The 57671-nt window shown below is 41.9% G+C and carries 47 protein-coding genes and 1 other RNA gene (1 of these 48 cut by a window edge); 35 read left to right on the forward strand and 13 right to left on the reverse strand.

The annotated features are described in order from the left end of the window. Positions 1-198, forward strand: a 198-nt coding sequence (locus AX660_RS04815) for a cold shock domain-containing protein (protein WP_068373312.1), incomplete at its 5' end; no start/stop codon positions are given. 70 nt (positions 199-268) lie between these two features. Here the strand turns inward: AX660_RS04815 and AX660_RS04820 are convergent. Beyond that, positions 269-2494, reverse strand: a complete 2226-nt coding sequence (locus tag AX660_RS04820) for an NADP-dependent isocitrate dehydrogenase (RefSeq protein WP_068373315.1) — start codon at positions 2492-2494, stop codon at positions 269-271. Between the two features lie 447 nt (positions 2495-2941). On the opposite strand from AX660_RS04820, the gene AX660_RS04825 reads away from it, so the two are divergent. From AX660_RS04825 to AX660_RS04855, 7 genes are all read left to right on the forward strand, one after another. Beyond that, positions 2942-3562, forward strand: coding sequence for a pseudouridine synthase (locus tag AX660_RS04825; protein WP_082768739.1), 621 nt, complete (start codon positions 2942-2944; stop codon positions 3560-3562). 209 nt (positions 3563-3771) lie between these two features. Beyond that, a complete protein-coding gene (gene mnmA, locus AX660_RS04830) occupies positions 3772-4929 on the forward strand; it encodes a tRNA 2-thiouridine(34) synthase MnmA (RefSeq protein ID WP_068373318.1) in 1158 nt (385 codons plus the stop codon). A gap of 17 nt (positions 4930-4946) precedes the next feature. Then, the gene (hflD, locus tag AX660_RS04835; protein WP_068373321.1) at positions 4947-5597 is read left to right on the forward strand and encodes a high frequency lysogenization protein HflD; all 651 of its coding nucleotides are present in this window, start codon (positions 4947-4949) and stop codon (positions 5595-5597) included. Between the two features lie 2 nt (positions 5598-5599). Beyond that, positions 5600-6976 carry an adenylosuccinate lyase gene (gene purB, locus AX660_RS04840; RefSeq protein WP_068373324.1) on the forward strand — a complete coding sequence of 459 codons (1377 nt, stop codon included), beginning with the start codon at positions 5600-5602 and terminating at the stop codon, positions 6974-6976. 99 nt (positions 6977-7075) lie between these two features. Beyond that, positions 7076-8299 carry an adenylate/guanylate cyclase domain-containing protein gene (locus AX660_RS04845; protein ID WP_068373327.1) on the forward strand — a complete coding sequence of 408 codons (1224 nt, stop codon included), beginning with the start codon at positions 7076-7078 and terminating at the stop codon, positions 8297-8299. A 35-nt stretch (positions 8300-8334) separates the two neighbouring features. After that, positions 8335-9483 carry a cupin domain-containing protein gene (locus AX660_RS04850; protein ID WP_068373331.1) on the forward strand — a complete coding sequence of 383 codons (1149 nt, stop codon included), beginning with the start codon at positions 8335-8337 and terminating at the stop codon, positions 9481-9483. Positions 9484-9496: 13 nt separating this feature from the next. After that, entirely contained in the window at positions 9497-9955 is a 459-nt protein-coding gene (locus AX660_RS04855; protein ID WP_068373333.1) for a GNAT family N-acetyltransferase, read from the forward strand. Positions 9956-10146: 191 nt separating this feature from the next. Here AX660_RS04855 and dld read toward each other — a convergent pair whose 3' ends face one another. After that, positions 10147-11904, reverse strand: a complete 1758-nt coding sequence (gene dld / locus AX660_RS04860) for a D-lactate dehydrogenase (protein ID WP_068373336.1) — start codon at positions 11902-11904, stop codon at positions 10147-10149. Positions 11905-12241: 337 nt separating this feature from the next. On the opposite strand from dld, the gene AX660_RS04865 reads away from it, so the two are divergent. Continuing rightward, entirely contained in the window at positions 12242-12463 is a 222-nt protein-coding gene (locus AX660_RS04865) for a tellurium resistance protein TerC (RefSeq protein WP_068375208.1), read from the forward strand. A gap of 95 nt (positions 12464-12558) precedes the next feature. On the opposite strand, the gene ppsA is transcribed toward AX660_RS04865, so the two are convergent. Continuing rightward, complete coding sequence (ppsA, locus tag AX660_RS04870; RefSeq protein WP_068373339.1) at positions 12559-14934, reverse strand: phosphoenolpyruvate synthase; 2376 nt, start codon at positions 14932-14934, stop codon at positions 12559-12561. Between the two features lie 207 nt (positions 14935-15141). On the opposite strand from ppsA, the gene ppsR reads away from it, so the two are divergent. Continuing rightward, positions 15142-15954, forward strand: a complete 813-nt coding sequence (gene ppsR / locus AX660_RS04875; protein ID WP_068373341.1) for a posphoenolpyruvate synthetase regulatory kinase/phosphorylase PpsR — start codon at positions 15142-15144, stop codon at positions 15952-15954. 74 nt (positions 15955-16028) lie between these two features. Here the strand turns inward: ppsR and AX660_RS04880 are convergent, their stop codons facing one another. Beyond that, the gene (locus AX660_RS04880) at positions 16029-17252 is read right to left on the reverse strand and encodes an EAL and HDOD domain-containing protein (protein ID WP_068373344.1); all 1224 of its coding nucleotides are present in this window, start codon (positions 17250-17252) and stop codon (positions 16029-16031) included. A 277-nt stretch (positions 17253-17529) separates the two neighbouring features. Between AX660_RS04880 and AX660_RS04885 the strand changes: the two genes are divergently transcribed. The 3 genes from AX660_RS04885 to AX660_RS04895 are packed head-to-tail and all read left to right on the forward strand — an operon-like array spanning position 17530 to position 22107. After that, on the forward strand, positions 17530-20169 hold the full coding sequence (locus AX660_RS04885; RefSeq protein WP_068373347.1) for an ATP-binding protein: 2640 nt from the start codon (positions 17530-17532) through the stop codon (positions 20167-20169). Beyond that, complete coding sequence (locus tag AX660_RS04890; protein WP_068373351.1) at positions 20162-21409, forward strand: response regulator; 1248 nt, start codon at positions 20162-20164, stop codon at positions 21407-21409. Before AX660_RS04885 ends, AX660_RS04890 begins: the two co-directional genes overlap by 8 nt. Positions 21410-21423: 14 nt before the next feature. Then, positions 21424-22107: a DUF2461 domain-containing protein gene (locus tag AX660_RS04895; protein ID WP_068373354.1), complete on the forward strand. Its 684-nt coding sequence runs from the start codon at positions 21424-21426 to the stop codon at positions 22105-22107. A 42-nt stretch (positions 22108-22149) separates the two neighbouring features. Here AX660_RS04895 and AX660_RS04900 read toward each other — a convergent pair whose 3' ends face one another. Further along, on the reverse strand, positions 22150-22476 hold the full coding sequence (locus AX660_RS04900) for an RnfH family protein (RefSeq protein WP_068373357.1): 327 nt from the start codon (positions 22474-22476) through the stop codon (positions 22150-22152). A 1-nt stretch (position 22477) separates the two neighbouring features. Beyond that, positions 22478-22918 carry a type II toxin-antitoxin system RatA family toxin gene (locus tag AX660_RS04905; RefSeq protein WP_068373360.1) on the reverse strand — a complete coding sequence of 147 codons (441 nt, stop codon included), beginning with the start codon at positions 22916-22918 and terminating at the stop codon, positions 22478-22480. A gap of 377 nt (positions 22919-23295) precedes the next feature. Here AX660_RS04905 and AX660_RS04910 point away from each other — a divergent pair, with 377 nt between their 5' ends. The 18 genes from AX660_RS04910 to AX660_RS04995 all read left to right on the forward strand — a co-directional run bounded on the left by AX660_RS04910 (position 23296) and on the right by AX660_RS04995 (position 38355). Beyond that, positions 23296-23925, forward strand: a complete 630-nt coding sequence (locus tag AX660_RS04910; RefSeq protein WP_082768740.1) for a sigma-70 family RNA polymerase sigma factor — start codon at positions 23296-23298, stop codon at positions 23923-23925. Further along, positions 23918-24583: a ChrR family anti-sigma-E factor gene (locus tag AX660_RS04915; protein ID WP_068373367.1), complete on the forward strand. Its 666-nt coding sequence runs from the start codon at positions 23918-23920 to the stop codon at positions 24581-24583. The genes AX660_RS04910 and AX660_RS04915 overlap by 8 nt, the downstream gene beginning before the upstream one ends. Positions 24584-24586: 3 nt before the next feature. Next, the gene (locus tag AX660_RS04920) at positions 24587-25534 is read left to right on the forward strand and encodes a YbgA family protein (RefSeq protein ID WP_068373369.1); all 948 of its coding nucleotides are present in this window, start codon (positions 24587-24589) and stop codon (positions 25532-25534) included. A 121-nt stretch (positions 25535-25655) separates the two neighbouring features. Further along, the gene (locus AX660_RS04925; RefSeq protein ID WP_235594654.1) at positions 25656-26093 is read left to right on the forward strand and encodes a nuclear transport factor 2 family protein; all 438 of its coding nucleotides are present in this window, start codon (positions 25656-25658) and stop codon (positions 26091-26093) included. Next, on the forward strand, positions 26090-26815 hold the full coding sequence (locus AX660_RS04930) for an SDR family NAD(P)-dependent oxidoreductase (RefSeq protein ID WP_068373373.1): 726 nt from the start codon (positions 26090-26092) through the stop codon (positions 26813-26815). Before AX660_RS04925 ends, AX660_RS04930 begins: the two co-directional genes overlap by 4 nt. Then, on the forward strand, positions 26812-28065 hold the full coding sequence (locus AX660_RS04935) for an NAD(P)/FAD-dependent oxidoreductase (protein ID WP_068373376.1): 1254 nt from the start codon (positions 26812-26814) through the stop codon (positions 28063-28065). Before AX660_RS04930 ends, AX660_RS04935 begins: the two co-directional genes overlap by 4 nt. Further along, positions 28062-28787, forward strand: coding sequence for a DUF1365 domain-containing protein (locus AX660_RS04940; RefSeq protein WP_068373379.1), 726 nt, complete (start codon positions 28062-28064; stop codon positions 28785-28787). The genes AX660_RS04935 and AX660_RS04940 overlap by 4 nt, the downstream gene beginning before the upstream one ends. 8 nt (positions 28788-28795) lie before the next feature. Beyond that, the gene (locus AX660_RS04945; protein ID WP_068373382.1) at positions 28796-30058 is read left to right on the forward strand and encodes an SAM-dependent methyltransferase; all 1263 of its coding nucleotides are present in this window, start codon (positions 28796-28798) and stop codon (positions 30056-30058) included. Then, positions 30036-30554, forward strand: coding sequence for a DUF2878 domain-containing protein (locus AX660_RS04950; RefSeq protein WP_068373385.1), 519 nt, complete (start codon positions 30036-30038; stop codon positions 30552-30554). The genes AX660_RS04945 and AX660_RS04950 overlap by 23 nt, the downstream gene beginning before the upstream one ends. Continuing rightward, the gene (locus AX660_RS04955) at positions 30551-31042 is read left to right on the forward strand and encodes a chalcone isomerase family protein (protein WP_068373388.1); all 492 of its coding nucleotides are present in this window, start codon (positions 30551-30553) and stop codon (positions 31040-31042) included. Before AX660_RS04950 ends, AX660_RS04955 begins: the two co-directional genes overlap by 4 nt. Next, positions 31039-31560, forward strand: a complete 522-nt coding sequence (locus AX660_RS04960) for a DUF3833 domain-containing protein (RefSeq protein WP_082768741.1) — start codon at positions 31039-31041, stop codon at positions 31558-31560. The genes AX660_RS04955 and AX660_RS04960 overlap by 4 nt, the downstream gene beginning before the upstream one ends. 79 nt (positions 31561-31639) lie before the next feature. Beyond that, entirely contained in the window at positions 31640-32119 is a 480-nt protein-coding gene (smpB, locus tag AX660_RS04965) for an SsrA-binding protein SmpB (RefSeq protein ID WP_068373394.1), read from the forward strand. Between the two features lie 107 nt (positions 32120-32226). Beyond that, entirely contained in the window at positions 32227-33465 is a 1239-nt protein-coding gene (locus AX660_RS04970; protein ID WP_082768742.1) for an APC family permease, read from the forward strand. A 40-nt stretch (positions 33466-33505) separates the two neighbouring features. Continuing rightward, positions 33506-34267: a dimethylarginine dimethylaminohydrolase family protein gene (locus AX660_RS04975; protein ID WP_068373397.1), complete on the forward strand. Its 762-nt coding sequence runs from the start codon at positions 33506-33508 to the stop codon at positions 34265-34267. 112 nt (positions 34268-34379) lie between these two features. Beyond that, positions 34380-34736: a transfer-messenger RNA gene (ssrA, locus tag AX660_RS04980) on the forward strand. Positions 34737-34929: 193 nt separating this feature from the next. After that, positions 34930-35508 (forward strand): HU family DNA-binding protein, encoded by a 579-nt coding sequence (locus AX660_RS04985; RefSeq protein ID WP_068373400.1) that lies wholly within the window; start codon positions 34930-34932, stop codon positions 35506-35508. Between the two features lie 220 nt (positions 35509-35728). Then, on the forward strand, positions 35729-37372 hold the full coding sequence (locus AX660_RS04990; protein WP_068373403.1) for an FMN-binding glutamate synthase family protein: 1644 nt from the start codon (positions 35729-35731) through the stop codon (positions 37370-37372). A gap of 50 nt (positions 37373-37422) precedes the next feature. Further along, complete coding sequence (locus tag AX660_RS04995) at positions 37423-38355, forward strand: pentapeptide repeat-containing protein (RefSeq protein ID WP_068373406.1); 933 nt, start codon at positions 37423-37425, stop codon at positions 38353-38355. 22 nt (positions 38356-38377) lie between these two features. On the opposite strand, the gene AX660_RS05000 is transcribed toward AX660_RS04995, so the two are convergent. From AX660_RS05000 to ffh, 5 genes are all read right to left on the reverse strand, one after another. After that, complete coding sequence (locus tag AX660_RS05000) at positions 38378-42877, reverse strand: PAS domain S-box protein (RefSeq protein WP_068373409.1); 4500 nt, start codon at positions 42875-42877, stop codon at positions 38378-38380. A 163-nt stretch (positions 42878-43040) separates the two neighbouring features. After that, entirely contained in the window at positions 43041-46136 is a 3096-nt protein-coding gene (locus tag AX660_RS05005) for an efflux RND transporter permease subunit (protein ID WP_068373412.1), read from the reverse strand. Next, positions 46133-47371 (reverse strand): efflux RND transporter periplasmic adaptor subunit, encoded by a 1239-nt coding sequence (locus AX660_RS05010; protein ID WP_068373415.1) that lies wholly within the window; start codon positions 47369-47371, stop codon positions 46133-46135. The genes AX660_RS05005 and AX660_RS05010 overlap by 4 nt, the downstream gene beginning before the upstream one ends. Before the next feature lie 2 nt (positions 47372-47373). Next, positions 47374-48765 (reverse strand): efflux transporter outer membrane subunit, encoded by a 1392-nt coding sequence (locus tag AX660_RS05015; protein WP_235594655.1) that lies wholly within the window; start codon positions 48763-48765, stop codon positions 47374-47376. A gap of 259 nt (positions 48766-49024) precedes the next feature. Next, positions 49025-50401: a signal recognition particle protein gene (ffh, locus tag AX660_RS05020; RefSeq protein ID WP_068375219.1), complete on the reverse strand. Its 1377-nt coding sequence runs from the start codon at positions 50399-50401 to the stop codon at positions 49025-49027. A 290-nt stretch (positions 50402-50691) separates the two neighbouring features. On the opposite strand from ffh, the gene AX660_RS05025 reads away from it, so the two are divergent. Together AX660_RS05025 and AX660_RS05030 are read left to right on the forward strand one after the other, a co-directional pair. Beyond that, positions 50692-51480, forward strand: coding sequence for a cytochrome C assembly family protein (locus AX660_RS05025; RefSeq protein ID WP_068373418.1), 789 nt, complete (start codon positions 50692-50694; stop codon positions 51478-51480). A gap of 93 nt (positions 51481-51573) precedes the next feature. After that, complete coding sequence (locus tag AX660_RS05030) at positions 51574-52881, forward strand: HlyC/CorC family transporter (protein ID WP_068373421.1); 1308 nt, start codon at positions 51574-51576, stop codon at positions 52879-52881. 195 nt (positions 52882-53076) lie between these two features. Here the strand turns inward: AX660_RS05030 and AX660_RS05035 are convergent, their stop codons facing one another. Then, positions 53077-53262, reverse strand: a complete 186-nt coding sequence (locus AX660_RS05035; RefSeq protein WP_068373424.1) for a hypothetical protein — start codon at positions 53260-53262, stop codon at positions 53077-53079. A gap of 37 nt (positions 53263-53299) precedes the next feature. Beyond that, positions 53300-53797, reverse strand: a complete 498-nt coding sequence (gene sixA, locus AX660_RS05040; RefSeq protein WP_157884305.1) for a phosphohistidine phosphatase SixA — start codon at positions 53795-53797, stop codon at positions 53300-53302. A gap of 116 nt (positions 53798-53913) precedes the next feature. On the opposite strand from sixA, the gene AX660_RS05045 reads away from it, so the two are divergent. Together AX660_RS05045 and AX660_RS05050 are read left to right on the forward strand one after the other, a co-directional pair. Then, positions 53914-56673 carry an insulinase family protein gene (locus AX660_RS05045; protein WP_068373432.1) on the forward strand — a complete coding sequence of 920 codons (2760 nt, stop codon included), beginning with the start codon at positions 53914-53916 and terminating at the stop codon, positions 56671-56673. Positions 56674-56851: 178 nt separating this feature from the next. Beyond that, positions 56852-57671 carry part of the coding region annotated (locus tag AX660_RS05050) for a ligand-binding sensor domain-containing protein (RefSeq protein WP_327082844.1) on the forward strand (this coding region is incomplete at its 3' end). Its footprint extends 74 nt past the window's final position, so 820 of the 894 annotated nt are shown.

Below are 57671 nucleotides of genomic sequence, written 5' to 3' on the forward strand. Positions count from 1 at the left end.
TGGTTCAATAATGCAAAAGGGTTCGGCTTTATTGTTCCGGATGATGGTGGTGAAGATATATTTGCACATTACTCCACAATCCAGATGGAGGGCTATCGCTCTCTGAAAGCGGGACAAGAAGTAAAGTATGATGTGCAGCAAGGCCCAAAAGGCTTACACGCTGAAAACATAGACTTTAACAGCGAGCCTGAACGCTAACAAATTGACAATTTCATAAAAAAGCAGACTCAAGAGTCTGCTTTTTTTGTGTTATAACATTTAAATATAATTAAAATATTAATGCCGCATTTAAGGTTGCACTTGGACACAGAGCCTGAGTCGCCAACTTATCATCTAGATAATAATATCCACCGATGTCAGCCGGTTTGCCTTGAGTCGCATCAATTTCAGCCATAATTTTGGCCTCATTGTTACTTAACGTTGCAAAAACTGGGGCAAAGGTAGCAGCCAGTTGTGCATCTTTAGATTGAGTAGCCAATGCTTCAGCCCAATACATCGCCAAATAAAAATGACTGCCACGGTTATCCAGCTCACCTGCTCTGCGCAGTGGAGACTTATTATTGGTCAGTAGTTTTTCAGTGGCTTGATCCAATGCAACCGCTAAGGCTTTAGCTTTAGCATTGTCAGTTTTAATTGCCAAATCTTCTAAAGAAACAGCTAGCGCTAAAAATTCACCGAGTGAATCCCAACGTAAATGCCCTTCTTCAACAAACTGTTGCACATGTTTTGGTGCAGAGCCGCCCGCGCCGGTTTCAAACAAACCACCACCGGCCATCAAAGGCACGATGGACAACATTTTGGCACTGGTACCCAATTCAAGAATGGGGAACAAATCGGTTAAATAGTCACGCAATACGTTACCAGTAACCGAAATTGTATCTAAACCACGAATGCAACGTTCCATGGTGTAACGGATGGCGCGCACTGGTGCCATAATAGAAATATCTAAACCATTAGTATCGTGGTCTTTTAGATATTCTGTCACTTTGGCTATTAACTGAATGTCATGAGCACGCTCATCATCTAACCAAAAAATTGCAGGCATACCAGATTGACGAGCACGAGTAACAGCAAGTTTTACCCAATCACGGATTGGTTCGTCTTTGGCCTGACACATACGCCAGATATCACCGTCTTCGACTTTATGTTCAATCAGTACTACTTCGTCTTGGTCGATAATTCTCACTGTACCATTACCTTTAATTTCAAAGGTTTTGTCGTGTGAGCCATACTCTTCGGCTTTTTGCGCCATTAAACCAACGTTTGGCACTGTGCCCATAGTCCTTGGATCAAATGCACCATAGGTTTTACAGAAATTGATCACTTCCTGATAAATCGTAGCGTATGTACTTTCTGGGATAACTGCTTTAGTGTCGTGCTCTTTGCCGTCTGGCCCCCACATTTTTCCTGAGCTACGGATCATCGCTGGCATAGATGCGTCAACGATCACGTCGCTAGGTACGTGTAAATTTGAGATCCCTTTATCAGAGTTAACCATCGCGATCGGTGGGCGATCTGCGTAACAAGCGTTAATATCTTTTTGAATATCAGAACGTTGTGACTCAGGTAAGCTAGCGATTTTGTCGTAAACGCTACCTAAACCGTTGTTGGGGTTAACACCTAGCTCTTCAAACAAAGCAGCATGTTTTTCAAATAAGTCTTTATAAAAGACTTTAACGCAGTGACCAAAAACGATGGGGTGAGACACTTTCATCATCGTGGCTTTAACATGCAAAGAGAACAATACGCCCGTTTCTTTGGCGTCTTCAATTTGCTCTTCAAAAAACTTACATAAGGCCTTTTTGCTCATAAACATGCCATCAATCACTTCACTGGCAAGCAAACTTACTTTAGGTTTTAGTACAGTGACTTTACCCGCATCATCGGTAAATTCGATTCTGACATGGCCAGCTTTGGCCACAGTCACTGACTTTTCAGCCGAATAAAAATCACCACCACGCATATGTGCTACGTGAGTCTGTGAAGCTTGGCTCCACTTACCCATTGAATGTGGGTTGTTTTTAGCATAATTTTTAACGGCAACTGGAGCACGGCGATCAGAGTTACCTTCGCGCAGTACCGGGTTAACCGCACTGCCTAGTACTTTGCCATATTTGTTTAATATGTCTTTTTGCTCAGCCGTGCTGGTGTCTTCTGGGTATTCAGGTAAAGCAAAACCTTTGGCTTGTAATTCTTTAATCGCCGCTTTTAACTGAGGAATTGAGGCACTAACGTTAGGCAATTTGATAATATTTGTATCAGGATTTTGCGTTAATTCACCTAACTCATTAAGGGCATCTGCTACACGTTGTTCGGCAGGTAGATAGTCGGCAAAAGTTGCTAAAATACGAGCCGCCAGAGAAATATCACTTAATTCGATTTCTATCCCGGCCGTTGCAGCAAAACTACGAATAATTGGCAAAAATGAATACGTTGCTAATGCTGGTGCTTCATCAGTTTTTGTGTAGATAATTTTTGACTTGGAAGTCGTCATTGTAAACCTCTTGTAATTGGCAGAGCACTACCATGGTAAAAACAGGCACACGCAAGGCAATTATTAAATAATCCCTTGTGATTGCATAAAAGCGTTTCTGCTCACGTAAAAGTTGTTTTAATACAAAAGCAGCCTAAACAACCTGTAAATAATAACTGGGCTTGTAAGTTAAGTACAAGTTTTGCTTGCATAAAATACCCAAACCACTTGGAAATGCGAGTTTCAGCGTTTCTGAAGGGACTTTATTCTAGGTGAACAGATGCAGGAATGGCATTACCCTTTCAAATCAGTTCAACACCGAAGTAAGTTTCACTCACAAGCGCCGTGCCGGTGAGTTTAAATTCTCACTGAATCCTGCATTTTCAAGTGGTTTGGGTATAATATTGTAAGCACACTTAAAATAAACTATCAGTTGATCGTTAGCTCAATTAGAACTCAGTTATTAATATGTTATCTAAACAAGTCAAAACAAGTCAGGGCACTAAGCCAAACCACCGCCGTGCAGCTAGTAATAATAAAAACGTGACTAGTCCTCGGCGAATCGTGCTGTTTAACAAACCCTTTAATGTATTAACTCAATTTACCGATCAGGCGGGTCGGCAAACCCTTAAAGATTTTATACCCATCGAAAATATATATGCAGCAGGACGTTTAGACCGCGACAGCGAAGGCCTGTTGGTCCTGACTAATGACGGGAAATTACAACATCAACTCGCCTCGCCCCTGACTAAAACCGCTAAAACCTATTGGGTGCAAGTGGAGGGCATACCCGATTTACCGGCTATTCAGGCCTTGCAAAATGGTGTTGAACTTAACGATGGGATGACTAAACGCGCCAAAATAGTGCAAATTGACGAGCCACAACTATGGCAACGTGATCCTCCTGTACGTTTTCGTCAAGCTATCCCAACCTCTTGGTTGGCGATTACACTGACTGAAGGCAGAAACCGCCAAGTCAGAAGAATGACTGCCCATGTTGGCTACCCTACCCTGCGCCTTATCCGCTACAGTATTGGTGATTGGAATATTGAGGGTATTGCAAATGGGCACTACCGCGAAGTGGTTTAAATAAGTAACGCGAAGCGGTTTAAATAAATAACGCGAAGCCGTTTGAATAATAAGAACACGAAGCTCGTTTATTCATGAATAACACATAGCGATATAAGCATAAGTAATTCACTTTTAAAGCCTATTGAGATTAATTCTCGGGGTGATTTAAGCGCTAGTTTTTGCTAGACTTCGCGTCCATTTTTTAAGACTGCAAAATTACTGTTTATATGCTCAGCGCCAAGCCTACTAATTCACCTTCAGACTCCAACGCATCAGAGTCAAGTGCAACCGACAATAGCACCATAAAAGTCATTGTAGGTATGTCGGGGGGTGTCGATTCTTCTGTTTCAGCCTATTTGTTACAACAACAGGGTTTTCAGGTCGAAGGCCTGTTTATGAAAAACTGGGAAGAAGATGACAACAGTGAATATTGTGCAGCAGCAGACGATCTCAAAGATGCACAAGCAGTCGCTGATAAATTAGGCATCAAGTTACACACCATTAATTTTGCCGCAGAATACTGGGATAACGTCTTTGAGTATTTTCTCGAAGAATACAAATCAGGTCGTACCCCCAATCCCGATATCATGTGCAATAAAGAAATCAAATTTAAGGCCTTTTTGGAATTTGCCGCCGAAGAATTAGGCGCAGATTACATTGCCACAGGCCATTATGTGCAACGCTCAGACGTATCGGGCCAATGGCAAATGTTACGTGGCTTAGATGGCAACAAAGACCAAAGTTATTTTTTGTATACCTTGTCTCATGAGCATATAGGCCAAACCCTATTTCCTATCGGTCACTTAGAAAAACCAGAAGTGAGACGTATTGCTTTAGAGCAAGACTTAGTCACCCACGACAAAAAAGACAGTACCGGCATATGTTTTATTGGAGAACGCAAATTCAAAGACTTTTTAGGTCAGTATCTCCCTGCTCAGCCAGGTGACATCGAAACCGCCGAAGGCCAAGTAATCGGTCGTCATGATGGTTTGATGTATCACACATTAGGTCAACGTAAGGGTTTATTGATCGGCGGTTTAAAAGATTATGCAGAAGATCCTTGGTATGTAGTGGATAAAGACGTGGCACGTAATGTCCTTATTGTTGGTCAAGGTGCAAACCACCCCAGACTCTATTCAAAAGGATTAATTGCCAATCAATTACATTGGGTCGATCGTGTAGGCCCTAAAGAGTCGATGCGCTGCGTGGTAAAAACCCGCTACCGCCAAACCGATATAGATTGTCAAATTACTGTATTAGCAGATGGCTCTTTGCAAGTACTATTTGATCAAGCCCAAAAAGCTGTTACTCCTGGACAGTCAGCCGTTTTCTACCTCGACAAGGTTTGTTTAGGTGGCGGCATTATTGAGAATTACTTGCGCTAATATGCTAACTAAAAATTATGCAAACTGAAAATCAACAATATCATTCACGCCATCTGGCGCTAGCGGCAGTTTGTCAGGCTGCGGCCTTAGTTAAACAAATTGCTCGTTCTGGCGAGATGGATCATCAGGCATTTGAATGCAGTATTCGCAGCATTGCCATCACCGACTCATCTGCAACCCTTGACGTTTTTGGCTCAGTTGAGCAATTAAACTTGGGTTTTAGTACCTTACTAAAGCAACTAGGTCATGATGACAAAGCCAAAGATGTCGAAATAACTCGTTATGTTGCAAATCTCTTAGCGCTAGAAAGAAAAGTCACCAGCAACGGCAAAGTGATGCAACAACTGGGTGAACGTATTAGCCAAATTCAGCGCCAGCAATTACATATGGACTTACTAGATTCACAAATGCTCAGTAATCTAGCGGCCATTTATAGTGACGTTATCAGTCCTGTAGCCCGTAAAATTCAAATTGCCGGCAGCCCCGCTTTACTCAAACGCAGCGACAATCAACACAAAGTTCGCGCAATTTTACTAGCCGGACTACGCGCTGCCGTATTGTGGCGGCAACTAGGTGGCAAACGTCGCCAAATTCTATTTAGTCGGCAGAGCATCTTAAGTGCTGCCAAATCCGCTTTAACTCAAACGACAACCGCAAACCAGGAGTGAACATGAACTTATCCGCATTATCTGCAATTTCGCCTATCGATGGGCGCTATGGGGATAAATCCGCTGAATTAAGAACGATCTTTAGCGAATTTGGTTTGTTGAAGTATCGCGTAATTGTCGAAGTTCGTTGGTTGCAAACCCTGGCTGCCGCACAAGGCATTGGCGAAGTGCCAGCCTTTAGTCAAAGTGCTAACGAAGTACTAGACAGCATCGCCAATAATTTTAGTGAGGCTGATGCCCAGCGCATTAAAGATATCGAACGTACTACTAATCACGACGTTAAAGCGGTTGAATACTTCTTAAAAGAGCAAGTGGCGGCCCACCCTGAATTACACGCAGTTAACGAATTTATCCACTTTGCTTGTACCTCAGAAGACATAAATAACTTATCCCATGCACTGATGTTAAATGAAGCGCGTAATGAAGTTATCCTGCCATATTGCGATAAGTTAATTAACGAAATCAAACGTTTAGCCATTGAACTTAAAGCAGTACCTATGATGGCTAGAACCCATGGACAACCCGCTACGCCGACCACCATGGGCAAAGAAATGGCTAACGTGATGATCCGTTTGGAGCGTCAGCGTGAGCAAATTTCTGCTGTTAAGATGCTGGGTAAAATCAACGGTGCCGTGGGTAACTACAATGCTCACTTAGTGGCTTATCCTGAATTTGATTGGCATAGCTTTGCGGGTGAGTTTGTCACTAGCTTAGGTATTGAGTGGAATGCATTTACCACTCAGATTGAACCTCATGACTATATTGCCGAATTGTTTGATGCCATCGCGCGTTTTAATACAATTTTGTTAGATTTTGACCGTGACGTTTGGGGTTACATTGCCTTAGGTCACTTCAAGCAAAAAACCATCGCCGGTGAGATTGGCTCATCTACCATGCCACATAAAGTTAACCCCATAGATTTTGAAAACTCTGAAGGTAACTTAGGTTTAGCCAACGCCATGTTCAGTCATTTGGCCGCTAAACTACCTGTGTCACGTTGGCAGCGCGATCTAACTGACTCTACTGTTCTACGTAATCTTGGTGTGGGTGTAGCCTATTCTGTTATCGCTTATCAGGCCTCACTTAAAGGGATCAGCAAATTACAAGTTAATGCCCCTAGTTTATTGGCTGAACTAGACAATAACTGGGAATTATTAGCTGAGCCGGTACAAACTGTGATGCGCCGTCATGGTATCGAAAAGCCTTACGAAAAACTTAAAGAGTTAACTCGTGGCAAAAAAGTCAACCAGCAGATCATGGCGGAGTTTATTGATTCGTTGGAACTTCCTGAAAACGTAAAAGTACAACTAAAAGGCGTCACGCCAGCCAATTATATTGGTAGAGCCATTGCTTTTGTTGAACAGCTTGAAAGTAAATAAGCTTAAAATTAATTTATTTTTTCGGTAAAAATTAAATCCGCAAAACGATGGCGTTGACTACACTTAGTCACGCCATTGGTTTTTTAAAGGGATTTAAAAATGCTCAAACAATGTCTAAAGATATGGGTGCGCTCAGGTATCGCACGCTATCCACATGAATACTTCACACCGGTACGTCTTACCAACATTATTGCTTTTCTGATCATTGTGGTGTCGTGTTGTCAAATCCCTGGTGCATTGTGGTTTTGGCAAGACACTGGCAGCAGCCAATTTGTGATCAGTAGCGTGAGCATCGTTTTGCTCTGTCTCGTGCCTTTATTAAATCATCAGGCAAAATACACTTTCGCAAAAATAGTCTTAATATCCATCTACATAGCTAACCTTCTTGCCACCAGTTGGTTATGGGAAATTAACCTGTATATCCATTTTTTCTACTTACTGGCTGTGGTGTGCTGTCCCTTCTTTTTCATCGAAACAGAAAGCCGTTTAAAATGGTTTTATTCCATGCTCTTTATTATTTTGTTTATGAGTACCGAGATTTATTATCAGCTTTTTGATTTGCAAGATCACACAGCAGCCCAACAACTATTCAAGTTTTCCAGTGCCTGTTTATTAGCCTTAGCTTGTGTACTGTGTAGTTATCATATTCAAAAGAATGTGGCGCGCAGTTGGCACAAGCTCGCCCTAGAGAAAAAACGCTCAGAGCAGCTATTGCTAAACATTTTGCCCAATAGCATCGCACAGCGTCTGAAAAATTCGACTAACTTAATTGCCGATTATTTTGCTCAGGCCAGCATCTTGTTTGCTGACATTCAAAACTTCACACCACTGTGTAAACGCATGGATCCACAAAAACTGGTTTCCTTGTTAAATGAATTATTTTGCCAATTCGACGTATTAGCCCAGCACTATGGATTAGAAAAAATTAAAACCAACGGAGACAGCTATATGGCGGCCTGTGGATTACCCAATGCCAACGCCCAACATGCCATTCAATGTTGCGAGTGTGCGCTGGATATGCAGGATGAATTCGAACGTTTTAGCGAGGCTCATAAGCTGCAAACCGGTCTACGGATTGGTATCGGCTGTGGTGAAGTAGTGGCGGGAGTTATTGGAAAAAACAAATTTAGCTATGATATGTGGGGAGAAGCCGTAAACTTAGCCTCACGTATGCAGAGCCATGGTGAGAGTCATAAAATTCAAACCACACAAGCAACCTTTGAGCTCACCCGACATTTATTTAATTTTATAGAACGTGGGCAGATTGAAGTCAAAGGTGTCGGTCAAGTCACCACTTACTGGTTAATTAGCCGTAAATATTAAGTCTTTATTACATTAAATTTTTTATTAGAGTAACTATGTACCAAATTAAAAATTTCGACGTCGATGTATTTTTAAGCGAATACTGGCAAAAAAAGCCCCTATTAATTAAACAGGGTTTTAGCCATTTTCAAGATCCACTGGATGAACACGAATTAGCTGGACTCGCCCTCGAAGAAAACATTGATTCCCGCGTGATAAGTTTAAAAAGTAAAAAATGGCAAGTTGCTCACGGGCCCTTTGAGGATATTAATCAACACTGTAAAGGTGCATGGAGCTTGTTAGTGCAGGCGGTTGACCAACATGTACCTGAAGCTGACGAATTAATGCGTGCTTTTTCGTTTATCCCCCATTGGCGCATGACTGATTTAATGGTGAGTTTTTCTAATGAAAGTGCAGGGGTTGGCCCCCACATCGATCAATACGATGTATTTATCGTACAGGGTAAAGGTACAAGGCGCTGGCAAATAGGTTTGCCCGGCGATTATAGCAATAAAGTCCCCCACCCCGAGCTTAAACAAATCACTGAGTTTGAACCCATCATTGACGAAGCATTGCAGCCCGGCGACATTATTTATATCCCCCCCCATCATCCCCATAACGGTGTTGCGCTGGAATATTGCATGAATTATTCGGTTGGCTTTCGGGCTCCATCGGCACAAGAACTGCTATCGTCTTTTAGTGACTTTAGTCTTGAAAATAACTTATTTACTCAACGCTACTTGGATCAAAAAATCACACCAAGGAAGCATCCTAGTTCTATAAAACTGCAAGAAATTGCGCAGTTTAAACAGATGCTGCACCAAGCTATTGATTCGCCAAACTGCAGCCAATGGTTAGCCGAATACTTAAGTACCAACAATCGCGCAAACAAAGATGAAGAAGATCCCAGCGAAGCCTATAGCATGGAAGAAATTAGCGAATTACTGGCTGATGGACAAACTTTTGTACGTGAGCCGGGCATAAAGCCAATATTTATTGAAAGCCAAGAGGCTGAAAACAGTGACTTTATATTTTATATTGAGGGTCAAGCCTTCCACTGCCCAGCAAATACCGCGGAATTTGTACAAAATTTTCTGAATTCAGCTGTTTTTAACGCTGAAAATGGCCTGCCTCAGGAAATTTGTTTATTTTTTAGACAAACCCTGACTACACTTGTTAACTCAGGATATTGGTTTCCTGAGTAATCGGAGTCACTTTATGACGTTTATTGTAAAAAACGTCGACTGGGGAAACGAGCAACACAAACTTCGCAAGATAAGAGAAAAGGTATTTGTTTGCCAATGGCGTATTCCATGGGAATACGAATTTGATCACCAAGACAGTGGAGCATTTCACGTATTGGTGGTCGATGAAAACGACCAAGAAGTAGCGACTGGTCGTATTACTCCGCAAGGAGAAATAGGTCGCATAGCGGTTGAACCTCAATATAGAGGGCCAGAACTGTACCAAGCACTCTTTAGCGCACTGATTAAAATTGCAGAACAAATTGGTCTGCAGGATGTATTAGTGCATTGCGAGTTGGAAGGTGTAGATTATTATCAACAACAGGGATTCCGACCGGTCGGTTCGGTGTTTATGGATGCAGGTATACCACGTCAAGGTATGCAATGTAGCCTGTCAAATTTTTCACTCAGTCGAGTGGAATTAACGCACTAAGGCACACCAGGGCAGATTAAGAATTACGTATTATCTTATTTGCCCTAGTGGCTTTTATCGTTTAATTGCTGAATATATACCCCAAATATTTGAAATTGTACGGAGGCAAGGGAGCTCAGCCCCATGAGCTTAACCGCACTAAGTCATTAGGGTGAGTGAGTGTAGCCAACAAAGGTTGCTTGGGTTTAAACTTATTTTTTCGTACCACAACCACAACTTGTTGTAGCCGGCTGTTCTTTTAAACCACCCTCAGCCCAATTTTTTAACTTACTGGTTTTACCTATACCAGGGTTAAACGTATTGGTGGGATCTAAGTCCTGATAAAAATCTTTCAGTGCCGCTTTCGCAAAATACTCATGCCCGACATTATGCTCAGCGGGATATTCAGCTTGGCGTTCATCAAAAGTTGCCAATAATTTTTCTTTTAAGGCCTTGGCATCCACACCTTTTTTAAGAATATAGTTTTGATGCATAACGTGGCAAAACAAATGACCGTAGTAAAACTTGACTGCCATTTGCTCTTCTAATTCAGCAGGTAAGGTTTCATACCACTGGGTATCATTGCGGCGTAAAGCGACATCTAGGGTCATCAATGATCCCAGCTTTTTGCTATTCATAATGTGATAACGGCCAATCGCCCCGCCCGCCACAAAACGATGCAAAATCGCTTTTTCGCCTTCCTTAGGCGTACACTCAAAATAATCCCCTTCATTTTCTTTAAAAAAGCTTTGCAGGTAAGCGCGAGCCTCATCAACGCCATCGTTGTTCATCTCTAGGATCCAATGATGTTGATATTTATCCCGATAAGCTTCCATCTTAGAAGGTAAATGGTTAGGCCATAAATAGCTCATGTACTGCATGATGTGATCAGACATTTTATTTGGCAAAAAACTAAACTTATCAGCGATGCGATCCACCGTGCGTTTAAGCGCAAACAGTTTAGGGATATAAGCTGAACCTAACTTATCGATCACCACAAAAGTGTCTTTGCCATATTTTTTAGCCGCATCATAACAATCACGATGGATATACTCGCCCGATACAGGCAAGGTCTTAAAACTCGACAATACATCACGGCGTATTTTTGTTAGTACGTCAGCATCATTGGTGCCTATGTAAAAAACCTGCTGCTTTTTGGCGATAGGAAAAGTATCGATACGCACGGCAAACACCGCTAACTTACCCGCACAACCTGAAGATTGGTATAAACGACGGCCATCATTATTAAAGCGCGATGGCGTTGCGGCATCGACATCTCTAACACGTTGGTGATACTCATCATCCGACGCGCGTTTTTGCGGAAATTGCACATCATCCTTGGTATAAAGTTGCCCTTGCAACTTAGTCAGAATTTCTTCTGGGCTAGTGCCCAATTCAATGCCTAGATTGTTAACTAAGCTTAACTCACCTTGTTGATCGATTTGCGCATACAGAGAGAGTTCGGTATAGGCAGGGCCTCGTTGCACTAATGCACCACCGGAATTATTACAAATACCACCCACAATTGAGGCACCAATACAGGATGAACCAATCACGGAATGAGGTTCGCGGCCATAAGGAGCCAACACCTCTTCTAAGCCAAATAAAGTGCTACCCGGCAAACCGATAATTTGTTTGCCATCATCAATTAATTGAATTTGATCAATACGCATCGTGCTAACGATGACGATAGGACGATCATAGTCTTTACCATTTGGGGTAGAGCCCCCCGTTAATCCCGTATTCGCAGCCTGCATAATAACGGCAACATCAGCCGCCACACAGGCCTGTAGTACCTGCCAAATTTCAAGCAAAGTGCCGGGCCTTACAACCGCTAACGCTTCGCCTGAACCAAAACGAAAACCTTTACTGTAAGCTTGGGTTTTTGAACTGTCGGTCAGCACATAGGATGCCCCCACAGCGGCACTAAGTTGTTGAATAAGAGCATGATTGGTGGCGTGTTCAGACATAGGACTTCTCTGGGTGACTATAGGGATTAACATGCATATATACCCTTCATTCTTGAAATTGCACCTTTGTAGGCTGGACTCATTCGCCGCCGCCGTGCAATTCCAATGATTTTGGATATCGGTTAAATAACAAAGTTGCTGCAGTATACCTTATGCCACAAGCGTTGATGAATTGAAGTTAGGCTATTTTAGAAATTTTTAGCTAGGCACAATAATCACAAGTTATATGGCAAAGCCATGTTTACTGCATATTCACAAATAGTTTGTAACATCTGAAATGAGCGACAAAAAGTTCAACTGTTATACTGCGCTAAATCCTTTTGTATTTGAGACCAAAATGAAGAAAAAATTCAGAATTGCATTAGGCGGCTTATTTGCTCTTGTAGGCATTGTATTTTTTATTATTCCAGGTTCAATGTTGGTATTAATTCTTGGCCTGATGATGCTTAGTTATGACTTACCCAAAGCGCGCACAGCCTTACGTTACTGCCAAAACGCTATGAGCAAATCAGCCCGCAAACTTGATGCTTATTTATTGCGCCGAAAACTCGGTAACTAAGATCTAACAGATTATTCCACTCAAAAAAAATGGCTGCCCCTAATTGCACACAATCTCGGTCAGCCATTTTTCGTTTCATTAGATCATTACCGCTTTTACTGTTTAAACTTTTCGCCCAAATATAACCAAGTTTCAACCACAGTATCCGGATTTAACGATACGCTATCAATGCCCTGCTCCACTAACCATGCGGCAAGATCTTCATGGTCTGATGGGCCTTGGCCACAAATACCCACGTATTTACCGCGTTTTTTGGCAGCCTGTATTGCCATGGCTAATAAGGCTTTGACTGCAGGATTTCGCTCATCAAACAAATGGGCAATCAAACCTGAGTCACGATCAAGCCCTAAAGTCAGCTGGGTTAAATCGTTAGAGCCAATAGAGAAACCATCAAACATATCAAGGAATTGATCAGCTAGCAGTGCATTGGATGGCAGTTCACACATCATGATCACTCTTAAGCCATTTTCACCTTGTACCAAACCTTCTTCAGCCAGTAAATCAATGACTTGCTGACCTTCTTCCAAAGTACGAATAAAGGGGATCATGATCTCAACGTTAGTTAAGTCCATAAGATTACGCACCCGTTTAATGGCTTCGCATTCCAGCGCAAAACAAGGGCGGAAATCCTCAGAAATATAACGACTAGCACCACGGAACCCTAACATGGGGTTTTCTTCATGGGGTTCATACTGAAACCCACCGACTAAATTAAAGTACTCGTTAGATTTAAAGTCAGACATGCGTACGATGACTTTTTTCGGATAAAAGGCCGCGGCAATAGTTGATATACCTTCTACCAGTTTTTCAATATAAAACTCTACAGGGGATGTATAGCCCGAAATCATGTCGGTAATTTCAGCTTTAACATCCTGTGGTTGTTCATCAAAATTAAGCAAAGCCTTAGGATGCACACCTATCATGCGATTGATAATAAATTCTAAGCGCGCTAAACCCACACCTTCATGGGGTAAACGAGCAAAATCAAAAGCACGATCCGGATTACCCACATTCATCATGACTTTTAAAGGTACTGGCGGCATGGCGTCTATTCTTGATGTCACCACATCAAAACCTAATACATCTCCGTAGATAAAACCGGTATCACCTTCGGCACAAGACACCGTAATTCGATCGCCATTGGTGATCAAATCAGTGGCGTTACCACAGCCAACAACCGCAGGAATACCTAACTCACGAGCAATGATCGCCGCATGACAAGTACGTCCACCACGATTGGTAACAATGGCCGAGGCTTTTTTCATAATGGGTTCCCAGTCGGGATCGGTCATGTCGGTGACCAATACATCACCCGGCTGAATTTTATCCATTTCCGTCACTGAGCCTAAAACTTTAGCCACACCAGCACCAATCTTGTGACCGATTGCGCGGCCTTCACACACGACTTTAGCTTCACCTTTTAAACGAAAACGTTCGATGACTTGCACATCTTCGCGGCTACGCACGGTTTCAGGACGTGCTTGCACGATATATAACTTGCCATCTATACCGTCTTTGGCCCATTCAATATCCATGGCACGTTTATAATGGCGCTCAATGATTAAGGCCTGTTTGGCAAGCTCCATGACTTCGTCGTCAGTTAAAGAAAACTGTTTGCTCAAAGTTAAGTCGTTATCAACGATTTCGACTTGTTTGCCATGACTCATGTCGCTGGAGTAAATCATCTTAACCAGCTTGCTACCTAGGTTGCGGCGCACAACCGCCGGTTTGCCTTTTTCAAGAGTCGGTTTATGTACATAAAATTCGTCAGGATTAACCGCGCCTTGCACCACCATTTCGCCTAAACCATAAGACGAGGTAATAAAAACAACGTCTTCAAAGCCCGATTCGGTATCAATAGAAAACATCACGCCGGAAGCAGAACAATCACTGCGCACCATCCGCTGCACACCAGCCGATAACGCGACACCTTTGTGGTCGTAGCCCTGATGCACACGATAAGAAATTGCACGGTCGTTAAACAAGGAAGCAAATACGTGTTTGATCGCCACCATTACCGCGTCGTAACCTTTTACATTCAAAAAGGTTTCTTGCTGGCCAGCAAACGAGGCATCGGGCATATCTTCTGCGGTTGCTGATGAGCGCACGGCAAAAGAAGCTTCCTCGCCAGCTTCACCTTGCAAGGTTTCAAAAGCCGTTTTAATCGCTTGCTCAAGCTCGGGTAAAAATGGGGTTTCGATGATCCAATTACGAATGGTTTCTCCTGCCTTGCCTAAGGCTGGAATATCATCAACATCGAGGCTATCGAGCAGGGTGTGGATACGTTGCTCCAAACCACTTTGCTCAAGAAATAAATTAAACGCATTCGCTGTGGTGGCAAATCCCCCCGGAACTTGCACTCCGGCATTGGCCAAATTAGATATCATTTCACCTAATGAAGCGTTTTTACCACCCACTACACCTACATCGCCCATTCCTAGTTGCTGATACCACAGTACGTGTTCTTGCATTCCTTCAGTCTCCAAAATGAATTTTTAGGGTTATTAAGCGTTTTACGTAAAACTAATTTCTGATTTACGAATTTTAATTTTCTGGTCGAAAAATATATATTTCTCAATAGGCTAGCTTTTTGCGTGGGGGATTTTAGAATGTTGCTCATACCAAAGTAAAATTTAATTTTTTCTGTAATTAAATTACAACAATGTTAAGGAAATGTTGTGAGAACAGCTTATTATATTTCGGACGGAACGGCCATCACCGCGGAGGTTTTTGGCCACGCACTCCTCTCCCTGTTTACGATGGAGTTTAAACACCTCACCATTCCCTTTGTAGAAACCCCCGAAGAGGCGCAACAAGTTGTTAACAAAATATCTGAAAGTTTTCAAGATGACGGACAACGTCCTTTAGTGTTTTACACCATAGTGAATGTTGAGGTACGTAAAATCATCTCAAAATCAGTGGGCATTAATTATAATTTTCTCGATCAATTTGTCGCACCTTTAGAAAAGGTCTTGGGGATCCCCTCTAAACCCGAAAAACATCGCACCCACAGTATTCACGAAAAAACCTACGACATTCGAATCGAGGCTGTAAACTATGCACTCGCCAACGACGATGGTACAAACTTAAAAGATTATAGCGAAGCCGATATTATTTTAGTTGGGGTGTCGCGCTCAGGTAAAACTCCCACCAGTTTGTATCTGGCACTACAGTACGGCATTAAAGCCGCCAACTATCCGTTTACCGAAGATGACATGGGCGATGTATTAAAAATGCCACCGGCCCTCAGACGCTTTAAAGACAAGTTATTTGGCTTAACCATTGAAGCAGATCGTTTACATCACATACGCTCAGAAAGACGCGCCAATAGCCGCTATGCATCCTTAGCCCAATGTCGGATGGAGTTACGCGAAGTAGAAAATTTATATCGCAAAGAAAAGATCCCTTTTTTAAACAGTACTCGTTATTCTATCGAAGAAATTTCTGCCAAAATCCTCGCTCAAACTGGCTTACAGCGACGAAAATACTAAAACATAACTTTGGACTTAAATAGGCTATCTAAACTTATTGTGCTGTGCCTAGTGTAACCAACATCAACACATCATTATTCTTTTAGATAGTTCATCGCTTGATCTGCCCAGGTGAGTGATTCACGATAACAACGATTGATCAGACAGATTTCTTGATTACTTAATTGTTCAAAAATTTGATTATCAAAACGCTCAATGGCCATATAATTTTTAAGCAATCGTCCCATATTATTATCCTGGCCAATTAGTGCGACTTTTATGCGTGCATCCAACATTAAATGCTCAAGTATGTTTTCTAGTTTAACCTCAAAAATTGCCTCAATCCCAGACAAAAGGCCCACCAAAAAACATTCAGAAACGTCAGATTTCAATAATTTATCTTGTGAGCATTCGGCATATAAAGATAACGTTTTGGCTCGTATTAAGATAGTTCTAAACAACTCAATAGGTTGTTTAGTTTGTGAGACTAAAGTTAAGATCATAGCCCACTGTTTCACCACATTTAAACCCAAAATAACCACCGCATCTTTTACCGATGTCACTTCTCTTACTAGCTGATAGAGTGGACAATTTATTAAGGCTATTATCTTTACAGTCAAAACAGGGTCGCGCGCAATTAGCTCTGCTACCTCATTAACTTCAATATCATCACGACTTAATTGCGATACCAAATGCAGAGCCGAGCGCTGATTTACATTGATTTTTTTCCCTTGAATAAGGGTGGGTCGTTCGAAATAGTAGCCCTGAAACAAATCAAACCCCAATTCTCGACAGGTTTCATATACAGCTTGAGTTTCAACTTTTTCTGCGAGTAATAAACAACCTGTTTGCTTTAGTGCTGGTAAGGTGTTTTTAAGCAGTGCAAAATCCACATCAATAACATCTACTTTGATGATTTTTAAATACTCAAAAAACGGCGTTTTAAATTTTTCTAATAAGTAGTCATCAAGAGCAAATTCAAAACCTTGCCGTTTCAATTGCTTCAATTTTTCTAAAACCAACTCACTAGGTTCAACCGTCTCTAAAATTTCAAAGATCAGGTTTTGTGGAGCCACAGGGAAAAAGTCATCGGCCAATAAAAACTGCTCATCAATATTGAGCAACATGGGTAAATCTAAATTGACATTGTCACTTAATATATTGGTACAGGTATTGATCAATAGTTCACGAGTAGCCATCAGGTTTCTATCCGTTTTTGACGAACGTAATACATTACCTCTGTATAAAATTTCGCTAGCCACCATTTTGTTATTCACATCGAATATGGGCTGTCTGGCTAACAATATTGTTTCGTCCATTGAAAAATTCCTACTTGAGTAACTTTGGTTTAATTAAGTAATGACCAATTTAAAATTTACAAGCCTTTGCCGAATTCTAAAACAGAGCTCGTTTAACTAAATGTTGAACTTTAATATTAGCAGAGCTTTGCAAAACTTTAGTGAGTAGAGTCATCATTGTTAATTCACAAGAGGCAAAAAATAATTTAAGTATATATTTTCATTATACATTTGCCTTAGTCGACTTGTAGTCATAATCTGATAGCGTAGGTAATAATATAGGCATTAAAATTACGTTATGAATAAGGCAAGCATTTTCGACAAAGCGAAGGCTCAAGCTGTAATCGATTTATTTATTCATCCGGTAATGGTGTTAGATAATCAGTTAAATTTAACGTCCGCCAACAAAGCTTTTCAACTTGACTCTGTGTTAGTCGAAAACCAATCAGCTTTAATCGAAAAAGCAAAAATATTGATGCAAGGTGAGCAAGAACTTGTTTTTTGGCAACATGAGAAAACTGAAAAATTACTCACTGCCATGCCTATGGCTCATGGCCGAACACTGATCAAAATAGCCAATTCTAAACCGTCAGCCTTGGCCAAACGTTACAACAACTTGCTTAATGTTATCGATCAAATGTCCGATGCCATCATTATTTGTAACAACGACAACAGCATTGATTTAATCAATGAACAATTTCAAAGTATTTTTCCTTTTACTCGCGCCGAAAACCAGCACAATACTAATCTACTGGAGTTTCTGCGAAACGCCATACTCACTATCTATCCCGATGATGTTGCAAGACAAAATTTATATTTTCGTTATTTAGAACGCCGACTGAACAAGAAACAAGAATGTTCTTTTAGTTTTTCTTTGCCGAACGGCCAATTTTATGAATATCGCGACAGTATTACTTTTAGTGGCGAAAGAATTGGCTTGCTGGTTAATGAATCGACGCATAAGGCGTTACAAGCCCAACTAGAAAATGCCTATAACGAAGCTAATGAGTTAAGTCATGCCAAAAGTAATTTTATGGCTGCAATGAGTCACGAAGTACGTACTCCACTTAACGCGCTAATAGGCCTGTTGGATCTATCGTCGCTTGAGCCTCAGCTACAGTCACACGAATATATCAGACGCATGTCCAATAGCGCCTCATCATTATTACGCTTAGTAAATGCCGTGTTAGATTTTAGTAAGTTTGATGCCCAAAAAGTAGAATTAAGAGCAATTAATACTAACCTCAGAAAATTATGCGAAAGGGTAATAGAAAACTTTTCCGGTCATGCCAAGACAACCGCCGTATTGCTTTATGTAGACCCTAATTTACCGAAAGAAGTTTCTGTAGATGAAATGCGCCTTAGTCAGGTTTTATCTAACCTTATCAGCAATGGCCTTAAGTTTAACCAAAGCCTTCATCCTGAACTAAGTGTCGTTGTGCGACCTGATGAATTAAGCGGTTATATTACCTTCACCATCAGTGATAATGGCATTGGTATCGCAGCTGAAGAGCAAACATCAATTTTTAACTTGTTTTCACAAGCTAACCATAAAATTCACGGTAAATTTGGTGGCACAGGATTGGGCCTTAGCATTTGCCAAAAAATTTGTGAATTAATGAATGGTGAAATTTATTTAAAAAGCGAGTTAGGTAAAGGCTCAAATTTTGTCGTGCAGTTACCTTTGTTGGCTGCGGAACCAAGTGAAATAGACTCAATAGACACCCACGGATTTGCCGACACTATTATTGCCACCAATGATCCTTATTTTTATCGAATACTACAGTTTTATGCTGAGACCTTAAGTTTCAAAACTCATTATTATGAGGCTTTACCAAAACAACTAACTCCCACCGAAATGCTATGTATCAACACTTATTTTCTAAAGGATCAAATCAGCCTCAATCATTTCCCTAATGCTCAGTTAGTTTATCTTTCTGATAATATTGACGAGGAATTCAAACACAACAACCATGTTGTTCATCGCACCCCAGTGTTTATCGATGAATTAATTACTATCGCACAACGCAAATCTAGTCAACCAGCAAGTGTAGAGCAGCAAATTTCCTACTCTGCAAAATCTAAGTTAAGAGCCTTAGTGGTTGAAGATAACAGCGATAATATGTTTGTACTTAAGAAACAATTTAGTACCTGTGGTATCGATACCTGTTTCGCCATGTCAGCTGAAGAAGCGGTGATCTTTTTTGAACAGCAAAACTTTGATCTGGTTATTAGCGATTATCAAATGCCCGGCGTTTCAGGTGCAGAACTGCTGACTATTTTAAGAGAAATAGAACAAGCGGAAGATAGGCCAGTGGCCACCATGTTAATTTTAACCGCGGATAAAACGCCCCGTTGCAGTGAAGAATGCACCAGCAGTGGGGCCGATAAAATACTCATGAAACCATTAGTTTTGCGGGAATTAGCCGAACTCATTGCAGCCAAAGAGCAACAATTATCAGCACGTCCTCCTGCCAATAAAAAACCAGAAGTCCTCAATGAGTTGCCAACCAAAGATGCAGACATAACATTTAATGACACTGACTTTTTTATTGATGAACGGCTATTAGAAAAACAACAAGACTCGAATTCACTGTTAAATTTAGACCAACTCCATGACATCATAGGGCATATTGAGCCACAGGAAGAAATACAATATTTGCAACAGTTTGCCACCAATTTAAATAATGTAATGGCCAATATGGAAGCCGCTGCCATGGCACAAGATTGGATTAAATTGGGGAAATTGGCACATAGTTTAAAAAGTAGCGCCATGATAGTGGGTGCTATGCAGTTGAGAAATCAATGTGAATTGATTGAAGAGGCTAGTGAACATGCACTTAATACCAACCAAATGTCAGCATTGTGGCAAGACGTAAAACAAAGCATTCATGTTTTACAAAACAATATCATTGAGCATTATAGCAACCATGAATAGCACTAAGGAAAGTCACATTGTTCTATTTATCACTCAACCAGATAGTGATGAATTAGTATTATCAACTCTACAAAAACATTACTCTCACTTAACTAAATGCACCCAACTCAAAGATGTGTGTAAATTGTTGGTCGATAAAACACCTAAAGTGTTTTTAATGACTGGAGATACCCTCGAAAAAAGTCTGTATAACTATTATCGTTCCTTAGATGCTGTCAGTAATTACGACATCTGTGAACACAGAGTTGTCGCTTTAATTCCAAGGCAAAGTGAAGCAGAAGCTTTTGAAGCCTACAAAGCTAAAATAATCGATGATTATATGGTGGCGCGTCCCATTTATGAGATGCACCGCATTATATTAATCTGTGAACATCTGTTTATTGAACTGGGTATAGAGCCCGCGCAGGGTCCATTAGATACAGCTAAAACCAATCAACAACTTGATAAATTTGCTGAACCATTAAAACAGTCTATGCAAAAAGGCTTGGCCCGCAAAGAAGATCTAAAACATGCTTTTGAGCACAGTGTGATTGAAATCGATAATGCATTGGAACTTGCTACTAGTAAAATTCAAATGAATCAGTCGGTTACCTTAGATATCAGGCGCTTAAAAGAAACGTTAGCGTCAATTCGTTCGGATGAAATTAGACCTGAGCTGCTTAAACTCCAATCTAAAGCACTCTTGCTATTAGAAAAAGCATTACATTTTGCCCAAGATGAGGACGAAGAAAAAGCAGCCCTGACTGCTGGAGACGCCGATATTGAGGCCGATGAAACCAAGAAAAAACCCAAACAAGAGTACGCATTTAACCGACTTTATCAGCAAAACATCGATCCTGAAGCATTGTTAAAAGAATCAAGTAATTTACCCAATATATTACTGGTAGAAGACGACATCATCAGCTCACAATTAACTAAGATGTTGTTAGCCAATTATTCGGTTCATTTAGAAACAGTAGCAAATGGTCGCCAAGCTTTTGCCAATTTAACCAGTAAAAAATATGACTTAGTGTTAATGGATATAAATTTACCTGACACCAATGGAATTTATATACTAGACCAAGCAACTTCTGGCAGTAGTATTAATAAAGACACCCCTATCATTATGTTATCGGGTAATAAAAACAAATCCACAGTGGCCAAAGCGTTAGAGCGAGGAGCTAAAGGGTACATTATCAAACCTTTAGATAAATCCACTGTTGGTAAACTCTTCACCCGTTTTCTAAATAAAAATAAATAGGAAAAACACCTAAGATGTTTACTCACTTTGAGCCAAGCCTAGTGCAATTTTTACGCGACCTTGCAGCCAATAACGATCGAGAATGGTTTAACGCCCATAAACAAGATTACGAAGATAAAGTCCGCACACCAGCTTTAGCTTTTATCGAGGCTATGGAGCCTTGGATCCGTATGGTATCGCCCCACTATGAGGCTTCAGCCAAAAAAGTCGGCGGCTCGTTAATGCGGGTTTATAAAGACGTGCGCTTTTCTAAAGACAAAGCGCCATTTAAAACCAATGTGGGTATTCAATTCAGACATGAAGTAGGTAAAGACGTACATGCGCCAGGTTTTTATTTGCACATTGCGCCAAATGAAATATTTTTAGGCGTTGGCACTTGGCATCCCGATCCCATCGCCTTAAAAACCATCCGCGAGCACATTGTCGCTAAACCTGGGCCTTACCAAGATGCCATTGAACACCAGCCTTTTCGGGATTTCTATGAATTAGCCGGCGATAGCCTGATACGCCCACCCAAAGGCTATGACGCTAATCATAAACTTATCGAAGAAATCAAACGTAAAGACTTTATTGCTCTGTGCAAACTATCAGAAGCAGACTTGTATCAAGGGGATTTTTGTAAACTAGTGGCCAGTCGTTTTGGTCGCGCCCAGCCATTTCAAAAATTTATCTGTGAGGCGCTTGGCTTACGTTTTTAACCATAGCGATTCTAATGCTTAGCACCGGTGTTGTTGTACAAGCTACAACTTGGCACCGGTGGTTTTATTAGCTCGGCCTTCGTCCTTCGCTTTTTCTGCTCTCACCCGACGCGCCTCTTTAGGGTCGGCGATTAAAGGTCGGTAAATCTCTATTCTGTCACCTACTTTAGGGCAATCTGAAAGTTTACAAGTACGATTCCAAATACCGACCTTTTGTACATCAAGATCGATTTCAGGAAAGCGTTTGATAATACCAGAGGCTTTAATAGCTTGTTCAACTGTGGTGCCTCGCTCTATTACCACTTCAAGCAAAGCTTGTTTTTCAGGTGTAGCGTAAGCGACTTCAATAGATATTTGCTGTTCGGTCATCTTAAGCTCCTGAGCTATAAATTTGTTTAGCTCGTTCAGTAAAAGCCACCACCATATTGCTAGCAATGGCGTTAAATACTTTGCCAAAGGCAAATTCAACCAATTTACTCGAAAAAGCAAAATCCAGATTGAGTTCAATCTTACAGGCGCTGGCATTCAACGTTTTGATCGTCCAGCCACCTGTGAGTTCAGAAAACGGCCCATCCACTAAATTCATTTGAATATATTCACCCCGTTTTAAGTTGTTTTGCGTGGTAAACCATTGTTTAACCCCCGCTTTAGAGATCAACAACGAGGCCCGCATACTCTCTTCATCTTGCGCCAGCACTTCAGTTTGCGCACAGCCCGGAATAAATTCTGGATAACGAGCGACATCATTAATTAAATCAAACATCGCTTCTGCGCTATAACCAACCAGAGCGCTACGTGACACATTGGGCATTTATTCTTCCACCGATATATACCGCTTATCCTTGAAACTGCAACTTTGTTGGCTACTATACTGACGGGCTGAAACCCGAGCTACAACTCACGAGCAATGTAGGTTGGCCCTTCTTTTATATAAAAAAATGCCGTCATAGCCATGGGGCTCAGTCTTTTGCCACCGCGCAATTCCAATGATGTCGGGTAAACAATTTTATTAATAACTTAAAAACCACCTAGGTTACCTAATTTAGACCTTGATGTTCAATCATAATGATCGCTGCACGCTTATTCTCTTCATCACTCCCACTCTACTTTTAACAATTTTTAAAGCTAATTGATCCCTTTTCAGTATCGCTACGTATTGCTCATTGACGGACAAGATGGGACTATAAAATGCTACACACTAGATTACCAAGATTGATACCTAAAATGCCTGTGCCTTTGGAAACCAAAGCCAAGGAGATAAATCATAGCGAGCTAGCTGCTTGGCTCGAAGCCATTGGCTCTCGTCGTGATAAAGTCGCTTTTGCCCAGCTATTTCGATTTTTTGCGCCTAAAATTAAAAACTTTGGTCGGCTACAGTTTAAAAACGAAGCCGAAGCCATGGAATTAGTCCAAGAAACCATGACCAACGTGTGGCGTAAAGCTCATCTTTATCAAGCCGACAAAGGTGCGCCCACAACGTGGATATACACTGTCATGCGTAATATGAGCTTTGATATGCTGCGCAAAATCCAGACTTACCGTGAAGAGACGTTGAGTGAAGATATTTGGCCATTGGAACAAACGGCACAACTGGCCGATGATGAAGATTTTAATGATCATTTGCTGATCCAACATCTCAACACTCACCTTGCGACCTTGCCAGAAAACCAGCAACAAATTGTCATAGGTATTTACATCAAACAACTTTCACACGAAGAACTAGCCCAAAAACTTGATCTACCTCTTGGGACCGTTAAATCGCGTTTGCGCTTAGCACTTGCTCGTCTGCGTTTGCAAATGGGAGAACATAATGATTAAACATCATCCGAGCTTATCTTTGTTAAGCAATTTTTCACAAGGGCAACTGTCCGCATCTTTGTCTATTGCCGTATCCGCTCACTTAGAACTTTGTAAACAATGTCAGCAGCAAGTCATGCAACAAGAAGAAGTCGCCATGCGTCAGCTATGTGATAGCAATATCATTGAAGATGACATAGATTTTGAGTCAGACAGTGTTTTTGACCTAATGCTCGCTAACATCACTGAGGATGACAGTGAGCTGATACCCAATCACAGCGAAGCACGCCACATCGAAATCAAGGGGCAGCAGTATGTATTGCCACGCGCCTTACAATCGGTGCGATTATCTAATTGGCTGAAATTCGGAAAATTAGCCCGTGCCAAAGTTGACTTAAATGAAGGTGAGGTACACGCCAATTTATTACATATAGAGGCTGGTGGTGCCATCCCCCCACATACTCATAAAGGTTTTGAACTGACCTTGCTACTAGCAGGTAACTTTAGTGATGCCCGTGGGGATTATGTAGCAGGTGACTTTATTTGGTTAAACGGTACACACACCCATAGCCCTGAAACCCAGTTAGGCTGTTTATGTTATACCGTAGCCAATGATGCCTTACATTTTACCCAAGGGATAAGCAAAGCGTTAAATCCCATTGGCAAATTGATTTATTAAGTAATGCAGCAACTCCCAATATTTATTGGCATTAGCGCTTGTTTAACCGGCCAAAAAGTACGTTTTGATGCAGGGCATAAACGCTCAGCGTTTTGCATGGAGCAATTAGAACCTTATGTACAATATCGTGCTTTTTGTCCTGAAGTTGCTATTGGTTTACCCACTCCAAGGCCAGCGATACGTCAGGTCAAAGTAGGTGAACGCATTGAGGTGCAACAAAATGATGGTACGGGTGATGTGTATGGGGAGCTGCACGATTATGGCAACAAAATAGCAGCACAACAACGTGACTTGAGTGGTTTTATTTTTTGCGCTAAAAGTCCAAGTTGCGGCACAGAACGGGTCAAGGTTTATCATCAACAAGGTCAACCTGCCGACTATGATGGCATTGGTATTTTTGCTAAAGCCATCATGGAAAACCAACCTAACTTACCGGTAGAAGACAGTGGACGTTTAATCGATGCCCAGCTGCGGGAAAACTTTGTCTTGCGCGTATTTACCTATAATAAATGGCTAAATTTACTCAGTAGTGGCTTAACAAAACACAAATTAATCACCTTTCATAGCCAGCATAAATATTTGCTCATGAGTCATGATCCTGTCGCGTATAAAACCATTGGCAAGTTATTAGGTGAATCCAAGCAAGCCTTGGATGAGTTGCAGCAGAGCTATATTTCAATGTTAATGGCGGCGCTTAAAAAAGTCGCCAGTCGTAAAAATCACGTTAATACCCTCCACCACCTACAAGGTTATTTTCAGCGTAATTTAGATGCTAAACAAAAACGTGAGCTGACCGAAAAAATCCACGATTATCGTTTGGGATTAAGCCCCTTATTAGTGCCACTTACCTTAATTAACCATTATTTAAGTGAGTTTCCTAATCCCTATCTCGCGTCGCAGGTTTACCTCGCTCCTTATCCCAAAGAGTTACCTCTACGTTATAGTTTTTAGCTCAATAGTCACCTAGATTTACCACAAAATTAATAATTTTAGTTAAACCCCACTGATCCAAAAAAAGTTTAACAACGTATCTATACTCATATTGAATAACTGAAAAACGATTAGGTAGTAGATGACGATGCTTAGCTCGCAACACGCACAAAAATTTGTCGAATTATACCAAAAATTAGATAAGAACAATCTGGCCTTATTAACCAGCATCTATCATCCAGATATTCAGTTTATTGATCCCCTGCATGAAATAAATGGCTTGGATCAATTAAAGGCTTATTTTGCCAACCTTTATCAAAACATTGACAGTATCGAATTCGAAATCCACCAGCGTTTTGAAGTCAATAACCATTTGATTTTGTATTGGCAAATGACCTTTTCTCACCCAAAGCTCAAGAGCGGCAAAAATATTATTGTCGATGGCAACAGCCAAATTGAATTCCATAATGGCTTGGTTACGTTTCATCGTGACTATTTTGACACTAACGCCATGCTGTTTGAGCATATCCCCCTACTTGGTAGCCTCATCCGTTACATCAAATCGCGAGTAAACAAATGAAATCTGTTTTAATCACTGGCGCGTCATCGGGTATTGGCAAAGCCTTAGTAGAACACTACGTGGCTGAGGGTTATCAGGTTTATGCGGCTGGCAGAAATGCTCAAAAATTGGCGCAAATATTTGATGGACAACCACGTATCACGCAGTTGGTGTTCGACGTAACTCAGTTAGCCCAAATAAAAGCGGCTGCTGAGCAAGTAGACCAGCTAGAGCACCTCATTTTGAATGCCGGCGATTGTGAATATCTTGACGATGTCATGGCGTTTGATAGTCAACAATTTGCGCGCATTATTCAAGTTAACTTACTTTCAGTCGGCTATTGCCTTGAGGCATTTTTGCCTAAAGTCATTGGGCTGGGTCGCATTGGCATTGTGAGTTCTAGCGCGACTATATTGCCCTTCCCCAAAGCTCAAGCCTATGGCGCATCCAAGGCAGGCCTTGATTATCTAGCCCATAGTTTAAGTATCGATCTGGCTCAACATCATATTGGTGTCAGCTTGATCCAGCCCGGATTTGTTGACACCCCTTTAACCGATAAAAATGATTTTGCCATGCCGTGGCGTATTAGCTCAAAACAGGCAGCAAAGGCTATTTTTAAAGGTATGGAGGCAGGTAAACACCACATTCGCTTCCCCTTTTTATTGATTTTCTCTTTGCGCTTACTCGCCCTGTTACCCTTTAGTTGGTGGCGCGCTTTAATCACTAGGAATACCCAAAAATGAAAAATATTGCGGTAATTGGCTCGGGAATTTCTGGCCTAACAAGCGCCTACTTACTGAGTCAAAAACATCAGGTAACGGTATTTGAAAAAAATTCAGTTATCGGCGGCCACACGGCCACCATAGATGTATCACTCAATGGCCAACACCATGCGATTGATACGGGATTTATTGTATTTAACGATCGTACTTATCCCCGTTTTCTAACGCTATTAGCGCAACTTGGCATTCGCCCACAAAAGACCGAAATGAGCTTTAGTGTTAAAAACCAACAAACGGGTTTGGAATACAATGGCCATACTTTAGCAACTTTGTTTGCGCAAAAACGAAATGTGTTTAATCCGCGTTTTTGGACATTGCTGAGGGAAATTTTACGTTTTAATCGTTTATGCAAAGGGCTTTATGCCAGCAATAAAATTCCTGCCCAGCTCACATTGGGCGAGTTTTTGCAGTCGGAAGGGTTTTCAGACTACTTTTGTCAGAACTATATTTTGCCAATGGGAGCGGCGATTTGGTCAACCAGTCTCAACGAAATGCAACAATTTGAACTGGCATTTTTTGTTCGTTTTTTCCATCACCATGGTTTGTTAAATATTAGCGATAGACCACAGTGGTATGTAGTGCCTGGCGGTTCACGTGAGTATCTCGCGCCGCTGATCAACAACTTTAAAGACAACATCCAACTTAATAGTCAGATTAAGTCCGTTACGCGAGCTAATAACTCAGTGCAGTTACATTTTGCCGATGGCAGTGAACAACAATTTGATGAAGTCGTATTTGCCTGTCATTCCGATCAAGCCTTGGCTTTGTTAGGTGATGCCAGCGCCGATGAGCACAAGATACTCGGCGCCATGCCTTACCAAATGAACGATGTGGTATTACATACCGACACCTCAGTATTGCCTAAACGTAAAGCGGCTTGGGCGAGTTGGAATTATTCTTTAAATGGCGACAGTGATAGCCCTGCCCATGTCACTTACAACATGAATATTTTGCAAGGTTTAAACTCAACACAAACCTTTTGTGTGACCCTAAACCAAACACAATCCATTCATCCTGAAAAGATCCTGGGGGCGTTTCAATATGCCCACCCAGTATTTAATCAAAGTAGTATTTCTGCCCAGCAGCAACGTTTGGCTATTTGTGGTATTGCCCATACTCACTACGTTGGCGCTTATTGGTATAACGGTTTTCATGAAGATGGTGTACACAGTGCCACCGACGTGGCAAAACGTTTTGGCATCAGTTTATGAGTCTCAACAGTGCTATCTATTCTGGCCAAGTAAGACATCGCCGTTTCAGCGTTGCTGAACATCGTTTTACTTATTCATTATTTATGTTGGCTTTAGATTTAGATGAGCTTGATACCGTGTTAAATCAATCGCGTCTATTAAGCCGCCGTTGGTTTAGCCCACTGCGTTTTGTTGAGTCTGACTATGTACAAGAACAAGGCACAACTCTTAAAGCCCGTTTGCAAAACAAAGTACAAAACCTAGAGGGAAACTGGGATGGCAGCAAAGCCATTATGGTTGCTCAATGCCGCTGTTTTGGTTGGTATTTTAGCCCAATTAATTTTTACTTTTGTTACCAGCAAAATGGTGAGTGTGTCTACATGCTGGCCGAAGTCAGCAATACTCCGTGGAATCAACGACATTATTATTTAGTTAATTTATTGGCCGAACAAGTCAGTGATAAAACATTTCATGTATCACCCTTTATGAACATGGACATGCAATACCATTGGCGTATCTCCCCGCCCGACAAACACATGATGGTGCATATTGAAAATCGCCGCCAAGAAAAACTGTTTGATGCCACGCTTAGCCTAACTAAACAAACAATTAGCCGCCGACAGTTATGGCTAACCTTACGCAATACCCCGGTAATGACGCTAAAAATTGTCGCGGCGATCTATTGGCAGGCACTTAAGCTTTTTCTCAAAAAAGTGCCTTTTATTCCCCATCCACAACGCTGAGGTCAGCCATGGAAAATACCCAAAACCTAACATCACCTATTACTTTTTCGTGGTGGACAACAAAATGCCGTAAGGCACTATTTAGCGTACTCAATGATATGCAACAAGCCTATATCGAAATACACGAAGGCAAGGATGTACATTGTTTAGGTAATAGAGAGGCCAAATTAAGTGCACAAATTACGGTACTCGATCCTAGTTTATACAGCGACGTGATCAAAAATGGCTCCATCGGTGCGGGCGAAGCTTATATCGCCCAAAAATGGAGTAGCCCTGATCTGACGAAGGTCATCCAAGTATTTGCCCGCCAGCAACAACAGCTCGATAAACTAGAATCCTCACGACCTTGGTTAAACAAGCTCAAAAACGGGCTGTTTCATTTTCGTAATCGTAACTCACAGCAGGGCTCGAAAAAGAATATCCTCGCCCATTACGATTTAAGTAATCATCTTTATAGTCAGTTTTTAGATAACACCATGACCTATTCTAGTGCGATTTATACTGACGAAAATTGCGATCTTGAACAAGCGCAGCAAAACAAGCTAAAGATCATTTGTGAAAAACTTGCCCTGCATAAAGATGATCATTTGATTGAAATTGGCACCGGCTGGGGAGGTTTAGCCATTTATGCAGCGAGTCACTATGGTTGCAAAGTTACCACCACCACCATTTCGAATGCCCAATATGACTATGCCGTGGAGCAAGTTAATGCACGGGGTTTGCAAGAGCGTATCACCCTATTAAAACAAGATTACCGCACCTTGGATGGCCAATACGACAAACTGGTGTCCATCGAAATGATCGAAGCAGTGGGTCATGAATATCTACCTGAGTTTTTTAAGAAGTGTCATTCGCTGCTAAAAGACTCAGGAAAAATGCTGTTACAAGCCATCACCATTGCCGACAGTCGTTATGATCAATACCGCAATAGCGTCGACTTTATTCAGCGCTATATCTTTCCAGGTGGCTGTTTACCTTCTGTTAGTGTAATGGCCCACCATATCGCCCAACAAAGCGACATGGTGGTTGAGTCCGTCACAGATATTGGCTTGCACTATGCACGTACCCTGCACGATTGGCGCGAGGCCTTTCATCGCAATTGGCCCAACCTCAACAAAGAACACTTTGACCAACAATTTAAACGTTTGTGGGATTTTTATTTATGTTACTGCGAAGGCGCATTTATTGAGCGCGTGATCAGCACCCATCATGTGGTCGCCCGTAAACCCCAATATCTAGGTCAAGACGATGCGCGCATTTTGGCTTATTAATGCCGTATTGTTTCAGCTTGGTTGGTTTGGCGCTTTACTGCTAAACCAGCATGCTGTTGCCATACTGAGCATCACCCTAGTTTTGCATTTTTTCCTTTCACCAAGCAAAAAAGCTGACGCCTTAATCCTGCTGTTGGCACCTATTGGTTGGCTAATGGACTACAGTTTATTTCAGTTCAATGTTTTGGGAGCTGGATCCGCAGGATTTCCCATTTGGTTGTTGCTGTTGTGGCTAATGTTTGTGGTTAGCCTAAACCACAGCCTTAAGTGGTTGAGTCAAATATCGTTATTTGGGGTAGGTCTACTGGGTATGATACTGGGTCCCCTCAGTTACTTAAGTGCCATCAAAGTCGGTGTATTAAACTCATCTTTAACATCGACCTTTTTTGTTTTGCTTGCTGCCGCACTGTGGGCTTTATTGCTACCAAGCCTAGTTAAACTTCGTTACTTGCTGCTTGGCTACTTTACGATCCAACAGATAGGTACAAAGGCATGAAAATCTTTTTATTAGCCTGCTGTTTTAGCGTCAGTGTTATGGCCTCCCCGTTGAGTGAACTACACAAGTCTGGCTCAGGAGAGATGCGTTACTTGTGGTGGAACTTATATCAAGCTGAGTTGTACCTAACACAACTTCCTTATCAAAAAAATCAATGGCCACAGGCACTCAAACTCACCTATCAACGGGACATTGACAAAGATGACTTAATCGAGGCCACTGCAGATCAATGGCAACACATTAAACTCAATGATCCACAACAAGAGGCATGGCTCATCCAATTGGCCAGCATTTGGCCCGAACTCAAAAAAGGTGACGAACTGATTTTGTTAATCAAAGAAGATGGGCTGAGTTATTTTTATTTTAATCAGCAACTCGTTGGCACTATCACACAAGCGGATTTTGGCCCTGCATTTTTAGCCATATGGCTGGACGAAAACACGTCAGAACCCAAACTCAGACAAAAACTGTTAGGAGTAAACCCATGAGGATTTTATTAATCGGTTGTTTCATATTTTTAGCCGGCTGTTCATCTCCCCACTTAGACGACTATAAAACCACTACACCGGCGTTAAATTTAGAGCAGTTTTTTGATGGCGAGCTCACTGCCCAAGGCATGGTGCTTGACTATAACGGCAAAATGACCCGCCGCTTTACCGTCGAAATCCAAGCCAATTGGCAAGATAACCTTGGTACCTTAGACGAGCAGTTTATCTACGATGATGGCGAGCGCAGTGAACGTAAATGGCAAATTCAGCGCCATGCAGATGGAACTTATAGCGGCACAGCCAATGATGTCATAGGTACAGCCAAAGGCGCCTCTTCTGGAGCTGCTTTTTATTGGCGCTATCAATTAACCATCGAAATGGACGACGGCCCTATCGACGTTACGCTAGATGATTGGATGTATTTAATTGATGAGCACCACCTACTGAATAAATCGGACATTATTAAATACGGTCTAAAAGTAGGTGAAGTGGTATTAATGATTAAAAAACAACCGTAAGGTAATGATTAAAAAGAGTTTATGGGGCAGAACAATGAAAGTTGTTGTTAGTCACTAGACAATCTTTATAATACGCGCCATGAATGCAAAAAACTCAAAAAACACCACCAAACCGACTATCGCCTTAAATAAAAAAGCGCGTCACGAATACCACCTGCAAAACAAAATTGAAGCAGGTATGGAATTACAAGGCTGGGAAGTGAAAAGTATCCGCTCGGGTAAAATCAATATTACCGAGAGCTTTGTGACGATCGACAAAGGCGAAGCCTATGTGCTTGGCACCACCATTCAACCTTTAAACCAAGCCTCTACCCATGTGGTTTGTGATCCTACACGCAAACGTAAACTGCTAATTAAACGTAGTGAACTCGATAAACTAATCGGTTCAGTCGAGCGTCAAGGTTATTCAATTATCCCGACCGCCATGTACTGGAGTAAAAACTGGGTAAAACTAGAAATTTACTTGGCTAAGGGTAAACAAGAACACGACAAACGTGATTCCATTAAAGACCGTGATTGGGCCCGTGATAAAGAGCGCATGATGAAACACAAGGTTTAATAACCAAATCAAGACAATATAGCCGAGACAGTATCTCGGCTTTTTTATGCACGTTTTTCTGGTTTTTAGTTAGTATGGTTACTCCACGCTTAACCATACGAATAAAAATGAAAAAATCAATTGGGATCTGGCGCTCTTGGGCCTTAGTAGCTGGCATGATGATCGGCTCGGGTATTTTTACTTTGCCAGCGGTACTGGCTCCCTATGGCAGTTACAGCTTTATTGGCTGGATCATCACTGGCTTTGGGGCCGTATGTTTGGCTTTAAGTTACAGCTATCTTTCGAGGCGTAACCCTGGATTAGGTGGCCCTTATGCTTATATATATGAGGCCTTTGGTCGCTATCCAGCAGCGCTAACCGCGTGGGCGTATTGGATTTCTTTATGGTCTGCTTCGGCCGCCATTGTGTTGTCATTTACAGGTTACTTTGAGTTACTGCTGCCTTGGCTCGCTGAGCATCAACTAGTGGCCGGTATAAGTAATACTGTGGTGGTATCCATTATTGTGGTTGTACTATTTACCTTGATTAACCTACGAGGTGTTCGAGAAGCCAGCGCGGTGCAACTTCTCACGACGATTTTAAAGATAATACCCCTTGTCTTGATTGGTCTACTTGGCATCTTTTATGGTGAAGTAAGTGACATTCCTGCCACCAAACCAAATGAACAATCCTTTATGCACATGATCGCAGGCATTTGCCTACTCATCACCTGGTCTTTTATTGGCGTTGAATGTGCCACACTGCCCTCAGACGACACCATAGAACCGCACAAAACCATTCCTCGAGCCTCAATACTGGGCACGCTAACTGCCTTATTGGTTTATATGATAGCCATGTATGGCCTTATGTCGGTTTTACCTGTTGAACAATTATTGCAATCAACATCGCCTTTTGCCGATGCCGCACAACTCTTGTTTGGCAATATGGGCGCCATCCTCGTTGCGCTAGGCGCCGTTTTTGCCATCGGCGGCGCCTTAAATGTATGCATATTGATCAGCGGTACTATTATGTTAGCTGGTGCTAAAGACGGTTTATTTCCTGTACTCTTTCAAAAAACCTCAAAACAAGGGACGCCGCAACGAGCACTGCTGTTCTCCAGTTTTTTAACCATCACACTGATTTGTTTTAATACCACTAAAGCCTTATTAAACGCCTTTGAATTTTTTCTGCTCATTTCCACTTTTTGTATATTGTTAGTCTATTTAGGTTCTGCACTAGCCAGTTTAAAATTACAATGGCGAGATCATCTACAAGGCATAACAATCAGTTACATAAACCTAAGTATTGGTATTTTGGCCGCCTTATTTTCAACCCTTGCCATTGTGGGTGCGTGGACATTGTATTAATTAACATTTTTACTTTTACACTATATAAAAGGATAAAAACATGTTTAAACACGCCATTGTGCGTAAACCCTGTAAAGCCATGGTAAAAGGATTAACAGCAGCAAAATTAGGTACACCAGACTACGCGTTAGCATTACAACAACATCAAGACTATATTGTTGCGCTCAGAGAATGTGGTTTGCAGGTAACCGAACTAGCCCCCCTAGAAGATTATCCTGATTCTTGTTTTGTCGAAGACGTTGCCTTAATAACGCCCCAAGGTGCAATTTTAACTCACCCAGGTGCCCCCAGTCGGCGTGGCGAAGTGGATTTTATCGAAGCCGCAATCAAACAGTTTTTCCCCTATCCAGACTATATTGACGCGCCAGGCCATGTGGAAGCAGGTGATATTATGATGGTTGGCGGGCATTTTTATATTGGCTTATCAGCACGCACTAATCGCCAAGGCGCAGAACAAATGATTAGTATTTTAAGCAAACACGGTTTATCCGGCTCAGTGGTGAAGATGTCTGACCTGCTGCACCTCAAAACAGGCTTAAGTTATTTAGAAAACAATAACTTACTGACCTTTGGTGAAATGCATCACCACCCTGATTTTAGTGATTATCATCGCATCGAAATTAGTGCAGAAGAAAGCTACGCCGCCAACAGTGTATGGATCAATGGCACAGTATTGGTACCCAAAGGCTTCCCGCTTGCATTAGCAGCGATCCAAGCCTTAGGTTACCAAACCCGTGAAGTAGCCATGAGCGAATTCCAAAAACTCGACGGCGGTTTAAGTTGTTTGTCACTGCGTTTTTAATCTGTTGGTACAAAAATCAAACGAACAACAAAGAATTAGCAACTAGCTTGTTACAACCTCCGCGCCTTGTGTTAAGATCCCGACCGTTGGTAGTTTGCCACCAACACACTCTGGGGCTGATTTTGGATTCGACAGGATGCTTGAGGCTTTAGGTGCATGCAGAGGAGCGGTTTGCCTCTATAAAAGCCGCAAAAAAATAGTCGCAAACGACGAAAACTACGCTCTAGCCGCTTAATAACCGGCTGAGCCCTTCCACTCAAGTGCTTTCTGCTCGCTGAGGTTCGGAAGGTCATCCCAGCAGAATAGCGAGGGAACCTTGTCTAAGGGTGAACCGCGAAACAGTATTAGGCCAGCTACGAGACATCCTGTTTGTCGGAGGTCGAAGTAGTTAAATAAATGACAAAATAAGCATGTAGTACCGACGGTTGATGTATTTTGGACGCGGGTTCAAGTCCCGCCAGCTCCACCAAATACAATAATAAGCCCACCTAGTTTAGGTGGGCTTTTTTGTATGTGGTTGATAACTACAACCCAAATCATATAAATTCTGTTAGCTGTATTTGACTCAAAGAACGCTATGGCTGAATATCTACTTAAAACCACCCCCAATTAATGGACTGGACAAATTGGTATCTTCTAGAGCACAGAGCCGTCAAGTAAAGGTGGTTCATTTATCTACGCTAACGTTAAGCGATATAACCCAGCATCGTTTTTTAACTGACTTATTTGATGGCGTAACATCAAAACGCATTATTAAAATTTTGCTAGAGGTGATCACTGCTAATCTTTGTCTTGGTGAAGGACTTCGATTAAAAGGTATTGGCGGCTTAGTGGTTACGCAAAAAGCCTCGCGTTTAGGCCGAGATATGGTGAGAAATGAGCCTGTGATTATTCCAGCAAGGAAGACAGTATCACTGGTATCAGGCAGAAAAAAACGTAGCGTGATATTCATGCTGGATTTTGTTAAACAATGTGCAGAAACTCACCCACAATTTAGCGTATCTGAATATACAGCAGCTTATCTGGCCTTGGTTGATGTAGTTAGTAAAGTCTCTGAAGGTGATAAACGCTTAGAACTAAGAGATTTTGGTGTATTTTCGCCGTCAGAAATTAGCGCAAAAACTAAAGTATCAGGTGTACAGGGAGGCATTAGTTTCAAAGTTGAAAGGCATTTTTTGATTCGATTTAAAATATCTAAAAATTTATCACTAAAGATTAATAGTACTGAGCTGAGTGAATAGGCGCTTTTGTCGATACGACAAAAGTTAAACAATTGAAATTAATCCAAAACCGTTCTGTATTCTAAAGTCCACCATTGTTAAGTGGACTTGGCTGAATCCGCCACAAAAAATAATTAATTACGCTATCACTGGGATATTTTACCTTACCGCAGAGGTTATATTAACGATGGTGCTATGCTAGATGGCGTCACTAAAACGATGGAAAGGAGTAACAAATTTAATGACCCCTGTTCAATTGGTTTTCTGGCTGGTTGCCTTTCCCGGTAATGCTCTTACCTTTTATTTAAGCTTGAGTTGGCCTAGTGTAGGCACCGTCACGTTGTTTATTGCTACCCTGCTGTATTCACTGCTGGGTCTCTATGATCTATTTTACAGCCCCCACACTTTAAATCGTTTGTACCCCGTGCTGGCCTATATTCGTTATATGTTTGAATCAATCAGGCCAGAGATCCAGCAGTATTTTGTAGCTAATAATATGGAGGAAAAACCCTTTAATCGTGAACAACGCGAACTGGTTTACCGCCGCGCAAAAGGTGTTAATGACACCCTACCCTTTGGTACTCAGCAAGATTTGATGCAGGTTAATTATTTAAGCATCTGGCATTCGCTGCACCCTCAGGTAGTGCAAGAATCAACTAAACGCATTCAGTTTGGTAGTTCACAATGTCGCCAGCCTTACTCCTCTTCGTTACTCAATATTTCTGCCATGAGTTACGGTGCATTGAGCCCCAATGCCATTGAAGCACTCAATGCCGGTGCTAAGGCCGGAGGATTTTCCCACAACACAGGTGAAGGTGGTGTGAGCCCTTATCATTTAAAACATGGTGGCGATTTAGTTTGGCAAATAGGTTCAGGCTTGTTTGGTTGTCGTAATGAACAGGGCCGTTTTGATGAAGACAAGTTTAAAACAGTAGCAAATCTAAACAGCATCAAAATGATCGAGATAAAACTCAGTCAAGGGGCCAAACCTGGCCATGGTGGGGTACTACCCAAAGCTAAAATTACTGATGAAATAGCAGCTATTCGCGGTATCTCGCAAGGGCAAGATTGTGTCTCGCCAGCCATGAACCCAGAATGCCCAACGCCCCTCGCTTTAATGGAGTTTGTGGCTAAATTGCGTAATTTGAGCGGTGGTAAACCCATCGGGATTAAGTTATGTATTGGCCATCCAGCTGAGTTTTTATCGATTTGTAAAGCCATGTTAAGCAGCGGAACTTTACTTGATTTCATTACCGTGGATGGTGCAGAAGGTGGCACAGGCGCAGCGCCGGTAGAGTTTAGTAACCGTTTAGGCATGATGTGTTTAGAAGGCACCTATATTGTGCATGAGGCGCTGATTGGCTGCGGTCTCAAAGATGAAATCCGGATTATTGCCGCAGGTAAAACCGCCAGCAGTTTTGATATGTTGGCTAAAATGGCTGTGGGTGCAGATACCGTTAATGCCGCGCGTACTATGATGATGGCGCTTGGCTGTATTCAGAGTCGCTCATGTAATACTAATCACTGTCCAACCGGTATTGCCACACAAGATCCTAAACGTTCCAAGGCCCTAGATGTACAAGCCAAAAGTAAACGAGTCACACAATTTCATCACAATACCTTACATAGCTTGTATGAACTAATAGGCAGTATGGGTTTGGATGATCCGGCTCTACTAACTCCCGCTATGCTCAAACGTCGCACCAGTGAGGGATTGCTAGAATCAGCACCTAATATTGTACCTGCGCTTGAGCCACAACAGTTGGTTGAGAACCATGCTTCGGGCATTTGGCAACAATGGTGGCACATGGCTGACGAGCAACTTTTTTATGTTGCCGATAAAGAAAAATTACACAACACTGCCATTCCCGTTATCAATGTCTGATTTTTAGCCTAAGGTTTAGGTAAAGGTCTTACTTAAATGGATAAACGCCCATGGCAAATCAAAGCCTTACTGAGAACCAAGTTATACCAGATGATGTGTGGCAGGATCCTAAACGCTCGCCAATCGACAACATCAAACAACAGTTGGAGAAGCGTGCGCAAACGGATCTGCCTATGTCAGGTTTTTCCTTGGTAAAAGCTGATTTACATGATATCAATTTGGTCAAAAAAAACAGTAAACAAGGTTATAGCTTAAGCCACAGCGACTTATATCGTGCCAACCTTGAAAATGCCCATTTGTTTAAGCTTGACCTCAGTGGCAGTTCGTTAATGAAAGCCAATCTGCAAAACGCCAACTTACATTACTGCAATTTACGGGGCTGTAACTTACTTGGAACCATATTAAAAGGCGCTAAACTCGAACATGTACAATGGGGCAATGAATTACTGCAAGAGCAATTAGCTAAAAAATCCACTAATCCACAACAACGTAAAGTGCTGTTTCAAGAAGCTGAAGAAATTTATCGTAATATTCGCCAAGCCGCTGAAAATCAAGGTTTATTCGAAACTGCCGGAGACTTTTTTCAAAAAGAAATGGTGATGCGGCGCCATCAATTCAAACGATTTTCGTTTAAACGTATCCTATCTAAGATTGTTGATTTATTTTGTGGCTATGGCGAAAAACCCCTCCGAGTGATTAGCTTTTCAATTATTACGATTTTTTTGTTTGCCACCTTGTATTTTTTTGCAGGTCTATCTTTTAGTGGTGACTCTTTGGCTTTTTCTAGTCAATCCAGTTTAGCCGACAATATTACAACTTATTTTAGTGCCCTGTATTTTAGTGTAGTGACATTCACCACTCTGGGTTATGGTGACTTAGCCCCCATTGGCATTGCCAGAGCATTTGCCGCCCTAGAAGCCTTTGTGGGCAGTTTTACTCTCGCATTGTTTGTGGTGGTATTTGTCAAAAAGATGACCCGCTGAGGGGCCATCTCCCGTTTTTTGCTTAAGCATGCAAATGGGAGTAAATCACCCGCAAGCTTGTCAGTAATGACTTTTTAACACTGGGCCACGCAATACTGATGTTGTCGATTAAGCCCTGTGAGCAATGCGCATCTAAGCGCGTGACCTGATCAATCAGGGCGACCGAATTTACTCGATTAGCCAAGGCCAACATTTGCCTGACGCTGCTTTTTATCTTGGTTAAATCTTCTTCTTCCATGCCTTCATCGGTAACTGTGACAATTTTTTCCAGTTCATCCATCAGCGCATTTAAGGCCACAGGTAAAGGGCCTGGATTGCTTTGTTTTTGTAAATAAGGCAATAAATCAAACCAGGCTTCAGCGTTAGCGGGCAGTGGTAAGTTGGCAAATGGTGGGATCACTCTGCTGTCGTTTTTAAGATCCTCTGTCTGAGCCTGTTGCAGCTCTTCTTTATGGGCTGCCACCAACGCTTTTTCTTGCTCTGTGAGTTTAGCCTGACTGCTTTCAACTTGTTTTTGCGCATGTTGCAAGGCAGCCTCTTTGGACTCTAGCTGGTCTTTGCTGTTGTTTAATTCCGCTTCCAGCGCAGCTAACTGTTTAGCCAGTTCAGATTGATTAGTATCCTGCGCATCCAGATTTTGTTTACTGCTTTGATACTCCTGCTGCACAGCTTGCAGCTCTTCAGTGAGTGCCGCTTGTTTAGATTGCAGATCATTGATGTTTTGTTCTCTGCCCTGCAAGGTTTGTTGCTGCTGCGCCAATTGTTGATGCAGAGCTTTTTCTTGCTGTTCTTGTTGCTCAATACGTTGTTGCAATTCTTCTGCTTGACGGCGTGCTTGATTTAACTCATCCAGCAATTTTTGCTCGCCTGACTGAGTTTGGCTCACCTGCGACTCGGCTTTTTGTAATTCAACTAAATTGCCTTGTAACTTGCTTTTCATCTCGGCATTTTGTTTTTCTGCTTCCAGCAAAGCATTTTGCAATTGCGTTTTTTGCTGCTCAATATCGGCTAAAAACTGACGACGCTGCTCATCGCTGCCTTCCATCATCTCCCGTTGTTTGCTGGCACGTTTTTCTACGTCGGCCAACTCAATGGTGAGTTGTTCAAGTTTATGCTGCTGTTCAATACGTTCGCGTTTTTCTTTATCGGCTAAACGTTGTTTTTCGTCGAGCTGACGCTGGGTTTCTTGCAATTGTTGTTGTTTGGCTTCGGCCTCTTGTTTTAAGGCTGTTTGTTGCTCACGCCATTGTTGATCACTTTGCGAAATCTGTTGTTGCTGCTCAGCTTCTTTATCTTTAAGGGCGGATAATTCGGCCTGCAGTTGACTAAAAATTTCCTGCTGGCGCGCTTTTTCGGCTTTTTCGGCCTCAGTTTGCTGTTTGGCCTCGTTTAATACTTGTTCGGTTTGTAAGAGTTTTTGCTGTTTCTCGATTAACTCAGCCTGCAACTGTTCTTGTTGTTGCTGCCAGCTTTGGCTGGCTTGATTGCTCTGCTGCTGATGTTGCAACGACACTTGCTCCATCTGCGCCAGTTCTTCTTGTAACTTTTGCAGCACTTGCTGTTGCTGCTCTTTTTCAGCCTTTTCTTGCGCCGAGGCTTTTTGCGTTTCATCCAAGGTTTGCTGGGTTTCATTAAGTAAAAGCTGCTTAGCTTCGAGCTCTTTCATGAGCTGCGCCTGTTGTTGCTGCATATCACCTTTTTGCTGATCGCTCATCTCTTCAAACTTGTGCATTTCGTGTTGCAGATGTTCGATGTGACGAGCTTTGCTCGACAACTCAGATTGCGCGGTATGACAGGTAAACTCTAATTGACGGCGCTGTTCTTCGGCTTCTTCACTGGCTTTACGTTGATTAATCAACAACTCACGCAATTTTTCGGTGGTACGGCCTGAGCTACTAAGCTGGGATTGCAAGGCATTGATCTGGGTACTGACATCCACTATCTGTTGATCTTTGTCTTCAATGGATTGTTTAAGTGACTCTATCTGGGTAACAAAATCGCTCATTTTTTGTTGCTGATTTTGTTGCTCTTTTTGCAAATTTTGGGTGAGTTTTTCACTTTGTACTAACTTGGTTTGCACGGCAGCATGTTTACGCTCTGAGTATTGCAGCGCATCGGCGATTTGATTACGTTGCTCTTGCAAACCACGTACTTTAGCCACTGAGCTTTCTAACTGCTCACCTAACTCGGCATTGAGGTTTTCGCTTTCGAGCAGCTTTTCACGGCTGTGTTTATAGTCGTGTTGCAAGCGCTGCAAATTGTCACTCACATCCTGATGAGCTTGTTGCAAGTCAGATATTTCACTTTGTTTTTCGCTTAGATCTTCTTGCGCGGCTTGTAACTGCGTTTGGGTATCAGCCAGACTTTTAACCTTGTTGGCCAACAAGTCTTGACTGCTCTCCAGTAGTTTTTGTTTTTCTTCAACCTGTCGTTGCGCTGCCTGTTGCAGATTTATTGCTTCAAGTCTGGCGCGCTCGGCTTCTTTAATGGCTCTAAAATCTTTCCATACACATAAAATCGTGTCGCCATCTTGCCCATTAGCCAAAGGCAAAAAGGTAATTTGGCAAGGCAGAATTTGTGCATTGACCTGATGTTCCCATAACAAAGATTGAATTTTGCCATCCACTTTGATATTGCCAATGATTTTCTCAAGTTCAGCCACGGCCTCTTGGTCTTTATTCAAGCCGGGAGCATAGGGAGTAAAACCCAATAACTCTTGTTGATCTTCGAGCATAAAAAAGTCACAAGCTGCCGTATTTAGGCTACTAAAACCTTTTTCAGTTAATACCGCCATGGGCTCGTTACTATGCTGCAACAGGGTTTCAAACCTGTCACGTTGCCACTGTTCAGCCGAAATATCGGCTATCCAGCACAAATATTGTTGTTGCTCTTTATCCCATAAATCAATGTTTAACTCACTAGGTAACACCAAGCCATGCTGGCCTTGCAGCAGCGCTTTAAAGCCATGTAAGTGGCCATGCTGATGTAGATTTTTAGCTGCTTTAGCCGAATGATTTGGATCGTTAAACAGTTGATAAAAAGTGGTTTTTTTCAGTTCTTTTTCACTGCTGCCTAAACGCTTAGTCATAGCTTGGTTGGCTTGCAGAATATTGTCATTGCCATCAAAAGTTGCAATGGCAAGTGGGGCTAAATGCATAAAATCAGCTAAGCGTTTTCGCTCTCTTTCGACAAGTAATTTAGTTTGTTTAATCTCGCTAATATCTTCGAGCATACCCACCATGCCAGCACGGTTGCCTTGCTCGTCACCATAATATTTAAGGCTTAAACGTATATTACGCACAACTTTATCAAAGCTAGTCAGCTCAAATTCTTTGTCTTGACCAAAACGCGATACGCTAAAATCTCCCTGACTGCTGTGATGTAACTGTTTAATATTATCCGGGAAAAAATCGAAATTACTGATGTCCTGAGATTTGATCTTACTTAAGCTCGTTTTAAACAGATTTTCAAAAGCCGAGTTACAACTCACCACCTGAGCTGAATTATCCAGTATATACAAGGCGTGGCGGCTGGACGTGAGCAAGGCTTTAGCCAGTTGTTCACTCACTTGCGCTTGTTGCAAACCTTTGGCCAGAGCGCTTTGATTTTGCACCACAAAATGTAATGCCAGCGCTTCGCCTTTATCATTGTATTGGGTCACCAAACCAAATAAACGCACCAACAACTTGCCTTGCTCAGTGGTGAAATGGCTATTGACTTCAATGCTCGACTCTTTTTTAAGGCGCTCTAAGGCCTGATTAAATTCAAAGAGATCGGCTTTATCTACAAGGTTTTGTAAGGTTTTTAGCTCGCCAGTAGGCGGGGTTTGTAAACCCAACATGTTGGCAAACAAGGCATTACTGCTGAAGGTTTTTTTATCCAAATTCAGGCTAAATTGACCCAATTGGGTATTATCAAACACGACTTCAAGATGTTTGATATCACTGGCTTGTTTATCCAGTTTTATCTGAAAATTAGTGATGTCTGCAAGCGTGATAACCGCTGCAATATCAGCGGGAAAATCATTTGAAGTAGTAAAACTCAGTAATAAATGACGATTACGGGCAAAAATTTGTAATTTACTGGCTTGTTTATCGTTGAGTTTTTGTTCTATAAGCTGGGCTATATCAGTAGCAAAAAAACCACTGAAAGGTTTGTGTAAGATGTCTTCGGATTTTTTACCCAGAAAATAACAGCCTGAGCGATTAACAAATACAATTTCGCCTTGCTGATTAAGCTGCACACAGCCCTCAGTAAAACTATCAAAAAAGGCCAGTTGCTGGGAAAGTTGCAGAGCTTGCTGGGATATCTTTTTGCGATTACGCCAAGAACCGAATTTTTGCAGCAGAATGATGATAAGTAATAAAGCAATTAATCCACCAAGGCCATACAAAACAAGGTCAACTTGCTCTACGCTCAATGCAAGAACTTGTTCACCTAGGGCAAAACTCTTGGGGCTCAGCACCAGTAACAGGCTAGCAGAAAATCCTCTAACACAGGCCGAACGCAACAACTTAAACATCCACTTTTTATCCCTAACAACGTTGAACACATTGTACAGGATAGACTTTTAGGCCGCGTTTAAAAAGCTTGTTAAACATTTAAGCGTATCAGGAAAAATACCTGATACGCTTTTTTATTGCGCTCACTAGCTTTAATCAAATAATGAGCCAGTAATCTTTGGCTTAAATTGATTTACCCACAAACTTGCTGCGGACTCTATCTAACAAAATATAGTTTACTGGCACCATTAACAAGGTGATAAAGGTAGCGAAAATAATACCAAAACCGAGTGACACCGCCATGGGGATCAAAAACTGAGCTTGGGTGGCTTTTTCAAACAATAAGGGCATTAAACCGATAAAAGTGGTTAAGCTGGTTAACATGATCGGCCGAAAACGTACTACTCCTGCGGTGGTAACCGCTTCGATTAGATCCATTCCTTCACTGCGCTTTTTATTGACAAAATCCACCAATACTAACGAATCGTTAACGACCACACCTATCAAGGCCAGCATGCCCAATAGGCTCATGATGGTTAGCTCCATGCCCATTACCCAATGCCCCATCACGGCCCCTATCATGCCAAAAGGGATAACACTCATGACGATAATCGGTTGCCAATAGGATTTAAACGGGATGGCTAACAAGGTGTAAATAACAAAAAACACAAATAACAGGGCCCAAGCCAACGAACCAAAAGACTCTGCTTGTTCTTTGGCTTCGCCTTCCATGGTGTAGTTCACCCCAGGATACTGTACCATTAAGTCATTTAAGTAAGTGCTTAGATCGGCTTGTAACACTGTCATGTTGGTATTGCTTTTTTCAATATCAGCACTGACGTTGAGGGTTCTGAAACGATCAATCCTTAAAATAGAGGTAGGACTTTGACCTGGAATAAGTTTGGCGACATGAGACAAAGGCACTGTACTACCACTTGGAGTAGTGATTAAAATATTTTGCAGATCAGCCACCGAGCGCCGCTCACTCAAGGGTAGACGCACCATCACCCGCACATCATCGCGGCCTCGTTGAATACGTTGAACTTGCGCACCAAAAAAGGAGTTACGGATTTGAGTTGAAACACTGACACGGTTGAGCCCCAAGGCTAAGCCTTGTTCGGTTAGTTCAACTTGCAGTTCTTGTTTACCGTCAGACATGCTATCGGCAATATCAAACACAGTAGGATAAGTGGATAAACGGCTTTTAATTAACTCCGCCACTTCTTGTAAGGTATCTAATGAATTGGCACTGAGTTGAATTTCAATAGGATTAGAACTACGGCCAATTTCGGCTCTGAACGTCAAACTTTCAGCACCGGGTATTTCACCAATCATATCGCGCCACTCAGCGACTAACTGGGTAGAGGTAATAGCCGATTCGCGTTTTTCAGCCGGAGTAATTTCAAAACGAACCTGGCCCGTATTAGAAGCCCCACCACGATTGCCGGTGGTAGCCAAAATGTTGAGGATCACACTTTCACCGCTGTCAGCATCACGGTATTTTTCTTGTAAGGTGCGGGCTTTGTTCGACATGTCGATAACATGATTATTCGTCACTTCAAAGGGCGTACCTGTGGGTAAAGTCAGGCTAACGCGCACTGTTTCACTAGGAATACGTGGGAAAAACACAAACTTGGTCCAGCCACTCATGATCAACGCCAAAATAATCAAAAAGGTACCGACAAACAGACTCAGAGTAGTCAGTTTATTATTTAGGGCGCGTTTTAAAATGGGTTGATAATATTTGATAATGCCGCGCTCAAAACCATCAGCAAAGCGCTGTTGAAACTGATCGAACTTAGAAGGTTTGCCTTTTTGATCCCGCAGTTTCAGGTATTTAAGGTGGGCAGGTAAGACAAACTTAGATTCAATTAAAGAAAACAATAAGACTGGGATCACGACGACCGGTAGTTGGGCAAACAAGGCTCCGCGGGCACCTTCAATAAAAGCCAAAGGCATAAACGCCGCTACCGTGGTAAGTACGCCAAAGGTCACTGGCGTAGCCACTTCTTGGGTACCAAGAATGGCCGCTTCTTCGCCGGATTTGGCGGTTTTGAGTTTGGTATAAACGTTTTCGCCCGTGACAATGGCATCGTCCACCACTATGCCTAGCACCAATATAAAACCAAACAAACTCATAATGTTGAGGGTTACGCCAAACAAAGGCATAGCTAAAAACGCGCCCATAAAAGATACCGGAATACCGATAAATACCCAAAAAGCGATGGCTGGACGTAAAAACAAAGTAAGTAAGGCCAGCACCAATACTCCACCTTGTAGAGCATTAGTGGTTAAGGTAGACAAACGACTTTTAACTAATTCTGAATCATCATCCCAATAACTGAGCTCAAACCCCTGTGGTAAATTGATTTGTTGTTCAACAATAAAGTCTTTCACTTCATCGGCCACAGTAATCGCACTTTGTGGGCCAATACGATACACATCTAAAAACGCCGCTTGTTTACCATTAAAACGAGTCCGCACCGGAGTCTCTTCAAAATCGTCACTAATATTCGCGATATCTCCTAAACGAATAAGCGTGCCGTCGGCCTGATTTTTTATCACTATGTTGGCAAATTCATCTTTACGATAAGCCTGACCTTTGGAGCGGATCAGTACGTCACCCCCATCGGTTTTTAAGTTACCTGCCGACACATCACTGCTAAAACTGCTGATAGCATTAGAAACTTGCGCCAAACTTAAGTTGTACTGACGTAAGGTGTCTTGGCTGATTTCCACGGCGATTTCGTAGTTACGCACACCACTTAGCTCAACCTGAGTAACATTGGGCAGTGTTAACAACTGGTCACGGATATGCTCGGCAAATTCACGGGTTTCTTTTTCGCCATAATCACTGGCGATGGTCACTGCTATAACTTCGCGTTTACGCTCAGCTAGCGCCACTATGGGTTTTTCTGCATCCACCGGAAAAGTATTAATCGCATCTACCCGGCTTTTGATATCGGCTAGCAACTCGCGGGGATCATAACCATTCTCGAGCTCGATATTCACCGAGGCCGAGCCTTCCGATGATCGGCTTGTGATATGTTTGATGCCTTCCAAATCCTGTACCGATTCTTCGATACGGATGGCTACACCTTGCTCCACATCTTCTGGGGTAGAGCCACGCAGCGATACCGATACACTAATAGTATCGCTTTCAAATGATGGGAAGACTTCAAGTGGGATTTGTGTAGTTAGCGAAAACAAGCCCGCTAATACTATGCTGATCAACAGTAAGTTAGCTGCCACATGATTTTTGGCAAACCAGGCTATCATGAGTTTGCTCCGCCAGACTTTTTAGCCCCATCGTTGCGCGGTTCTTGCCCCTTGAAGCCTTCTTGCCCTCTAATTTGATCTTGTCCTTTGATAGATACAGCCGTACCCGAACTCACTTGACCTAGTGGTGTTAACACTAATTGCTGACCAAACTCTAAACCACTGGCAATAATACTCTGTTGGCTGTTTTGCCAACGAATAACGATGTCTTTACGTTTAAGCACCCCCTGCTCCACAATATAGACATAACTACCCTGATAAATAGTGGCGTTAGGGATCATCAGCACACCAGATAACTCTCGGCCGCTAATTTGGGCTTTGACGTATTGGCCAATTTTTATTGGATATTTGTTAGTTGCAGTAGCTTTATAAGGATCGTTGATTTGTGCTACCACATAGAGTTGCTGCGCACCAGTATCAATAGCCCCTTCGGTACGGACCAAATTGCCTTGCCAATTTTGCTCACCCACTAAATCTGAATGAAACAACACCGGTGAGCCTAAAGGCGTGTTACCGGCACCACGAAACTGCTCGGGCAAATCCATCAATTCCAAGTCTTTGTTTTTGATCGGTAAACGAATTTCGACCTTATCAGTGGCGTAGATTTCAGCTAACTGACTGTTATTACTAACAACCTGCCCCACATCGACATTTTTGCTTAATACCCGCCCCGCATAAGGCGCAATAACTTTGGTGCGTTCTAAATTTAACTGGGATTTTTCAAGGGCTGCTTGGGCCGACAACACCTTGGCTTTGGCAGCTTCAAGTTGGGGTTTACGTAATACTAGGTTACTCGCCTGTTGACCATTACCTAAACGTTGCCAGTCAGTAAACGCTTGTTGTGCACGAGCTTCTTCTTCCAACAAAGTCTGCTGGGCGGTTAAGACATTGGCTTGAGCAGTTTTAACATCGGCAAGATGATCACGATCATCAATTTGCGCCAACACTTCACCCTGCTCAAAAAAACCACCTTCACGAAATTGTGCGGCAATGCTGATGATTTGGCCGGACACCTGCGCCACTAAGATGCTTTGAGTTCGGGGTTTGACTACTCCATAACTTTCGACCTGCACATGATATTGCAATGCTTCAAGTTTTTGGGTTTCTACCACAATTTTTGCGGTTTTAGGTGCCCCGCCCCGTTGGGCTTCTGGTGGATTTGCCAAAATAAAATTAAATGCCAGTACAGTCGCAATAACAATTACAGTGGGAAGAAGAATTTTTTTGAGAGTCATGATTACTGATCACTTGTAATGTTGTTGGCAGCAGAAAAATCACCACCTAGGGCGACATGTAAATTTACGCGATTACTAATAAGTTGATTTTTAAGCTCAATTAATGAGCTTTGTGCATCAAAGGAGCGACCTTGCGCATCTAGTACCGTGGTATAAGTCACTAATCCGGTTTTGTATTGCTCAAAAGCTAGTTGCTCTGCAATAACCGCATTATCTCGCGCCGCTAGGGTGGCTTGGTAACGGGCAGCGAGTGAGCTTTCTTGGCTAATAGCCGTCTCGACTGAATTAAATGCACTATACAGCGTATCTAAATATTGTTGCTCACCTTGTTTAAGTGTCAGCTTGGCAATGTTTTCATTAGCCTTTAGTTTGCCGTTATTAAAAATCGGCGCGCTGATACTGCCAATCAATGACCACGCTAAGCTACTGGGCGAAAACACATCAGAGAGTTTTTCACCACTGTCACTTAAGGAGGCACTGAGATTAAGGCTAGGAAAACGCTGTTTATGGGCGTAAGCCAAAGCCGCGTCTTTGGCTAATAACTGATACCAACTGGCGACCAATTCAGGTTTACGAGTAACTAATTCGCTGGGTAAACCTTGGGGAATAGTATTCTCTAACAAGGGGATTTTAGCACTTAAGGGCACCTGCCCTTTAGGATATTTGCCTAACAAACGCTCCAAAACACGTGAACTTTGTAAACTACTTGCCTGTTGCTGGGTAAGGCGTGAACGTTCGCTATGTAAGTTATTCCGAGCTAGATAAACATCAAGCGCGGCATTTAAACCTTGCTGGTAGCCCTGTTCAATAATATCCAAATTTTGTTCAGCATTATGGACACGGGCTTGATACAAAGCTTCTAGTTGCTGGGCACTTAAACTGTTAAACCACGCAATCACCACATCGGCGACTAACTGCTGCTTAGCCTGTTCAAAACTGGATTTTTGGGCCAAATAACTTAGATTGGCCTGACGCTGGGAAGCAGATAACTTACCCCATATATCCACTTCATAAGCAAGATTGAGACTGGCTGAACTGGTCGTAGCATAAGTAGTTGGTGTAGCACTTTTAGTACGACTATTACGCACCGACAAATCAAGACTTGGCAGCAAAGTTGCGCCACTGACAATAACACGCTGCTCTTCTATTTCTAGCTGATAGGCTTGCTGCAACAAGTTCTGATTATGTGTTAGTGCCTGTTGCACCAGTTTAAACAAAAAAGGCTGTTTAAACTCTTGTAGCCAGTTATCCTCAACGACTAAGGCTTGGCTCTGTTGATGCCAATTAGCAGGTATATCAGCTTTGCTCTGCTGGGAATAAGTCTGATGTTGAGTGCTACATGCACTCAACATCATAGACAAGAAAATCAAGCCAAATAGTGTGTTTTTGTTCATTATTTTTACAAATAAACCCAGTAGGGAGTTAACAGGCTACATTCAACCATTATTAAGTAAAGACCGACAATCACCTTTACTAAAATTTACGAAAATGTGTACAAATGTTTCACTCATTTAAATATGTTATTAAACACAAAAAAGCCCTGCACAGAGGCAGGGCTTAATGCTATACCTTTCACTTTTGAAACTGCACTTTATTGGCTGCGCTCATTCGCCGCCGTGCTATCCCAATAATAAGGGGTATAGAAGCTTTTTTCTAACGTTTAGGAAACATGCCACCCATACCACCGGGAGGCATCATACTTTTCATATTACGCATCATTTTGCCCATACCGCCACCCGTCATTTTTTTCATCATCTTTTGCATCTGGGTAAACTGTTTGAGCAAACGATTGATGTCTTGGATCTGGGTACCAGAGCCTGCAGCAATACGACGTTTTCTCGAACCATTAATCAAGTCTGGTTTGGCACGTTCATTAGGTGTCATCGAGTTGATAATGGATTCCATTTGATTAAAGGATTTATCGTTCGCTTTCTCTTTAACTTGCGCCGACATATTGCCCATACCGGGCATTTTGTCCATCAACGACATCATGCCGCCCATATCACGCATTTGTTCAAGTTGCTCTTTAAAGTCTTGTAAATCAAAGCCCTTACCCTTTTGCACTTTTTGTGCGAGCTTTTGGGCTTTTTCTTTATCAACCTTACGTTCAACTTCTTCGATTAAACTCAGTACGTCGCCCATGCCAAGAATGCGCGAGGCAATTCGATCTGGATGGAAGGCTTCTAGGGCATCCAGTTTTTCGCCCATACCAATAAACTTAATGGGCTTACCGGTAATATGACGTACTGACAACGCGGCACCACCACGGGCGTCACCGTCAGCTTTAGTTAAAATCACACCAGTTAAAGGTAAGGCATCGTTAAAGGCTTTAGCCGTATTAGCCGCATCCTGACCTGTCATGGCATCTACCACAAACAGAGTTTCGATAGGTTTAATGGCTTTATGTAGGGCCTGAATTTCGGCCATCATGTCGTTATCAATATGCAAACGACCGGCGGTATCCACTATCAATACATCGTAAAATTGTTTGCGAGCATGTTCGATAGCAGCCAGTGCGATATCGATGGGTTTTTGATTGATAGCTGAAGGGAAAAATCCCACTTCCAAATCTGTGGCTAGGGTTTCAAGTTGTTTGATAGCGGCGGGACGATAAACGTCAGCGCTGACCACTAATACTTTCTTTTTCTCGCGTTGCTTTAAAAAAGAAGCCAATTTACCTACAGAGGTGGTTTTACCCGCACCTTGTAAACCTGCCATTAATATTACTGCAGGAGGCTGAGCCGCTAAATTGAGCTTTTCGTTAGCCTGGCCCATTACCGCAACAAGTTCAGACTGAACTATTTTAATGAAAACCTGACCAGGGTTAAGGCTTTTTGATACTTCAGTACCAACCGCACGATTTTTAACCTGATTGATAAAATCACGCACCACTGGCAATGCCACATCGGCTTCAAGCAAGGCCATGCGGACTTCACGCAAGGTATCTTTAATATTGTCTTCAGTTAAACGGCCTTTGCCACTAATGTTTTTGAGGGTTTGCCCCAAACGTTCAGTCAAGTTCTCAAACATGGATATCTCTTTACCTGCTTTACCTAATGTAAAAAATTGCTGCCAGTATAGCGAAACCACTCCCAGATAAGAACATTCAATCGACAATAATGCCGTGATTTGTTTGTAACATAGTGAAATCAACAACAATAAACGCCACGGCTAATTGTCCTCTTGCAATCTTTGATTGAGTAAATTGCGCTGGCTGGGTATAAACCTTAAATATTTAGTGTTAGTTTATTGGCTGTTTGTAGCGTAATAGTTCTACAGAAGTTGGAGTGATTTGTGGTGTGTAATGGAAGATTGGCTCAATGATATTAGACCTCATCTGTTGTGGCTTGTATGCCTTGGCTGCAGGGATCATAGTCGCCGGATTATTTGCCCATCAAGGGCCTAAAAAAAACCAGGCCTCGCTCTTAGCTAGTGCAGCCCTCGGACTTCATGCTTTTATATTGGCAGACGGTGTATTGTTAGTACCTGGTCAGAATATGAGTATTTTGAATGTCGCCTCCTTGGTTGGCTGGCTTATTAGCGCCACGATGTTGCTGGCCTCATTTAAGTTACCCAACACCATTTTATTGCCCGTGGTTTATGGCTTTACGGCTTTAGTGGTACTAATTAATCCACTGATGCCCAATGTGCATATAATGCACTACGATATTCAACCCGCTTTGCTTATCCATATTGGATTTGCCCTATTAGCCTACGCCTGTTTGAGCATCGCTTTTTTATACGCCTTGCAGTTGGCCTATATCAACTTGCGCCTGAAAGAAAAAAAGGCCTCATTGTTACATTCATCTTTACCACCGTTAATGGCAGTTGAAACTATATTGTTCAAACTGCTGCTAGTCGGTACCGTGTTGCTAACCTTGTCGTTGATCAGTGGTTTTATTTTTTTAGAAAACATGTTTGCCAAAGAACAAGCCCATAAAACCGTATTATCTTTGTTAGCTTGGTTAATTTATAGCGTCATTTTATTTGGTCATGCCAAATTTGGCTGGCGTGGTAAACCAGTGATCACTGCCACCATTGTTGGCTCCATAATCTTGACCTTAGCCTATTTTGGTAGTCGTTTTGTACGCGAAGTACTGCTAGGTTAATCTCAAATCAACTTAAGTTAGCAAAAAGCCGCTTGAATAGTGCTGCATTAGCCCTTAAAGTCTGCGTTCATAAAATGATGAGGAAGTTTTTCGTTGGACAACATATCCACCAGTAGTTTGTTTATTCTCCTGGGTGTTTTTATTTTACTCTCCGCATTTTTTTCAAGTTCAGAAACAGGCATGATGTCGATAAATCGCTATCGTCTCAAACACTTGGAAAACGAAGGCAATAAAGCCGCGATCAGGGTCAGAAATTTAATCGATCGGCCTGATCGGCTGATAGGTCTTATCTTAATCGGCAATAATTTAGTCAATATTGCTGCTTCTATCATCGCAGGTATTATCGGTAGTCGTTTACTCGGTGATGATGTACTTGGTTTAGTGTTAACCACAGTGATCTTAACCTTCGTGGTACTCATTTTTGCTGAAGTTACGCCAAAAACAGTTGCAGCCTTGTATCCAGAAAAAATTGCGTTTCCTAGTTCAATTATTCTAACTCCCTTGTTACTGGTATTTTATCCCTTTGTTTATCTAATAAACGGCATTACCAATGGCATACTGGCCTTGTTTCGTATAAGTCCTATTGATGGCAGTGGTGATAGTTTAAGCCGTGAAGAGTTACGCACTGTAGTATTTGAAGCCGGTGCTATGATCCCCAAAAAACACCAAGATATGTTGGTGGGTATCTTGGATCTCGAAAAAGTCACCGCCGAAGACATCATGGTGCCGCGCAGTGACATAGTCGCTATTGACATCAATGACGACTGGAAAGACATTCAAAGACAATTAGTTAATGCTCAACATACACGAGTACTGTTGTACCGCGACAGCATCGATGATGCGGTAGGATTTGTACACGTACGTGATGCCTTAAGACTCTTGTCTAGAGATCAGTTTACCAAGGCCAGTTTGCTACGTGCTGTGCGTGAAATTTACTACACACCAGAGTCAACCCCGCTGCATACCTTGATGTATAAATTTCAGGCGGCTAAAGAACGTATCGGTTTAGTGGTCGATGAATACGGTGACATTCAGGGTTTAGTGACCCTCGAAGATATACTTGAAGAAATCATAGGTGATTTTACCACCAGCTTTTTACCCGACCACAGCAAAGAAGCCAACTTACAACAAGACGGCAGTGTATTAATCGACGGCAGTGTTAACGTCAGGGAACTCAATAAAGAACTCGACTGGAACTTCCCTACCGAAGGCCCAAAAACCTTAAATGGATTAATCCTCGAATATTTAGAAGACATTCCCCAAGCCAATATCAGCCTACGCTTAGCGGGCTATCCTATCGAAATTATCGAAATGAAAGATAATATGGTCAAAACGGTGCGGGTTATGCCGAAGCTTTATCGTGCCGAGAATGGCAAAGACGCTAGTAGTTTATCTGGGTAAAAGCGCTTATCGCTTCGCCACTAAGATTACGCGTTGCACTTACCAAGCCTTTTAAAGCATGCGCTGCGCTTATTTCGGTGTTTTTCAAGTGAGTCGAGCCTCGGGACGAGGTTTGAAAAATCGCCATGAATGGCGTAAGCGAAGCGCATGCACTGTCGCGCAGCGATGCCGTTAAAAGTAAGCAAATCGCATGGTTTAAACAGCGTTTAAATTCTTCTCGCGATTACTTTTGATTTTATTTTTGAGCATTTCCACTTTGTCATTCAGGTTTTGCAGCTTGCCAAAAATCTCCCGAAGTTCATCATCAGGCGTCAACTGGGATTCTGCAACATGGTGTTCCAACACTTGTTGCAAATATGCGGGTAGGCTTTTTGCTTTCATTTTAGTGTTATCGGTTTTGATCCTGAATAACTAAAGTTTACTTCAACTCAAATTGTTGCATACACGGATGATAAAACTCCGAGAGTACTCCCGAACTGATATTTATATCATAGTCGATGATAGCCATACTGGCAGTGTCAAATAAACTAGCTTGTTTATTCTCCAATAATTCAGCCATCAAAAAACTGATCAATGGCATATGGCTAACTAAAATCACAGTTTCAAGCATGGGATTTTCATGCAAAAAACCATCTAAGATAAGGTGCATAGCCCGCGCTTTAGCACTTGGGATGAGCTCTACAACATCACGCTTTTGTTTAACCTTCAGCCCAGCACTTAAACCTTCAAAGGTTTGTTGGGCTCGCACATAAGGGCTTACTAAAGCAAGGCTAATAGCTTGATTATTAAGCACACGGCTTGCTAACCATTTGCCTGCTTCTTTTGCCTGACGTCTGCCGTCCGCTGTCAAATTTCGCATTTTATCCGAAGAATTACTGGCTTCAGCCTCTCCGTGCCGCATGACAATTAATTTCATAAATTTCATTAGGGGGACTTTCAGTACAATAATATAACAAATAACCTATATAAAAATCTGTAGAGTGATAAATTTAGTTTATGCTTGATAAGATTTAATTATGTGGATATATAACTTTGCTTAAAAGCGCCACGGATCTACGCCAATATGCACACATTACTCTGCCAAATGGCATGGGTGTTTTGGTGGTTGAAGATCTAAAAAGTCAAAAATCAGCCTGCTCTGCCACTTTACACGTTGGTCATTTTGATGATCATGATGACTGTCATGGTTTGAGTCACTTACTCGAACACTTGTTATTTCTGGGCAATGCGTCATATCAACAAGCCAATGCCTTAAGTAATTTTGTCGCTCAACACGGCGGCAGTATTAATGCTTCTACCGCAACCGAATATACCAGTTACTTTTTTGATGTATTAAGCGAACAGCTCGACGAAGCCCTAGCTCAGTTTGCTGCCATGCTCAGCAGCCCTTTGCTTGCAGAAGCTTATATCGCCAAGGAAATTCAAGCGATTGATGCTGAATACCTATTAAAACAAAAAGACGATTTGCGGCGTTTGTATCAGGTACATAAAGAAACCTGTAATCCAAAGCATCCTTTTAGTAAATTTTCAGTTGGAAATAATCAAACTTTCGGGGCATTCACGCCTTCACAACTCAAAGACAAACTGCACAGTTTTCATCAACGTTTTTATCAGCCTGCCAATCTTAGATTATGCGTAGTCAGTCAATTACCTTTAGCAAAAACTAAAAACTTGATAGAAAAACATTTTAAACACTGGCAAAACACCACACCGCTTGAAAATCCTGAATACCCACCTTTGTACCTTGAGCACCACCTAGGTTTACAAATTAATATTGAGCCACTGCAACATGCTCAACGTTTGATTATTACTTTTGCCTTGCCTAGCCAGCATGATTTTTATCGCACAAAACCCTTGGCATTTTTGAGTCACATTTTGGGTGACGAAGGACAGGGATGTTTACTGGATTATTACAAGTCTCAAAATTGGGCAACCAGTCTCAGTGCCGGAGGTGGTATTGATGGAGCTAATTTTAAAGACTTTAATATTAACCTACAGCTCACCCAACAAGGTCTGACTAAAGTCGATAATATCGTACGTACGTTGTTTTCATATTTGCAATTAATCAGCACAGAAGGGCTTGAATCTTGGCGACTTGAGGAGCTAAGAGTCTTAAATAATCTGATGTGGAATTATTCAGAGCCACTAAAACCCATTGATGAAGCTTTAAAACTTTCCCATGCCATGTTTGACTATCCGAGCGAACATTATTTGGCAGGTGACTACCTACTTGATCAGCCGAGTGTCACCTTAATTGAGCAAATGCTCGCACTATTTAAACCGCAAAATATGCGCCTCAAACTTATTCATAAAGCTCTGCAAACCGACAAAGTTGCACGTTGGTACGATACTCCCTATAAAACAATTGCCCTTTCATCAGGACGCTTAGCTGACTATGCCAATCCACCGGCAATCACCCAACTTAAACTACCTCAAGCCAACCGTTATTTGCCAGATTGTAGCCTAGTGAAAAATCTGCAAGAAGAGTTCAAGTTACCTAAACGACTAGTCAATGAACAAGGGCTGGAATTATGGTTTGGGCAGGATCATAAATTTTTGCAAGCTAAAGGCGATTGTTTTATTACTTTTGATTGTGCTACAAGTGCCAATGGCATCACCACGGCAACCCACAAACGTTTATGGGTTGCATTGATTAACGAAAAACTAAAACAAAAATATTATCAGGCCAACCTTGCCGGTATGCATTTTCATTTATATCCCCACCAGGGTGGTTTCTCGCTGCAAACCAATGGTTTCAGTGCTAGGCAGCTGGAGTTTTGTACCCAGCTATTAACTCAAATTGTATTGTCTGAAGATTTTGCAGGGAGTTTTGAACAAATCAAAGCCAATCAACTGCAGGCTTTAGGTAATAGCTTGTTAAATAAACCAATTAACCGCTTGTTCTCGCTTTTAGCGGTATTAATGCAACAGTATAACTATGCGCCAATCGACATGGCAGAAATCATGTTTGAAACACAATTAAGCGATATACTGACCACCAAAGACCAGTTATTTGCTAGTTTTTACATGGAAGGCATGATGTTTGGTAACTGGGGCATAGAAGATACCCATGAAGTATTGTTGAAAGTAAAACAATTCCGCAGAGAACATCAGGTTAACCCACCAGTTAAAAAAGGGTTGGCTGATTTGCGTCATGTACCAAGCCAGATACACCATGTTGATAGCCAGCATCCTGATGATGCTGTGGTGTGTTATTTCCAAGCACCAAGTGCCAGCATCCAAGATACCGCATTAACTATCTTGCTTGAGCAATTACTGGCAACGCCTTTCTTTAATCAAATGCGGACCGAACGCCAATTGGGTTATTTAGTGGGCAGTGGTTACTTGCCCTATAACCAACATCCCGGCATTGCCTTGTATATTCAGTCACCACATCAATCTGCCCAACAGTTGCTGGTGGCTATCCACGGGTTTATCAACGAATTCCGTGCTCAACTATTAACTTATCAAGAAATCTGGCCATCTTTAAAGTCTAGTGTAATGCGCCAGTTAAGTGAAAACGACACACATTTAAGTATGCAAAGCCAACGACTTTGGATGGCCATTGGCAACAAAGATTTTAATTTTGAGCATCAAGCTAAAATGACAAAAGTACTTGAACAACTGACTTTTGCTGACATCATCAATTTTTGTGAAAAATGGATAAAACGCGAACAATTTGGTGAGTTAATTTTGATCAGCAGCAAAAACCCAAAGTGGCAAGATTCACCATCTCAACAGGTGATCGGCTCAATATCAGAGTTTAAAAAAACCAGTAATTACCTGCATTAATACCCTAATCAGCTAAAAAACAATCAATCAATCAAAATATGTTAATACTTTATTGCTTTTTCGGTGATAAATGCTTGTAGGCAGTCACTATTTTCGGCATATTTACGCACTGGCAATAAGGATATGCGCCGTATAACTCTAATAACAACAAGGTAGCAACACTACCTGTGGGTGTGAAGTGCATATTCGCTATTTAAAAAACTTAAGCTTCTTTTGGTTGTATCTTGCATTAAGCACTTGCTTAGTTTTGCCTGCCCATGCTTTAAACTCAGAATTTCAAAATTTCTCTATGGCTCAAGGCCTCTCGCAAAGTACAGTTTCAGACATAATTGAAGATAAACGTGGTTTTATGTGGTTCGCCACTTTCAATGGTTTGAACCGCTTTGATGGTTATGAATTCAAACAATATCTACATACCCCCAAGATCAAAGGTTCTCTTCCAGACAATCTTATTAAACAATTAATTTTAGATAGTGAAGGTAATCTTTGGATTGGTACACTTTCAGGTCTTGCCCGATACGATGAAAAATTAGATATTTTTATTACATACAACAGATCCAACAGTTCATTACAAAACAACGACATACTTACCCTAGCTCTAAATGCCATGGGCCAATTGCTTGTTGCAGATGATAAAAACCTCTATTTGTATGAAGCTCAAACTGATACGTTTGTTGTCATGCAAACAATTGGAGCCTCCTTACCACCAGAAATAAAATTTATATTCAGTGAAAAAGATAAAACATGGATTGGTAGTTTAGGTCACGGAATTTTCATTTTAGATAACCAAACTAATTATTTATATAGCTTAAAAGATACAAATCCTTGGAATGTGAAGGTAAGTGCAACACATCTTTTTGATTTACTAAAAACAGGTTCCACTTACTGGCTCGCAACTAATTTAGGTGCCTATAAATATCAAAGTGATAATTTTGAATTAACTCACATTGATACTAACTCTCGACCAGCCATTGTGGGAGGTGAAGTCAGGAGTTTGG

Origin of the sequence: Paraglaciecola hydrolytica (genome assembly GCF_001565895.1) — a bacterium.
In the GTDB taxonomy this organism is placed as follows: Bacteria; Pseudomonadota; Gammaproteobacteria; order Enterobacterales; family Alteromonadaceae; genus Paraglaciecola; species Paraglaciecola hydrolytica.

Coding starts and splice junctions, on each gene's coding strand:
- AX660_RS04820 (WP_068373315.1), bottom strand. CDS start 2,494: ATGACGACTTCCAAGTCAAAAATTATCTACACAAAAACTGATGAAGCA.
- AX660_RS04825 (WP_082768739.1), top strand. CDS start 2,942: ATGTTATCTAAACAAGTCAAAACAAGTCAGGGCACTAAGCCAAACCAC.
- mnmA (WP_068373318.1), top strand. CDS start 3,772: ATGCTCAGCGCCAAGCCTACTAATTCACCTTCAGACTCCAACGCATCA.
- hflD (WP_068373321.1), top strand. CDS start 4,947: ATGCAAACTGAAAATCAACAATATCATTCACGCCATCTGGCGCTAGCG.
- purB (WP_068373324.1), top strand. CDS start 5,600: ATGAACTTATCCGCATTATCTGCAATTTCGCCTATCGATGGGCGCTAT.
- AX660_RS04845 (WP_068373327.1), top strand. CDS start 7,076: ATGCTCAAACAATGTCTAAAGATATGGGTGCGCTCAGGTATCGCACGC.
- AX660_RS04850 (WP_068373331.1), top strand. CDS start 8,335: ATGTACCAAATTAAAAATTTCGACGTCGATGTATTTTTAAGCGAATAC.
- AX660_RS04855 (WP_068373333.1), top strand. CDS start 9,497: ATGACGTTTATTGTAAAAAACGTCGACTGGGGAAACGAGCAACACAAA.
- dld (WP_068373336.1), bottom strand. CDS start 11,904: ATGTCTGAACACGCCACCAATCATGCTCTTATTCAACAACTTAGTGCC.
- AX660_RS04865 (WP_068375208.1), top strand. CDS start 12,242: ATGAAGAAAAAATTCAGAATTGCATTAGGCGGCTTATTTGCTCTTGTA.
- ppsA (WP_068373339.1), bottom strand. CDS start 14,934: ATGCAAGAACACGTACTGTGGTATCAGCAACTAGGAATGGGCGATGTA.
- AX660_RS04880 (WP_068373344.1), bottom strand. CDS start 17,252: ATGGACGAAACAATATTGTTAGCCAGACAGCCCATATTCGATGTGAAT.
- AX660_RS04885 (WP_068373347.1), top strand. CDS start 17,530: ATGAATAAGGCAAGCATTTTCGACAAAGCGAAGGCTCAAGCTGTAATC.
- AX660_RS04890 (WP_068373351.1), top strand. CDS start 20,162: ATGAATAGCACTAAGGAAAGTCACATTGTTCTATTTATCACTCAACCA.
- AX660_RS04895 (WP_068373354.1), top strand. CDS start 21,424: ATGTTTACTCACTTTGAGCCAAGCCTAGTGCAATTTTTACGCGACCTT.
- AX660_RS04900 (WP_068373357.1), bottom strand. CDS start 22,476: ATGACCGAACAGCAAATATCTATTGAAGTCGCTTACGCTACACCTGAA.
- AX660_RS04905 (WP_068373360.1), bottom strand. CDS start 22,918: ATGCCCAATGTGTCACGTAGCGCTCTGGTTGGTTATAGCGCAGAAGCG.
- AX660_RS04910 (WP_082768740.1), top strand. CDS start 23,296: ATGCTACACACTAGATTACCAAGATTGATACCTAAAATGCCTGTGCCT.
- AX660_RS04915 (WP_068373367.1), top strand. CDS start 23,918: ATGATTAAACATCATCCGAGCTTATCTTTGTTAAGCAATTTTTCACAA.
- AX660_RS04920 (WP_068373369.1), top strand. CDS start 24,587: ATGCAGCAACTCCCAATATTTATTGGCATTAGCGCTTGTTTAACCGGC.
- AX660_RS04925 (WP_235594654.1), top strand. CDS start 25,656: ATGACGATGCTTAGCTCGCAACACGCACAAAAATTTGTCGAATTATAC.
- AX660_RS04930 (WP_068373373.1), top strand. CDS start 26,090: ATGAAATCTGTTTTAATCACTGGCGCGTCATCGGGTATTGGCAAAGCC.
- AX660_RS04935 (WP_068373376.1), top strand. CDS start 26,812: ATGAAAAATATTGCGGTAATTGGCTCGGGAATTTCTGGCCTAACAAGC.
- AX660_RS04940 (WP_068373379.1), top strand. CDS start 28,062: ATGAGTCTCAACAGTGCTATCTATTCTGGCCAAGTAAGACATCGCCGT.
- AX660_RS04945 (WP_068373382.1), top strand. CDS start 28,796: ATGGAAAATACCCAAAACCTAACATCACCTATTACTTTTTCGTGGTGG.
- AX660_RS04950 (WP_068373385.1), top strand. CDS start 30,036: ATGCGCGCATTTTGGCTTATTAATGCCGTATTGTTTCAGCTTGGTTGG.
- AX660_RS04955 (WP_068373388.1), top strand. CDS start 30,551: ATGAAAATCTTTTTATTAGCCTGCTGTTTTAGCGTCAGTGTTATGGCC.
- AX660_RS04960 (WP_082768741.1), top strand. CDS start 31,039: ATGAGGATTTTATTAATCGGTTGTTTCATATTTTTAGCCGGCTGTTCA.
- smpB (WP_068373394.1), top strand. CDS start 31,640: ATGAATGCAAAAAACTCAAAAAACACCACCAAACCGACTATCGCCTTA.
- AX660_RS04970 (WP_082768742.1), top strand. CDS start 32,227: ATGAAAAAATCAATTGGGATCTGGCGCTCTTGGGCCTTAGTAGCTGGC.
- AX660_RS04975 (WP_068373397.1), top strand. CDS start 33,506: ATGTTTAAACACGCCATTGTGCGTAAACCCTGTAAAGCCATGGTAAAA.
- AX660_RS04990 (WP_068373403.1), top strand. CDS start 35,729: ATGACCCCTGTTCAATTGGTTTTCTGGCTGGTTGCCTTTCCCGGTAAT.
- AX660_RS04995 (WP_068373406.1), top strand. CDS start 37,423: ATGGCAAATCAAAGCCTTACTGAGAACCAAGTTATACCAGATGATGTG.
- AX660_RS05000 (WP_068373409.1), bottom strand. CDS start 42,877: ATGTTTAAGTTGTTGCGTTCGGCCTGTGTTAGAGGATTTTCTGCTAGC.
- AX660_RS05005 (WP_068373412.1), bottom strand. CDS start 46,136: ATGATAGCCTGGTTTGCCAAAAATCATGTGGCAGCTAACTTACTGTTG.
- AX660_RS05010 (WP_068373415.1), bottom strand. CDS start 47,371: ATGACTCTCAAAAAAATTCTTCTTCCCACTGTAATTGTTATTGCGACT.
- AX660_RS05015 (WP_235594655.1), bottom strand. CDS start 48,765: ATGAACAAAAACACACTATTTGGCTTGATTTTCTTGTCTATGATGTTG.
- ffh (WP_068375219.1), bottom strand. CDS start 50,401: ATGTTTGAGAACTTGACTGAACGTTTGGGGCAAACCCTCAAAAACATT.
- AX660_RS05025 (WP_068373418.1), top strand. CDS start 50,692: ATGATATTAGACCTCATCTGTTGTGGCTTGTATGCCTTGGCTGCAGGG.
- AX660_RS05035 (WP_068373424.1), bottom strand. CDS start 53,262: ATGAAAGCAAAAAGCCTACCCGCATATTTGCAACAAGTGTTGGAACAC.
- sixA (WP_157884305.1), bottom strand. CDS start 53,797: ATGAAATTAATTGTCATGCGGCACGGAGAGGCTGAAGCCAGTAATTCT.